Origin of the sequence: Marinobacter daepoensis DSM 16072, assembly GCF_000421165.1 — a bacterium.
GTDB classification, from domain to species: domain Bacteria; phylum Pseudomonadota; class Gammaproteobacteria; order Pseudomonadales; family Oleiphilaceae; genus Marinobacter; species Marinobacter daepoensis.
The window spans coordinates 1-57,671 of the sequence record NZ_ATWI01000013.1; the positions used below are offsets into that span (position 1 = coordinate 1).

The following is a 57,671-nucleotide window of genomic DNA, read 5'->3' on the forward strand; positions in this document are numbered from 1 at the left end:
CGCCCACACGAATTACTTGGTCAACTTTTTAAAGAGCGTTTGAGCTGCTGCTCAATCAAGGTGGCGTATTCTACATCGTTTCGCCGCCTTGTCAACCGTTTATTTTCAGTGATTTGCTTTCTTTCGAAAGCCACCAAATCCAACCGGCTTACTGCTTAATCGAGGCGCGCATTCTACACCGAACCGCCACCTTGTCAACCACTTTATGAAGAATTTGTTAAACCATTTTCTTCAACACTTTCAAGTGGTTACTTCCAGTTCGTTCCGCTTGTCAGCGGCTTGTCCCTCAGAAGTGGTGCGCATTCTACAGCCCTCAGGAAATCTGTCAACGACCTTTCTCGATTTATTTTCAACTCTTCGGTTTCCACCTACTCGCACGATCAAATAGCCATCAGATTGAGTGATTTCTGAGCGCAACTCATACCTTTTTTAGCGGAATGAGACTCGAAACACCAAACCAATACGCCCGAAGCCCCAGCAAGCCGGCCAGCAACACGCCATAAACAACCATTTCTGTAATATCGCTTCTCGCCTGCCAAAGAAAATGAACCCAGGCCAGAACCGCCGAGCAATAGATCAGCCGATGCAGCGGCTTCCAGCCCCGCCCCAGCTTCTTCATCATTCTTTTAGTAGATGTCAGGGCAAGCGGCACCATTAGAACGAACGCCATGGCACCGGCAATAATGTAGGGGCGCTTTGTAAATGTCGCCCACAAGTCGGTCCAGCCAAGAATGAATTGCAGAAATGCCAACACATGCAAAACGCCATAAAAGAATGCATACAACCCAAGCATCCTTCGAAACCGGATCCAACCAGCCCATCCCGTCACTTTTCTCAGCGGGGTAATCAGTAATGTGATCAGGAGAAGCTGAAAAGTGGCAAGCCCCAATGCCTCCGTGATCGCCTGCCCAGGGTCCGGGCCGAGATCACCCACGCCCAGGCCCCAGACAATCACACCCAAAGGCATCAGGCAGAGAATGAAGGTTACGACTTTCGCCCAGGCGTAAGGAAATCGATTATTCGCCGCGCTCGCCATCAGTAGTGCCTGGCCAGATCCATACCCTTGTAGAGCCCCGCCACCTGCTCACCATAACCATTGAACTTTACCGTCTTGATCCAATTCGGGCTGAGCAAACCCGATGGCAGACGTCGCTCCCGTTTCTGGCTCCAGCGAGGGTGGTCTACTTCCGGATTCACATTGGCAAAGAATCCGTACTCTTCTGGAGCAATCATTTCCCAGCTGGTTTTCGGCCTTTCCTCAACAAACCGGATACGGACAATGGACTTAATACTCTTGAAACCATACTTCCAGGGAACAACAAGGCGTATCGGCGCGCCATTCTGATTCGGTAGCGTCTTGCCATACAAGCCAATCGCGAGGAATGCCAATTCGTTCATCGCCTCATCCATCCTGAGCCCCTCCCGGTAGGGCCAGTCAATGACACTGAACAGGGAACGCTGTCCGCGCATCTGCTCCGGATCATGAAGCGTTTCGAAATAGACGTATTTCGCCTTGGAACGGGGCTTCAGACGAGCAATTACATCTGCAAGCGGCACCCCCACCCAGGGAATCACCATAGACCAGGCCTCAACACAGCGCAGCCGATAGATGCGCTCCTGATACTGGCGAGGACTCAGCAAATCCTCCAAAGCATAGGTGCCCGTTTTTTCACACTCGCCTTCCACGATAACGGACCAAGGATCCACCGACATCCCTCCAGCATAGCGGGCAGGGTCCTCTTTACCGGTACCGAACTCATAAAAGTTATTATAGGAAGTCACAGCCTTGTAAGGCGTCAACTCTTCTTCTGTAGAGTATTCGGCAGCTTTGGCGTAGTTCAGGGGCTGGCTGGCAGTACGCCCCTCGGATGCTCTGCCCAGAACCGGCATCGCCATGGCCGCCGTAGCAGCCACGGTACCCGCCATGAACTTCCGGCGATTGAGATAGACAGATTCGGGCGTGACATCTGATTCAGATATTGCCCAGGATGGAGGGGACTTAATAAGCATCGGGATTCTCCATTTCATTACGTAAAGTAACTGACCGGAGGTTCCCTTGAAAATTCCCGACCGACAACATCGGCCGGGAGCAAACACTAAATGACCCGCCCGGGTTTTCGGCGAAACAGTGCACGGACGGGGCCCGAAAGCGCGTATACCAGGAACCCGGTAAACAGTACGGTAGCCGGGTCGAGAGCGATCACCACAAACACCAGCACCACCAGCAATATTGCAGCAAACGGAACCCTTCCCCTCAGGTCGAGGTCTTTAAAGCTTCGGTACAGGATATTGCTGACCATCAGAACCCCGGTGCCACCGACCACCAGGATCGTTAACACTGTAAGCCACGATGACGACTCGTACCCATGGAAACACCATACGAGCCCGGCAACACAGGCAGCGGCAGACGGACTGGGCAGCCCTACAAAATACTTTTTGTCGACAGAGCCAATCTGGGTATTAAACCGAGCCAGCCGAAGCGCCGCCCCAGCCACGTAGATAAAAGTAACCACCCAACCCACTTTATCCAGGCCATTAAGCGACCAGAAGAACGCCACGAGCCCCGGCGCTACGCCAAAGGCCACCATGTCCGCCAGGCTGTCGTACTCCTCGCCAAATTTGCTCTGAGTATGGGTCATTCGGGCCACCCGACCATCCAGACCATCGAGAATCATCGAGACAAAAATGGCAATGGCAGCGTTATCAAACACTCCGCCAGCAGCAGAGACGATCGCGTAAAAACCAGAGAACAAGGACGCCGTGGTCAAGGCATTCGGCAGCAGATAAATGCCCTTACGCCGAACCTTCGCGCCTTCAACCAGCTCTTCCTCCACCACCTCTCCATGCGCCACGTCCGGCTCAGAGGGTTTCTTGGAGTCCGCATTGTCCACTGCACTTTTCTCTTCAGTCATTCCTTAAACTCCGGAAAGCATTTTGGCCGAGTATAAACGAAAAACGCGGCCGCAAGGGGCCGCGTTTCCAAACCTTACCGAAAATCCGGATCAGTTCTTCTCTTTATCCACAATCTTGTTGGCGGAAATCCAAGGCATCATGGAACGCAACTTTTCCCCCACGACCTCAATCTCGTGAGCGGCGTTTTCACGACGACGAGCGGTCATGGACGGATAGTTCAGAGCCCCTTCAGAGATGAACATCTTAGCGTATTCACCACTTTGAATGCGCTTCAGCGCGTTGCGCATGGCTTCACGTGACTGCTCGTTGATCACCTCAGGACCAGTGACATACTCCCCGTACTCGGCGTTGTTCGAGATGGAGTAGTTCATGTTGGCGATACCGCCTTCGTACATCAGGTCAACAATCAGCTTGAGTTCGTGGAGGCACTCGAAATAAGCCATTTCCGGAGCGTAACCCGCTTCGGTCAGGGTTTCGAAACCGGCCTTAACCAGCTCAACCGCGCCACCACAAAGAACCGCCTGTTCACCGAACAGGTCGGTTTCGGTCTCATCTTTGAACGTGGTCTCAATGATACCGGTACGGCCACCACCCACACCACTGGCGTAAGACAGGGCAACGTTCTTGGCATTACCGGAAGCATCCTGGAAGATCGCGATCAGGTCAGGAATACCACCGCCTTTGGTGAACTCAGTCCGTACCGTGTGGCCGGGTGCTTTCGGAGCAACCATGATGACGTCCAGATCCTTACGGGGAACGATCTGGTTGTAGTGAATGGCAAACCCATGAGCGAAGGCCAGGGTAGCACCCTGCTTCAGATTCGGCTCGATCTCTTCTTTGTAGAGCTGTGCCTGGAACTCATCCGGAGTCAGAACCATAACGACATCGGCCGCAGCAACGGCAGAGGCCACATCGCTGGTTTTCAGACCATAGGCTTCCGCCTTGGCGATGGAGGAAGATCCCGGGCGCAGACCAACAACCACGTCAACACCAGAGTCGTTCAGGTTGCAAGCGTGCGCATGCCCCTGAGAGCCAAAGCCCAGAATGGCAACTTTTTTGCCCTGAATGATGGAAAGATCGCAATCCTTATCGTAATAAACCTGCATGAGAAACCTCTGTTAGATGTAATGGCTCCTGGGAGCCATGATTTTCGAGTTGTTTTGGCAGCCCTTACAGGCTAAGTACTTTTTCGCCACGTGCGATGCCGGAAACACCGGAACGAACGACCTCCAGAACCCCAGAGGTACCCACTGCCTGAATAAAGCCGTCCAGCTTCTCGCTGTCACCCGCCAATTGAACGGTGTAGACCGAGCTGGTGACATCAACAATCTGACCACGGAAGATGTCGACAGTACGCTTGATCTCGGCTCGCTGAGAGCCTGTTGCCTTAAGCTTGACCAGCATGAGCTCTCGCTCGATGTGAGCGCCTTCGGTCAGGTCGACCAGTTTGACAACCTCGATCAGCTTGTTCAGCTGCTTGGTAATCTGCTCGATAACCTTGTCCGACCCTGTTGTGGTCACCGTCAACCTGGACAGCGTTTCATCTTCCGTTGGTGCGACGGTCAGGGTTTCGATGTTGTAGTTCCTCTGGGAGAACAACCCAACCACCCTTGAAAGCGCACCCGGCTCGTTTTCCAGCAAAACAGAAATGATTCGACGCATAATCACACCCTCTCCGTTTTGCTGAGCCACATATCCTTCATGGAGCCTCGTGCTACCTGCATGGGGTAGACATGCTCAAAGCGATCCACATAGATGTCCACAAACACGAGCTTGTCCTTCATCGCCAGGACTTCCCTGAGCTTGGACTCGAGGTCTTCCTTGCGCTCTATTTTCACACCCACGTGCCCATAAGACTCTGCCAGCTTGATGAAGTCCGGCAGGGATTCCATATAGGACTGAGAGTGTCTGGACTCATAGTTCATATCCTGCCACTGCTTAACCATGCCCAGAGCCTGGTTATTCAGATTGATGATTTTCACCGGCAGGTCGTACTGCTTGCAGGTCGACAGCTCCTGGATATTCATCTGGATACTGCCCTCACCCGTGATACACAGCACCTCATCTTCGGGATGAGTCAGCTTTACACCCATCGCCGCGGGCAAACCAAAGCCCATGGTGCCAAGGCCACCGGAGTTGATCCAGCGATTCGGTTTGTCAAACTTGTAGTACTGAGCCGCAAACATCTGGTGCTGACCGACATCGGAGGTCACAAACGCCTCGCCATTGGTCAGCTTGCAGAGCATTTCAATGACTTCCTGAGGCTTGATCACATCCGGGCTGGTTTCGTAACGCATACCATGGAAGGCGCGCCATTCCTCTATCTGCTTCCACCAGGCAGCCAACGCCTCAGCATCCGGCTTGTCTTTGGACTCTTTTACCAGTGACAGCATTTCTTTCAGCACCGCATCGACCGGGCCAACAATGGGGACATCTGCATCAATGGTTTTGGAGATGGAAGCCGGGTCGATATCGATGTGGATAATCCGCGCGCCCGGGCAGAACTTCTCCGTGGCATTGGTCACCCGGTCATCAAACCGTGCCCCAATGGCCAGAATCAGGTCCGAGTGATGCATTACCATATTGGCTTCGTAGGTCCCGTGCATCCCCAACCAGCCAAGGTGCTGCTTGTCCGAGGCAGGATAACAACCTATACCCATCAGCGTATTGGTGATCGGGAACCCAAGCATTCGCGTCAGTTCCGTGAGCTGGCCGCTGGCCTTACCAAGAATCACGCCACCACCCGCATAAATGACAGGCCGGCGAGCAGCCATCAGCATGTCAACGGCCTTCTTGATCTGGCCGGCATGCCCCCTGATTGCAGGGTTGTATGAGCGCAGTTTTACCTTCTTGGGATAGGCGTATTCGTAGCGTTCGTTCGGTGTGGTCATATCTTTGGGGATATCGACCACAACAGGGCCTGGGCGACCTGTCGACGCAATGTAATAGGCTTTACGGATCACCTCAGGGATTTCGTCCGGGTGACGCACGCTCAGGTTATGCTTCACCACCGGGCGGGAAACACCGATCATGTCGGTTTCCTGAAACGCATCCTCGCCAATCAGAGTGGATGCAACTTGTCCGCACAGTACCACCATGGGGATGGAATCCATGAACGCGGTGGCAATGCCGGTAATAGTGTTGGTGGCTCCAGGACCCGAGGTCACCAGTACGGTACCTGGTTTTCCGGTCGCACGGGCGTAGCCATCAGCCATATGAACAGCTGCCTGCTCGTGCCTTACCAGAATGTGCTTGACTTTGTCCTGCCTGAACAGCGCATCATAAATATGAAGGGCTGCACCACCCGGATAACCGTATATGTATTCGATCCCTTCGTCCTGCAGGGAGCGGATCAGCATATCGGCGCCAGACAATAACTCCACGATTTTCTACCCTCTTCTACGAGTGAATGAGCCGGGAAACATCCCGGTTGCCTGGATTCTCGGTTTCCCTGCTTCTTGTGAAAGCGGAACCGGCGTACTCCTCCACACTAAATTTAAGAGGTTGTCTCCTGGCCAGCCGCCCTCCTGAGGGTTGCGGAGAACAGCCAATCAACGGGTTGCACGTAAGCAACAACCAAGGCTCGCCATAGGCTGACGAACACAGTGTGGTGATTAACGGGGGATACTCGCTCGGGATTGCCTGCCGTATTGACCCCTGTATTCAGGCAATCGGTAATTCTGACAGCGGGAAACTCGCTGTCAATAGGCGCTGCGGCTTAATTACCCCAGAAGTCTATTCTGTCTGCCATACTGAGCCGGTAGCCGTGCAAGTTTTTGAACCAGAGACAGGAAAATCCAGACATCCGATGGCATGATAGCCACAGGCAGTAACCAAGTGACGAGCAGAGACATGAACCGAAAAATACTATTGCTGACCGTGTTAATGGCGGCACCAGGCCTAGCGACCAGTGCTTCCGTCTATAAATGGACAGATGAACAGGGCATCACCCATTTCGGGGACCGCCAGCCAACCGGACAAGCCGTTGAGCAAGTGAATGTGCGCTCCGGCACCAGCCAGAGCTCTGCCTCCGGGCGCCAGAGCGCTCAGGAGCAGCTTGGTGAGCTCGAGGAACAACAAGCGGCGCAACAACAGCGGCAAGCCGAATCCGCCGCAGAAGAGGCCCGCAGAAAACAGCGTGAGGCCAACTGCGCCACCGCTCGCTCAAACCTCGAAGTGATTAACAGCAACGCCCGTATCCGCGTTGAGGAGAAAGGGGAGACCCGCTACCTGAACCCGGACGAAATAGAGCAGCAGCGCCAGCGGTTCCAGGAAATCGCCAACGAGAACTGCGGCCCCGACCAACCCGGTGCTTCCGAGCGTTAAACCGGCCTCGTTAGTCGCAAGCATCCAGTAAAAAGGGCGGAGGTCATCACCTCCGCCCTTTCCTGTTTAGCTGGGAGGCCTGCTCAGCCGTTATTACTGAACACCAGGTGATCGCCTTCCACGGCCGCTTGAATCGTGTCGCCGGGCACAAACGCGCCTTGCAGCAGTTTCTGGGCCAAAGGGTTTTCAATCATTCGCTGAATGGCGCGTTTCAGCGGTCGAGCACCATAGACCGGATCGTATCCGACTTCTGCCAGCAACTGCATGACATCATCCCCAAGTGCCAGCGTCATATCCTGATCCTTCAGGCGGCGCGCCAGATTCTCGACCTGAATGCGGGCAATGCCCTGAATCTGACTTTCGGCCAGCGGATGGAAAACAACCACTTCATCAACCCGGTTAATAAATTCAGGGCGAAAATGGGTTCCAACCACTTCCATGACGGCCATTTTCATGGCTTCATAGTTCTCTTCTCCCGCCTTTTCCTGAATAATGTGGGAGCCGAGATTTGAGGTCATCACCACCACGGTATTCCGGAAATCGACGGTGCGCCCCTGGCCATCAGTCAGGCGTCCGTCATCCAGCACCTGCAACAAAATGTTGAACACATCCGGATGGGCCTTTTCAACTTCGTCCAGTAACAACACCGAATAGGGTCGACGGCGAACCGCCTCGGTCAGATAACCACCCTCTTCATATCCGACATAGCCCGGAGGCGCCCCGATCAACCGGGCCACAGAATGCTTCTCCATAAACTCCGACATATCGATACGGACCATCGCCTCCTCGGTGTCGAAGAGGAAAGAGGCCAGCGCTTTGCACAACTCTGTTTTACCAACCCCCGTGGGCCCCAGGAACAGAAACGATCCATTGGGCCGGTTCGGATCTGACAGGCCCGCCCGAGAACGACGTACGGCGTTGGACACCGCTTCCACAGCTTCGTTCTGACCGATGACCCGCGCATGGAGCGCCTCCTCCATACGCATCAGCTTGTCGCGCTCGCCCTCCAGCATTTTCGACACTGGAATACCGGTCCATTTGGAAACAATCTCAGCAATTTCCTCATCGGTTACCCGGTTGCGCAACAGCTTCATTTCCATCATTTCAGCCTGGCTCGCCATATCCAGCTGGCGCTCAAGCTCCGGAATCTTGCCATACTGCAGTTCCGACATCTTGCCCAGATCGCCAGCGCGCCGGGCATTTTCAAGATCGATCCGGGCCTGTTCAAGCTGACTTTTTATTTTCTGGGAACCATGCAGGGCTGCCTTCTCAGTATTCCAGACCTCTTCCAGATCGGCGTACTCGCGTTCCACACCGCCAATCACCAAAGACAATTCTTCCAACCGTTTTTTGGACGCAGCATCGGTCTCCTTCTTGAGAGCTTCCCGCTCGATCTTCAGTTGAATCAGGCGCCTCTCCAGGCGGTCCAGCGCCTCAGGTTTGGAATCCATCTCCATTCGGATCTGGCTCGCAGCTTCATCCACCAGATCAATCGCCTTATCCGGCAACTGACGATCAGTAATGTATCGATGCGACAATTTAGCTGCGGCGATAATGGCCCCATCGGTTACCTCAACACCGTGATGCACTTCGTAGCGCTCTTTTAGCCCCCTCAGAATGGCAATGGTGTCTTCTTCACTGGGCTCACTGACCAACACCTTCTGGAAACGGCGTTCCAGTGCCGCATCTTTTTCAATGTTTTCCCGGTATTCGTCTAATGTCGTGGCCCCCACGCAATGCAGCTCTCCACGAGCCAGCGCCGGCTTCAGCATGTTGCCGGCATCCATCGAGCCCTCTGCCTTGCCGGCACCCACCATGGTATGGATCTCGTCGATGAACAGAATGATCTGCCCTTCCTGCTTTGACAGTTCGTTGAGCACCGCCTTCAGGCGCTCTTCAAATTCACCACGGAATTTGGCCCCAGCAATCAGAGCTCCCATATCCAATGACAAAACCCTTTTGTTTTTCAATCCTTCAGGCACTTCGCCATTGACGATACGCTGAGCCAGCCCCTCGACAATGGCGGTCTTGCCTACCCCGGGCTCACCGATCAACACCGGGTTATTCTTACGTCGGCGCTGGAGTACCTGAATAGTCCGGCGAATTTCATCATCCCGGCCAATCACAGGGTCCAGCTTTCCGGCCTCAGCCCGCTCTGTCAGATCAATCGTGTACTTCGACAAAGCCTGGCGGTTTTCTTCTGCGCCCGCGTCGTTCACTGATTCACCACCTCGCACCTCGTCAATGGCTTTTTCCAATGCAGCCTTATCAACACCCTGCTCCCGCAGAATGCGCCCCAGGGAACCCCGGTCTTCAACTGCCGCGAGCAATATAAGTTCGCTGGAAATGAACTGATCGCCCCGCTTCTGGGCCAACTTGTCGGAGATGTTAAAAAGCCGCCCCATATCATTGGACATGGAGACATCCCCGGCATTTCCGTGGACTTCCGGCAGGTTTTCAATATCCTTCGCAATCGCCTGCCTGACCCGCCCGGGCTCTACACCAATCTGTTTGAGCAGCGGCTTGATGGAACCGCCCTGCTGGTCCAACAACGCCTGCATCAGATGTACAGGCTCGATAAAGTTGTGATCTTTGCCAACTGCGATGGACTGCGCATCCGCCAGGGCGGACTGCAGCTTGCTGGTGAGTTTGTCGATTCTCATGTGCTCTTGTCCCCAAAGTTCGCTGTGAATACCGACCAGTCTCAGGGCGGATATTCCGATTGCTTTGAACTTAATGTAGGGGCAAGCAGGGGGACTTCAAGTTGACGGGACAGCAACTCGTCAGAAAATTGACGGTTGTCAGTAATTGCACCCGAGAAGGTCGCACTCTTCAGGACCGGAGCCAGACCAGCGTAGCCATTCGACCGGTCTCGCCATCCCGACGATAGGAAAAAAACCACTCCCGATCCTGAACGGTACACAGACCGCCGCCAGCCACAGACGTTACGCCTGCCTCGCGCAGCCTCTGGGTCGCCAGGCGATAGATGTCAGCCATAAAATGCCCCGGACGGGCACCATGCGGTTTAAAAGCGCCCCTCGCTTCCGGATGGTGGTGAGTAAAAGCCGCTCGCACTTCAGGCCCGACCTCAAAGCTATCAGGCCCAATAGCAGCCCCCAGCCAGGCCCTGAGTTTTCGGGGTTCAACATTCATCGCGCTGATCAGGTTTTCCAGGACTCCACCACTCAGGCTTCGCCAACCGGCATGAGCCGCCCCGACCACAGCCCCATCAACATCGGACAGAATGACCGGCAGGCAATCTGCGGTCAGGATGGCACACGCCAACCCGGGATGCCGTGTAAAACTGGCGTCAGCCTCCGGTACCTCGCTGACGTTATCCGGTGTGAGCTCCACCACCCGGGTACCGTGCACCTGGTTCAACCAGCCAATCCGGTCTGCCCCCAGTCCCGCATACCGGGCCAGGCGCTGGCGATTCTCCGCAACCGATTCGGGGTTGTCACCCACATGACTTCCAAGGTTGAGCGAGGCCCACGGCGCCTTGCTACCGCCCCCTTTACGGGTCGTGCACAGCGCGTGAACAGACCCCGGCACAGCCCAGCCAGGCCTGAGTGTATTGTTATCAGAAATCACGGTCTTCCAGTTCCCGGGCGTGTTTGCGCAAGGCATCGATGAGGTGCGCCAGGTCATCCGGTAATGGCACTTCCCAACTCATGATGTTACCCGTTTCCGGGTGCTCAAGTGTCAACTGTCGGGCGTGCAACGCCTGACGGGTGAAAGCCGCCAGCACTTCTCTGAGTTCCTCCGTGGTGCCCTTGGGCAACCGCAGGCGCCCGCCATAGACTGGGTCACCTACCAAAGGATGCCGCACATGGGCCATGTGAACTCGGATCTGGTGCGTGCGACCACTCTCGAGTTTGCATCGAACCAGAGTATGGGCCGAAAAGCGCTCAAGCAGCCGATAATGCGTCACGGCGGGCTTGCCGCCAGAGACAACCGCCATCCGCTTGCGATCCTGTGGATGGCGGCCAATGGGGGCGTCTACGGTCGCCCCGCCCGTCAGGGCCCCAACCACTACCGCTTCGTATTCACGCCCCATGGTCCGGGTCTGAAGCTGGCCGACCAGAGAGGTATGGGCAATCAGACTCCGCGCTACCACCATGATACCCGAGGTATCCTTATCCAACCGGTGAACGATCCCGGCCCTCGGAAGGTTTTCCACTTCCGGTGCGTAATTCAGCAACGCGTTGACCAACGTCCCATCGGCATGACCGGCGGCCGGGTGCACCACAAGCCCCGCTGGCTTATTAATGACCAGCAGATGCTCATCTTCATAGACAACATCCAGGCTGATAGGCTCAGCCTCCCAGGTTACCTGCACTTCTGGTTCAGCATCCAGGGCCAGCGAGTCACCCATCATCACTTTATCCCGGGGCTTTCGGGTCTGCCCGTTTACGGTCAATGCTCCACTCTTGATCCAGGACTGGAGACGGGAGCGGGAGTGCTCCGGCATCAAGTCCGCTGCTGCTTGATCCAGCCGCTTATCGCTGAGCTCTGGCGGCACGGTGTACTGGCCGGTAATTCGGTTTTCAGAAGTCATTCAACCTCGTTGTCGCCGCTGGTGTTCGACGAAGATGACCACCGGAAGGTGGTGACGTTACGTTTCGGTCAGATTCTCCTGGCAATCTCGGGAAACACTGCACACAAGCCGTCTTCCCCGTTACAATGGCGAATCAAACCATAAGTTTCGACCATTATACGGGATTCCGGCATGAGATCAGTCGTCCGATTACTGCTTCTTTCCACACTCTTTGCTCTGGCTGCGGGGTGCGCGTCACAGAAAGAAGTGGAAGTTCTGCCGGAAGAGACCTATTACGACAATGCCCGAAAAGCCATGGATTCCGGCAACTTCAATGAAGCCGAGCAGAGCCTGGACGCACTGGAAACGTACTACCCGTTTGGCCGCTATGCAGAACAGGCACAACTGGACCTGATCTTCGCCCGGTATCAGAACCTGGATCTGGAAGGCTCCCGTGCCGCCGCAGACCGTTTTATGCGCCTAAACCCGCAGAGCGATCACATGGATTACGCTCTTTATATGAGAGGGCTCGCTTCCTACAATCTGGATCTTGGCCTGGCCGCACGCTACTTTCCCATTGATGTCGCGGCGCGCAACCCAGGTGAGCAGCTTCAGGCATTTCGTGATTTCTCACAGCTCCTGAACCGATTCCCGGACAGCGAGTACGCTCTGGATGCCCGCCAGCGCATGATCGCCATCCGAAACCGGATGGCGGAACTGGAAATCCACGCAGCCCGCTATTACATCAAACGTGAAGCCTATGCTGCCGCCAACAACCGGGCTCGCTATGTGGTAGAGAACTACCCATCCTCACCTTCGGTGGAAGAGGCCCTGATGATTCTGGCCGACACCTTCCGCTTCCTCGAGCTCAAAAAGGGCGCAAGCGACGCGATCGCCCTGCTCCGACAGAACTTCCCGGACAGCGACGCCTTCAATGACGACGGCGAGTATGAGTCAGACCTGCTTCGTCGCCAGAACCGGTCTTTGACCAATGTGGTGACCTTCGGCCTGATGGGGGATGAGTAAAAGCGGGGTTACTTCCCGCTTTTCCACCCGCTGGTAATCGGATAACGCCGGTCTTTACCAAAGCCTCTTTCGGTAATCCGAACGCCGATCGGCGCCTGCCGGCGCTTGTACTCGTTGACGTCCACCAGCCTGACGACCCGGTCTACCTCAGCCCGATCAAACCCTTCTGCCACAATGGCGTCCGCACTGTAATCCCGTTCCACGTAGAAATTCAGGATCTGATCCAGAACATCGTATCCGGGCAGGCTATCCTCGTCTTTCTGATCCGGCGCCAGCTCTGCTGACGGCGGACGTGTAATCACCCGCTCCGGAATCACCGGAGACACCGTATTCCGATAATGGGACAGCCTGAAAACCAGAGTTTTCGGAACATCCTTAAGCACGTCGAAGCCGCCAGCCATATCCCCATAGAGAGTGGAGTATCCAACCGCCAACTCACTCTTGTTGCCGGTGGTCAGCACTAACGAGCCAAATTTGTTGGACAGGGACATCAACAGAACCCCTCTCAGACGGGCTTGCAGATTTTCTTCGGTCGTGTCGGGCTTGGTGCCCAAAAACGGTTCAGCAAGAGTGGCCATAAACGCATCGTACATGGGCTCAATGGAGAACACATCGTACTGCACCCCCAACGCCAAAGCCTCGGCCTCCGCGTCTTCCAGGCTGATATTCGACGTGTACCGGAACGGCATCATCACCGCCCTGACCCGCTCCTTTCCCAGGGCATCAACCGCAACCGCCAGGGTGAGCGCGGAATCAATACCACCAGACAACCCCAAGACCACTGACTTGAACCCATTTTTGTTGACATAATCCCGTACGCCGGTCACCAGTGCGCTGTAGACATTTGCCTCTAACGAAGGCTCACCCGGAAGGGGGCGGGAAATAGGCTGACAATAGTGTTCACACAGAAAATCGACCGGGTACAGCCCCGCCTCGAACTGAGGCGCTTCCGCCGAGAGCCGCCCAGAGTGGTCGAATACCATGGAACCACCATCAAACACCAACTCATCCTGCCCCCCCATCAGGTTGACGTAAACCACACTGACCTGATTTTCACGGGACTTTCTCTCCAACAGGGACTTGCGTCGGGCCTGCTTGTCGATGTCGTAGGGTGAGGCATTCAGATTGAGAATGAGCCGGGCTCCGGCGGCAGCCGCATCCTCAAGAGGGCCGTCTTTCCAGAGATCTTCACACACCGTTATTCCGACCGGCTGCCCTTTGATGCTCAGCACCAAAGTATCTTCACCTGCACAGAAGTAACGCTTTTCATCGAAAACCTGATAATTCGGCGGAAAACGCTTGAAGTAGCGCCCCCGGATTTCACCATCTTCGATAACCAGCGCGGCGTTATAGAGCCGTCCTTCCGAACGTATAGGGGCACCGATTACCATAGCAGGGGGCAGGGCTGCCTGCTGAAGAACTGACAACGCTTCTCGCACGCGCAGATCCAGGCTGGGGCGCAGCAGTAAATCCTCCGGGGGGTAGCCGGTGAGGCAGAGCTCCGGGAAAACGACCACATCGGCCTGATGCTCATCCCAGGCCTGCCGGGTGGCCTGCAGAATCCGTTCCGTATTGCCCGGAATGTCGCCCACCAGAAAATCCAGCTGCGCCATCACGACGCGGAGTGTGGTGGCGGTGCTATCACCCTTGGTTGCCTGACCGGATACCGGCATCGACGGACTCCTGTAACTTGTTGCCGTTAAAAGGCTATTATAACCCGTCAGCAACAGAGATTTCTTCCGCGTACCAACAGACGATTTCAGCCATGGTGCAAGACACGGTCCAGACACACCTTCCCCACTCTGCTTTTGGCCCCCCGGTCAAACAACAGCAGGCCCGTCTATTTCTTATTTACAACTACTATCGGGTGGTGATCAGCCTGATGCTGTTCGGGTTGCTGTTCTTTGCCCCCTTTACCACCGACAGCAAGTTTCGATGGCAGGACTATTACCAGGTAGGGGTGGTCATCTATCTGGGGGTGAACAGCCTCACCACGCTGCTGTTACTGATCGGATTCCAGCCGAGGCAGCGCCATATCACCCTCACCATCCTGTTTGACATTCTGATGATGCACGGGCTTTTGCTGGCAAGCACCGGAATCACCAATGGCCTCGCCAATCTGGTCATTGTCTCTGTAGCGGCAGGGAACATCCTGACACCCAGCCGAATGGGTACGTTCTACGCTGCGTTGGCGGCAATCTGTTCTCTGGGCATTTCTGCCTGGGCGGTACTGGTGCTCAACGAAACCGCCGATGACATTGTGCGAGCAGGCTCACTGGGGATTCTCTACTTTGCTGCAGCTTTTGCTCTTCAGGGGATTTCCCGCCGGATGATACGAAGCGAAGCCTTAGCCAGCAGCCGGGCCCGCAGCATTCAAGAGCTTCAGCAGATCAACAAACAGATCATCCAACGGATGCGCACTGGCATCTTGGTGCTGGACCGTTCCGGCCAGATCCGGCTAGCCAACGCCGCGGCTGAAGAACTTCTGTCTGGAATGCCTGAGAACAGCGTCGCCGGGGAAGCCCACGACCAACGGTTGCCCCAACCGCTCCATCAGGGGTTGAAGGCCTGGCTGAAAAATCCGGCCATGCGCATTGAGCCTTTCCAGGCATCACCGACGTCACCACTGCTACAGGCCAATTTTACTCAACTCGATCAGGAACGGGGCGACCACATTCTCGTTTTTATTGAAGATATGAGCAAAGTGACCCAGCAGGCCCAACAGATGAAACTGGCCTCGCTTGGCCGGCTGACCGCGGGCATCGCGCACGAAATACGAAATCCTCTGGGTGCCATCAGCCATGCCGCTCAGTTGATGGAGGAATCGCCCCATCTCGATGAAAACGATACCCGCATGCTCGACATCATCCGCCGACACTCCAAAAGGGTTAACGGAATCATCGAGAATGTTCTGGATCTTTCCCGCCGACGTACCGCCAACTCCGAGTTGATCGATGTGGTTCAATGGCTCCGTGAATTCCGGCGCGATTTTGTACAGACCGTGGATGGCGATCTGCCACCATCCATTGAGCTGATTCTCGGAGACACGATTCCCGAGGCGCGATTCGACAAAAGCCAGATTGAGCAGGTGATGGTGAATCTGTGCGACAATGGTTTGAGGTACAGCAAACAGCAGAGCGGGCAAAACCGGATACAATTGATCGCGGGTGCCACGGCTGATGGCAAACGTGCTTACGTTGATGTTCGGGATTACGGCCCGGGCATCGGGGCAGAGCATCGGCATTCCGTATTTGAACCCTTCTTTACTACTGATAAAAGCGGAACAGGGCTCGGGCTGTATCTGGCCAGGGAGCTATGCGAAGCGAATCAGGCACACTTGTCGCTGGTTGATGACAACCAGCCTGGTTGTCGATTCCGAATCACCTTCGCCCCACCGGGGCGCATGATCTGAAAAACGGGCCATCGGGCGTTTGAACTCAACAGGGAACCGAAGACAGACAATGACTACACAGACTGCGCTGATCGTCGACGATGAACCGGATATCCGGGACTTGCTGGAAATCACCCTTTCCCGTATGGGGATTACCACCTATACCGCTCCAGACCTTGTCAGCGCCAGAGACCTGCTCCAGCAACACAAACCCCAACTCTGCCTGACTGATATGAACCTGCCGGACGGCAATGGAATTGAACTTGTGCACTGGATTCAGCAGAACGCCCCCTGCACCCCAGTCGCAGTCATTACCGCCTACGGCAGTATGGATACCGCCATCGAATCACTGAAGGCGGGGGCGTTTGACTTCGTGTCCAAACCCGTTGAACTCCCTCGCCTGAGAGAACTGGTTAACAGCGCCCTGAAACTTTCACAACCAAGGGCCGGGGAGTCAGAAGACACGGAAGATTCAGGCCTCCTTCTGGGCAATTCTCCCAAGATCAGAACGCTGCGCAACCAGACCAGAAAACTGGCAAGAAGCCAGGCTCCCGTTTTTATCAATGGGGAGTCCGGAAGCGGCAAAGAGCTCGTGGCCCGGATGATCCACCTGCAAGGCCCGAGAAATGAGGGCCCTTTTATCGCCGTCAACTGCGGTGCGATTCCTTCAGAACTGATGGAAAGCGAGTTTTTCGGCCACAAGAAAGGCAGCTTTACCGGCGCGGTGGAGAACAAACCGGGGCTATTCCGCTCTGCCGATGGCGGCACACTGTTTCTCGATGAAGTGGCTGACCTGCCACTGCCCATGCAGGTCAAACTTCTGAGAGCTATCCAGGAAAAGGCCGTACGCCCGGTGGGCGACACCAAAGAAGTCCCCGTTGATATCCGAATTCTGAGCGCGACTCACAAAAACCTGCCAGAACTGGTGCAGGAAGACCGTTTTCGGCAAGACCTGTTCTACCGGATCAACGTCATTGAGCTGTCGGTGCCTCCTCTTCGGGAGCGCGCAGACGACATTGCCTTGCTCGCTAACCACATTCTTAAACGCATTGCACAAGAATACGAGTGTGACGCAGCGGCCCTGACCACCGCGGCTATTGACCGGCTCAAGGGTTATGAGTTTCCGGGCAACGTTCGGGAGCTTGAGAACATCCTGGAGCGAGCCTTCACTCTTTGCGACGAAGACGTCATTGATGCCGGAGATCTTCATCTTGGCGGGAGCATGGCACCACCAAGCCTGGTGACATCAACAGCATCAAATGCGAACGAAACGGAAAACACCCCGGTTCCGGAGGGTGAAATTGACCTGGAAGGATATTTGGAGAGCATTGAACGCCAGGCCATCGAGAAAGCCCTGGAAGCCACACGCTGGAATAAGACCGCTGCCGCCAAACGGCTTGGCATCAGCTTTCGGGCCTTGCGTTATCGGTTGAAGAAGTTGGGAATGGAATGATCCTCACAACAAGAGTGAGACCTGAGGCCCACACCATCGACGTTCATTCTTCTAAAATTCCACCGACGTAACTTAAATAAATCATTCATGGAGCCACGGAGGGCACCATGCATCTATCCAATACCTCAAAGGGGAAGGGTTTTTCCCTTCTTGAAGTTTTAATATGCATCCTGCTAATTGCCATCGTCGCCAGCTTATCGATACCAAACCTCTCTAGCTGGGTACTCAATTCCAGAAAGCAATCGATATTTAACGAGCTACATGGATTCCTTGCGTTTGGGCGGTGGGCAGCCGTTACAGAGAAAAAGCTTGTTACTATTTGCCCTCTTAACTCGTCAGGAGTTTGTGTTGATGACTGGAACCTCACCATATCTGCGTTTATCGACGCAGACAAAAACCGAAAGCCCGATAACAACGTAATCCTCCGGCAATTAGCACTCGACCTTACTGGCTTTGACCTGAAATCAAGGACTGCTGGGCGAGGCTACTTTCGTTTTAACCCAGAGGGCGCAGCTCATGGCACCATGGGCAGCCTTCTGCTCTGTCCTGACGATCAGAAACAAGAAAGTATGGCCTACATGCCAGTTAATTTGGCCGGGCGATTTCGGGTAGAAGATGATATCGACCACGATGGTGTCATCATAATGGCTTCCGGTGCAAAGCTATCCTGCCCTATGTGACCAAGGTTTTGTGCATACCTTGGCGCTCATCAATCACCACAATATCTAATAATTAATCCCAGGTATTCTCACCAGCATCGAATGAACCGTTTGCATCACGGTCCCAGCGCCTTGCCCCGGTAGAGTCCAACTCTAGAACACCATCTCCTGCCTGGCCTCCTTTTGGTGTCGCCCGAACGGTAAACGAAGAACCATCGGCTGACTGAATTGTGAGGTCATAATATTTTCGCCCTCCATCAATAGGAGCTTCATCCGGATATATCTCGGGAGCTCCCGTATCAGCCCCGCTACTTGCAGCACCAGCATAAGTATTCCGTGTTGCATAATGGCGCTCCAAGGCCGATGCCAATCCCATGAGAGCACCCTGCCCATCGGTACGCCTTGCGCGTTCCGTATACTCGGTGTAGTTAGGATAGGCGATTGCGGCAATAATGCCGACAATCGCTACCACAATCATAAGTTCAATGAGGGTAAAACCCGACTGCCTAGCGTTCAGATCAATCAACGATCAGTCCTCATACCAGAAGGTTTCAACAAGGCCATGTACTGGAGGAATCGGCCGACAATCCGTGCCGACACAGATGATATCGGTATCTTTGAGCCTTATCCTTTGAGGTTTAGCCGGAGGAATAGGGTCTTTCAACTCAACCTCCCTGTCCTCCTGGGTCAGTTCATCCGCTGGACCAACCTCGTCATAATTCCGAACAGCGGATCCATCAAGAACAGACAGATGGTACATACGGGCTGTCCCAGTGGGCGGCACGCATGGATCAGAACTGGCTTTGGGCTCATAAGTTGTTACATAAACCTCATTATTGACGGTGGTTGAACTGGCCATAACCTTTTCTCCATCCCGCTCCAAACGGATGAACCACCCATCCGCCGCAGACAAGGCAGTAGACGCAGCCTGCCGCTCACCTTCCGTGCCTTGCTGAATAAGATTTGCCGTTGCATCATAAAGATCACTCTCCGTGATCGTCTGATATAGTACACGAGACTCCGTAGCATCGGCTGGATCTACCGGAGCCGAACTCACCGCATCAATCTTAAGCATGTAGATACGATCATCGATTGTCTTGTCCAGCGGGTGCGCGTGATAACCGGAGCCAATGATCAATCCCAAGTGACGCTTGCCAGCAATTTTGAGACCGAAAAGATCTGGTGAATGGTAGAAGCGCCGACTTTCTACTGCAGTCGCCCCCCCCAAGTCTGCAATTCGCCCACCTGTAGCAAAATCTGCCAATTTGTTGGTATTAACCAGATCAAAGCGGAAAATTTGCCCGCCAACATCACCTACGTATATCTGGTCAGCAAGACCATCTCCGTTAACATCCAGCACTTTGGGTGAGGCAGGAATACTATACTGCATCTCGGGTAGTTTCAGATTGGCAGTGCTGCTGGAGCCGCCTGCCCACCAAAGTAGGTCACCCGTTTCCGCATCAACGATATATACCGCACGACCGATATCATCGGCCTGACGTACTCCGGCGGTATCCTGATCGGGGTCATAGCCTCCAGCAAAGATCAGAGCTTCATACAGCTTGCCTCCGATGTTAACCTTCGTTTTTACTGGCGTTGACCAAGTTTGCCCAAGCTCACCGAACGCGCCAGAACCACCGCTAATAGACCAGACCAGCTCTGGGTTATTCCGATTCGTTACATCAAGAGCATAGTAACTTCTTCCTCCGCGGCGCATGCCCGAATAGATGTAGAACTTGTCTTTACCACCAGCGCTGATCACACCATCCCGGTTATCATCATGAACCCAGCTAACCACGCTGCCATCCATACCATACACTTTCTCTGTGGCTGCAGTGCCATTCATAATGGTCGCCTGATTGGCCAGCAACTCCTTCGGCATGAACGCAAAGATGCTGGAACCGGTACTCCCATCTATGGCATGAAGGTAGCCCTGATTGTCTCCGTAAAAAATGGTGACATCCTGCGGTGTGCTTGTTGGATCGTAGATTGCCAAATACGGAACTGAATGCAGGGGGTCTGCCATCAGTTTCCGGGCATCCGAAGTATCGTTATCACCATCTTGGTCATTAACATCGAGCCCCCGGGTCCAGTTGATGATCTTCTCCCGCGTTGCTGCATCCATTGAGGCATCGCCCAACAAATCAGCCGTTATCGCCGTATTCGTTGGTACAACCTGATTCGCTGAATCACTTAACGCCCTGCTGCTGTTCAGATTGGAGAACACTTTGCGATTTGAGTTGGTATCCGGCAATTTAGAGGCAGCCCCACCAAGAGATACAACCCGACCGTCAATTACAGGACTCCACCAGCTGCGGGCACTATCACTGAACAAGCCTGTTGTTTTATCTATGGCGGGATTATCGTTGACGTCCACAATGACAACCTCAGGATCACCATTGTTGTCTTTGCGAACATCCAGCTTGTAGCGTTTAAGGTTGCCGTCCCAGATGGCGCCTTTTTTAGGCTGAAACAGAGAGTAATATAAAGTGTCAAGATGGTTCAGGCGATCAAACGTGTTCACAGCTACGCCTGGTGCGGCGAACGTTGACCCCCGAGCCAGGACATCTTCATAGAAACTTGCAAATGCTTTTTTCAGGGATGCCGCATCATCAGCTTGATAATAGGTTCCTTTTCCCAGTCGGGCGGTATTTTCAAGCAAACTCTGCTGCGTCGCAAACCCAACCGTACTGGTGAATACATTCTGAGCGTCATCGAGACTTGCGGAAATATCTTTGGTTGCCAGAAATTCTGCAACCTCATCAAGGCAATTAGAGTCTCCACTCAGCTCATCACCACATTTTTTGCCAATGTAAGCACTGATCTTATCGTCTGTATCGTCAGCAGTCGGTGCCCCGTCGGTAAGAAATACCACGAAATTTTTCTGACACTGGTATTTTACCGGAGATACGTATTGACCGTTGCTGGTCGTCACAGATGAAATAGGGGCACCATCATATAATGGCGATTCACCCCGAAAATAACGAGCAACCTCAGCAAGGGTCTCCGCAAGCGGTGTATTTCCAACTGGCTCTAGTCCATCGACCAGCGCCTTCAAATCAGAACGATTGCTCTCAACTGCCACCGGCGCCGAGAGAATGTGCCCACCACTTTCCGTCCGGCAATAATTATATCTACACACAATATTGAACTTCGCCAAGCCTACATTGACATTCTCCATACTATCAATGAGATCATTGGTAACACTCTGCACAACTTCCATGCGACTATCACTTGTTCCCTGGACGGAGTTGCGCATACTCCCGGAGTTATCAATAACAAACATAATATTAGGCTTAACCACAGAAGAGGCATTGGAAAAAAAGACCTCCGTATCATCTGCAGAAAGAATGCTGGTATGAGTTGCTCCGAAGATACCAAGACAGAGCGACAGAACTAACCGTATATTGATGGAGCCCTTCATTTCTCGCCCTCCATTCCACCTGTATGAATTTCTGGAAGCCAAACGTCCATAACCATGCCGGTCTGATGCTCAACAGTAACAAGCGCAAAACTTCCCTGATAACGAACAGCTTCTTTTACCGAAATCGACTCTTCACCCAGAACAATTTCCATATCACGCTTAGGCAAAAGAAGCTCTGCAGGACACCGCGGGCAACCTTTTGCGCTCACTTGCACAAGCTCGCCATTTTCATTGACCACAAACCCAACAGCACTCACCTCGAAGGCTTCGTAATCAGGATTTGTCAAACTCATTTTCTTGGACTCGGCATGAGAAGCTAACGTAAAAACCATGAAAACACTGGCCAAGACTAGCGCAACCAATCCTTTTGACCATCTACAGGCATTTGCCATTTCACACTCCCCCTGGAGGATTCTCCCTCCATCAATTCAGTAGTACTCAATACCTTTGGCGATACGAGACGACGCACCAGTGTTATCCATATCGGCCTCACCTATGAGTTCATACCGATATCCCTTCAGGTCACTTGAACTCTCGTTGGCATCCATAGAACTGCCACTTGTGAGAATAACCTCACCCAGAAAGCGAGCCTGATAACTTCCCTCTATCCCATTCGCCGCATCCACCTTTACCGCGACAGAGCTGCTGTTCCCATCTACCGCCTGCATCGACTCTCTCAACAGATCCAGGTTATTTGCATAGAGTTGGTTGGTCAGGGCTCCCACCATACTTTCAGCAGCCTGGAAGGTACGATTGGAGTTTTGTGCATTAACCGCCATCCGCTCCTGCATAACAGAAGAGTTCATTCCTGCCACACCGATCAATGTCATTACCAAAAGAACAATGAGGCTGATAATCAATACAGCGCCTCGCTGATATGCCCCAAACTTCATTTCGTTTTGAACAATACGCATATCACCTCCTCAATCCCGGTTTCGCAGCATGACAGTTGAGGTAAACACACGTCGCAAACGTCTGTCTTCAGCGTGCGAAACATCCGTGCTACCCGCACTGGACGCAGGAACAACAGATGCACCGGGAAGATCATAAGTTGAGCTATCGGGATCATCCCGAACGGCACTCGGGTCGCTCACTAGCAGGCCCACCCTCAGGGCAATCACGCTCGTCATGTCTCCAACGTTATCGGCTGTGGTATAGCGAACACCGTTGGTACCAACACGCTCGCCATATTCAATCTGCAAGCTCTCAACACCTTCAACTACTTCCTCCACCTGATAAAGTGGTGAGGGCATTGCAGTGTTGGCAAGGTTCCGATTACCTCGATACAGCGCAAAAATATCATTGCCACTGTCATCGTCACGCCCGGTATCAGCAACAAAATATATAGAGCCAAGGAAACGCATAATGCGCGCAGACTCTTTATAGCTATGACTTAAATTATTACTCGTATTAACGTTACTTGCGTGAGCCCATGTATTGGAACTGGGCTGACTGGAAATTCGAAACAAATCTGCCGCCTCGCAGTCTGAAATCAGTACCAAATCTCCTTTAGAGAAGAGCCCTACATCGGAGCCAGTTACTTGGATATTTGCATTGATTGGCCCCAGATTCTTGGCCAATTCAACTTCAGCAGTTTCACCTCGCTGAATGGACAAAACATCACTACCAGGCCGAACCCTCGTTTCAATACTATCTCCATCCAATTCGCTACCATCCGCCCAAGTCGCCAAGTCATTTACCTCCCAACCGCGCAGAGTAGTCTGAAAAAAATCGGTCGTAGGAGGATTATGGGCAATAATATTAAGGGTAACGTCACTTGGGTCAGCACATCCCTGAAAGCCGACCATTCGAAGATCCTTTGCCATCATATTGATCGCTATGCGTCCGGACTCCTGAATTCGGGCGAGAGAGTTACTCAAACGAGATGTCTGGCTCGAGTCCAGGTATATGGTAAATATACCTAAGATCAACGCACTACTGAGAGCCAGAGCAATCATCAGCTCCACAAGAGATAAGCCTTGTTGGCGCTTAACCAGATGACAGCCAGTGTGCATATTCATATTTCCTCTCAAATGGCGCCTCATAACGTAAACCGAACGACATAACTATTATCACCAGCAACAACTTCTCCAGCGTCACCTTCCCGGCCTGTTTCCTGCCAAATAATAGTTATGGTGTAGATCGAACTGGTTCCATCGAAGAAGATCCTTCCCTGCCCGCCAGGCAACATCGCAACACCAGCCCCGGCCCCCTGAACGTGACGAGTCCACTCCGCGAGATCAGCCGTTACCCGATCAACAGCAGTACAACCGGCAGCATCGGAAACACACGATGGGAGCGCCGTCGAAGCATTAACCGTGGAAAACCCTTGATACCCCGCTGCCTGATTCTTGTTAGCCCTAATACGGTCAACCATGTCATAAGCAAGAATACTTGCCTGGGTTCTCAGATAAGCCCCCTGGTTATTTTTCATGCCTTCTGTGGTCAAGCCAGCTAAACCCAGGAGCCCAATGGCAAGGATAAACATAGTCACAAGGATTTCGATCAGCGTAAAACCTCTTGCACGCTGGGGTGCACGATTCCCTTGAAACGAAGCAATCACAGGTTTCATTCGATGACCTCTCATGGGCAACTCACCGGCGTGGGTGTGGGCGGAGTTTTGCCTGTGTCCAAAGTGTGAGCTTCAACGATGCCATCCGCATCGGTATCTCTTGCCAAACGCACTTGACCGGAAACATTCACTACAACAGCACGGGCCTCACTGGCCCCCCGTTCATCGCACAAGACAAAGGTACCGGAACCATTGTTGGTGGCTGAGGGAAGCGGCTGACCATCTCCGGCAAACTGAATGTAGTTTCCGCCATCGCTCGTAAACCCAAGTATCCTCAGCGTATTCCCCCCCGACAGCGAAGAACTGACTTTAATCAGCTGATCATCACCGGCATCCACAGCCCTGTCAGCATCCTGGTCGGAGAACATAATCCAGCCGGTTTCCCAAGTAGCGTCTCCGCTACAAGAAGTGCTGTCATCTGAGGCACAGAGCGTTACAACACTCCCCCTGAGCTTACTCGCCTCGCTTCTAGCCATCCCCAAAATGCCCGAGACTTCATTTACTTGTGTAGTAAGACGGTTATTCAAAATCGTCTCTCTAAACGTTGGGACAGCATAGGACGCCACAATAGCGATAACTGCGATCGTCACTAGAAGCTCAACCAAACTAAAACCGGAATGATGGCGCATCTTCAACATAAGGCATTCCACTAATTAAACAGCATTAGGGTAGGAGGGCTGAGCAGGCAAGGAAAGGGAGGATCGACAAACGGTTTAAAGGTACCGACAAATGGTCTGGGATTTTAGAAATAGTGAGCAGAAGCACACTCAAGGTGTGCTTACTGTACCTCCACCACATCAATCCTCAATTCTTTCGGCATCGAAAACACAATATTCTCTTCGCGGCCAGACACTTCTTCAGGCTCTTCGCCACCGAGTGCTTTCAGGCGCTTGATCACATCGGCCACCAGCACTTCAGGAGCCGACGCACCGGCGGTTACGCCCACGGCATGCTTACCTTCAAGCCACGCAGGATCAATCTGCCCGGCCTCATCAATCAGATAAGCGGGGGTTCCCATGCGCTCAGCCAACTCTCTCAGGCGGTTTGAATTGGAACTGTTGGGGGAACCGACCACCAACATAATGTCGCAAGTGCCTGCCAGTTGCTTTACTGCGTCCTGACGATTCTGGGTCGCGTAACAGATATCATCTTTTCGCGGCCCCTCAATTTTCGGAAACCTTGCTCGCAGAGCATCGATCACTCGCGCAGTGTCATCCATCGACAGCGTGGTCTGAGTCACAAAGGACAGCCTGTCGGGCTCTTTAACATCGAGCTTTTGCACATCCGACTCATCTTCCACAAGGTAGATGTCACCGCCGTTGCTGTGATCATACTGCCCCATGGTGCCTTCCACTTCCGGATGCCCGTGATGACCAATGAGCACGCACTCACGCCCGTCCCGGCTGTAACGCATCACTTCCATATGCACCTTGGTTACCAGCGGACAAGTCGCATCAAACACCTTCAGCCCGCGTCGGCTGGCTTCATTCTGGACGGCCTGAGAAACGCCATGAGCACTGAAGATCACCAGTTTGTCATCCGGCACCTCATCCAGTTCATCCACAAAAATGGCTCCCCGGTTTCGCAGGTTGTCCACCACAAACTTGTTGTGAACCACCTCATGGCGCACGTAAATAGGAGCCCCGAACACATCCAGCGCTCGGTTTACGATTTCAATGGCGCGGTCTACACCGGCACAGAAGCCACGGGGGTTAGCGAGTCGGATTTGCATAGTCAGTGTGTCGGCCCAGCTGGTTCAACGTCAATAATCTGCACTTCGAATATCAGTGTATGCCCTGCCAGCGGGTGATTAAAGTCGACGTCGACAACGTCACCTTCCACCCGTTTGATAACACCCGGCAGCTCCTGCTGGCGGGCATCGGCAAACGAAACAACCACGCCCGGCTCCAGCACCATGTCGGCACTGAACTCATGACGCTTGAAAGTCTGGATATTGTTAGGGTTGTGCTGTCCGAACGCCTTTTCCGGCGGCACACTGAAGGTCTCGTGATCACCAGCCTTCAGGCCGACCAAAAAAGCCTCAAAGTTCTCCGGCAGGCTCTCATCGCCCATCTCCAGAGTGGCGGGCTCTTTGTCGAACGTGGTGTCCACCGTCTCACCGTCTTCAAACTTGAGGGCAAAGTGCAGTTTTACGCGGGTTCCACTATCAATGGGCAGCTCTTTCATCGGAATCAGTTGCTCCTGTTTGCATCCCCGCTGGTATCAGCGGGTTTGCGAAATGCATCAAGTATCATCATGACAGCACCCATGGTTATAGCCGTGTCGGCCAGATTGAATGCCGGAAAGTGCCAGTCCTGCCAGTAAAAGTGCAGAAAATCCACCACATAACCATGAACCACCCGGTCATACACATTACCAATGGCACCGCCGAGAATGAGCACAATGGCGACCGCTGTCCAGGTTTCGTGAGCTTTGAGTTTTCTCAGCCAGCCCACCAGCACCACACTGACCACAACCGCCAGGGTAACAAAGAACCAGCGCTGCCAACCTGCGGCGTCAGCCAGAAAGCTGAACGCCGCCCCGGTGTTATGCAATAAGGTCAGGTTGAATCCGGGTAGCACGGGCACAGGGTTACCATAAGTCAGCATGGCTGTGGCCATGGCCTTGGTGCCCAGATCGATGGCGATAACCAACGCGGCCAGCCATAACCACGTCAACTTGCTGCCTGTCTTACCCTCAGTCATGACGGAATCCATCAGGCATAGGCTCGGGTTTCACCCGGGCCGTCCACGTTGGTTACACAGCGCCCACAAAGGTCTCCGTGCTGGTCATCCTGCCCCACGTCCTCTCGGTGATGCCAGCATCGCTCACATTTAGCGTGTGTCGCAGGCGTTACTTTTACCAACAGCCCCTCGACGTTGGTCTGCTCAACACCGACGGCTTCTCCGACAGGCTTCACTGCCGCTTCAGAGGTAATCAGCACAAAGCGTAGCTCTTCACCCAGATGGTTCAGGCGCTCTGCCAGTTGACCATCGCAGTACAGGGTCACCTCGGCACTCAGAGACCCTTTGATTTCACCGCGGGCCCGGGCCTCTTCAAGGCATTTGTTGACAGCTTCTTTGACAGCGTAGATTTCGCGCCAATAGTCCCGGCCCAGTTCGAAATCCTCCGGCAAAGCACTCAGGCCTTCGTACCAGGTCTCGTAGAACACCGTGTCACCGCGCTCACCTGGCAGGTGCTGCCAGATTTCATCAGCGGTAAAGCTCAGAATAGGCGCAATCCAGCGCACCAGAGCCTCCGCAACGTGGTAGAGCGCAGTCTGGCAGGAACGTCGCGCCAGACTGTCTGCCTGGGTGGTGTACTGGCGATCCTTGATGATGTCCAGATAGAAACCGCCCAGCGTCGCTTCGCAGAAGTTGTACACCTTCTGATAAATTCTCAGGAAGGCATAATTGCCATAGTCTTCGTTCAGCTCGTTCTGCAGCAGCAGAGCGCGGTCCACCATCCAGCGATCCAGCGCGATCATGTCTTCTGGCGCCACCATGTGCTGCTCGGGATCAAACCCGTTCAGATTGCTGAGCAGGAAGCGCGCGGTGTTACGAATCCGACGGTAACCATCAGCGGTCTGACGAAGGATATCTTTGGAAACACTCATCTCACCGCTGTAATCGGTTGCTGAGACCCACAAGCGCAGGATGTCAGCGCCCAGCTCATTCATCACTTCCTGTGGCGCAATGACGTTCCCCATGGACTTCGACATCTTGTAGCCCTTGGCGTCCACGGTAAAACCGTGGGTCAGCACCTGTTTATAAGGTGCCACACCATTCATGGCGATAGAGGTCTTCAGGGACGACTGAAACCAGCCACGGTGCTGATCGGAGCCCTCCAGATACATATCCGCCGGGAACTGCCCCAGCTCCTTACGCGCCCGCAAGACAGAATCGTGGGTAACACCGGAGTCAAACCACACATCCAGAGTGTCCATGACTTTTTCATACTGTTCCGCGTCGCCACCCAGCAATTCGCTCTGATCAATGTCGTACCAGGCGTCGATACCACCGGTTTCCACGGCCTGGGCCACTTTTTCGATCAGGTCCTGAGTGTTGGGGTGCAGCTCCTGTGTTTCCTTGTGGATAAACAGGGTGATGGGCACGCCCCAGGTGCGCTGACGGGAGATACACCAGTCCGGACTCTGCTCGAACATGGCCTCAATCCGGTTCTGGCCCCAGGCCGGCACCCAGCGCACCCCTTTGATGGCTTCCAGGGCATCGGCGCGCAGATTGAGCTTGTCCATGCTGATGAACCACTGAGGAGTGGCCCGATAAATCAGAGGCGTTTTGGTGCGCCAGCAATGCGGATAACTGTGGCGGAACTTTTCCGAACGCACCAGTTTTCCCTCACGCTCCAGCGCCGTACAGACCGGCTCATCGGCCTTGTATACATGCACACCGGCAAACTCACCGGCCGCTTCTGTGTAGGTACCGTCTGCTTTCACCAGATTGATGGTGCCAATGCCGTAGGCCTTGCCCACGTCAAAGTCTTCCATACCATGGTCTGGCGCTGTGTGTACTGCACCGGTACCGGCGTCCAGGGAGACGTGGTCACCCAGCAGGACAGGCACTTGCTTGTCATACACCGGATGGTGCAGCAACTGGTTCTCGAGAACGGAGCCAGTGACATTTGCCAACACCCTATACGCTTCCACACCCCAGCGGGCCATAATGCCCGGTACCATGTCCGTGGCCAGGATCAGACGCTCAGCACCCTGACCAACATCAACCTGAACCAGCGCGTATTCGATCTCCGCGCCGACGGAGACCGCCTGATTGGCGGGAATGGTCCAAGGGGTCGTCGTCCAGATTACAACCGACACATCGCCCTCACCCTCATCAGTGCCAAAGGCACCGAGTACGGCAGCCTGATCAACCACGGTAAAGCGTACATCAATCTGTGTTGAAGTCTTGTCCTGATACTCTACCTCGGCCTCTGCCAGTGCGGACTGACCAACCACACTCCAGTAGACCGGCTTGAATCCACGCACCAGGTGACCCTTAGCCACGATTTTGCCAAGTGCCCGCACAATGCCCGCTTCCACTTTCGGGTCCATGGTCAGGTAGGGCTTGTCCCACTCGCCCATCACCCCCAGACGGATAAAGTCAGCTTTCTGGCCCTCAATCTGCTTCGCAGCATAATCCCGGCAAGCCTGGCGAAAGGTTTTGTAGTCGACCTTTACACCCGCTTTGCCGATTTCCTGTTCTACCTTGTGCTCAATCGGCAAACCATGGCAATCCCAGCCGGGCACGTAGGGCGCATCAAAGCCCATGAAGCTGCGGGATTTCACAATCATGTCTTTCAGAATCTTGTTGACCGCATGCCCGATGTGAATGCTGCCGTTGGCGTATGGGGGGCCATCATGCAGGATAAACTTGTCCCGGCCTTCACGCTGCTCACGCAGATTGCCGTAGACATCCAGATCCTGCCATCGCTTGAGCATCTCAGGCTCACGCTTGGCCAGGTTACCGCGCATGGGAAACGCAGTTTCCGGCAGATTCAGGGTATGCTTGTAGTCGCTCATGTCTTTGTGCGCACTCTCGGTTGGTCAGTTGAATCAGATTTCCGGCGTAACGGGATTTTCCGCCAGCCAGGCCCGGGCCTGCTCAATATCCCGGGCGATCTGTTGACGGAGTTCATCAACAGAGTCGAACTTCACTTCGTCCCGCAGTCCGTGGCGAAACACTACATTCAGATGCTGGCCGTAAAGTGTGCCAGCAAAGTCAAACAGGTGCACTTCCAGCGCTGGCCGTTTACCGTCTACGGTAGGCCGCAAGCCGATGTTGGCGACGCCATCAAGCCACTGCCCGGAGTCCAGCCGGGCCCGCACCACATAAACCCCTTTCAAGGCGGGCATCTGATGCAACAGAATGTTTGCCGTCGGGGCTCCGATCTGTCGACCGAGTTGACGGCCGTAGACAACCCGCCCATGAAGACGATAGGGGTGCCCGAGCAACCTTTCCGCTTCTTCAAGGCTATTTACATTCAGGGCGCGGCGGACACGCGTGCTGCTCACTCGCTCGGCGTCAACCGTGACGGTCCTGGTGTTTTCCACCGTAAACTGCCGCTCACGCCCCACCGCTTCCAAAAGGCCGAAATCACCCGCCCGGTCACAACCAAACCTGAAATCGTCACCCACGACCAGATGATGAACAGCCAACCCCTGAATGAGCACGTCTTCGATAAATCCCATTCCGGAGTAACTGCGAAAGGTTTCATCAAACCGGATGCACAACACAACATCCACACCCTCAGCCAGCAAGGCCTCGAATTTCTGGCGAAACGGCATCAGCCTCGGGGGGGCCTCGGCACCTTTAAAGAACTCCTGAGGCTGCGGCTCAAAAATCATCACCACAGACGGCAGATTCAGCTCCCGGGCCTTTTCTTTCACCTGATCGATAATGGTTTTATGGCCCAGATGGACACCATCAAAATTGCCAATGGTCGCGACGCACCCCTTGGACAGCGGGGAATCCGACTGTCCAGCGATACGCTTGAGATTGGTCAGGCCTCGAATCAGACGCATGCACTGCGAACCTTACTGCTGCCGGTGGCTTTGGGCGCATCGGCGAGAACGCGCGACACACTGGTGAGAAAACGCGCGATTATACCCCAGTAGGCGGCGTGGTAGAAATCGCAGCGCCCTACTTCTGCCTGAATTGCCGTAGACGAACCCCTGCAATGGCCAACATCACAAAGTAGGCGACGACACCTGCGGCAACCAGAACAGCCATCTCCGCGGCTCTCTGCAAACCACTCAACGCCAGCCAGTGAGCAACCGGCCCATTCAACCCGAGAATTACCGCAGCCAGGGCTGCGTTGGCTACTCCCAACTGCAGCAAAAACCTGGTCCAGCCAGGCTGGCTTTTCCAGGCACCCTCTTTGCGCAAACCACGCCAGAGGAGATAACCATTCAGCCAGGCCGATAACGACGTCGCCAATGCCAGCCCGGCATGGGCAAACGGTACAATCAAAGCCAGGTTGAAGGCCATATTGGCCACCATGGCAATCACCCCAATTTTGACCGGCGTTCTGGTGTCTTCACGGGCAAAGAAGCCCGGAGCCAGAACCTTGATCAGCATAAACGCCAACAGGCCGGCCGAATAGGCTCGCAGACTCTGAGCCGACATCATCACATCGCGGTCGGTAACTTCGCCGTAATGGAACAGCGTTGCGATCAGCGGCTCAGCCAGAAGCGCCAGCGCCAATGCCGCAGGCACACCAATCAACAGGACCGCCCGCACCGCCCAGTCCAGCGTCGCGGCAAACTGATCAACGGATTCTGCCGCGCGCTTCCGGGAAAGACTTGGCAGGATCACTGTAGCAATCGCAATACCAAACACCCCCAGCGGCAGCTCTGAAAGCCGGTCCGAATAGTAAAGCCAAGACACGCTGCCGGTCTGAAGAAAGGAGGCCAACACGGTATCCAGCAACAAGTTAATCTGACTGACCGACACCCCGAACAGTGCTGGCGCCATCAACTTCAGAATTCGGCTCACCCCTTCGTGACGGTAATCCACTCGCGGCCTAGGCAACAACCCAAGACGCATCAGAAATGGCAATTGAAAGAACAGCTGCAACGCGCCGGCAATAAAAACCCCCCACGCCAGTGCCATTACGGGCTCGGCCATAACCGGGGTCAACAGAATGGCGGCGGCAATCATCGCAAGGTTCAGCAAGACCGGGGTGAAGGCCGGCACTGCAAACCGGTCATAGCTATTGAGAATGCCGCCAGCGAACGCCGTCAGCGAAATCAGTAACAAATACGGAAAGGTGATTCTGAGCATCTCGCTGGTCAACGCGAACTTGGCATCATCATCCAGAAACCCCGGTGCGAAAACCGCTGTCAGCACGGGAGCACCCAGCATCGCCACCAACGTAACCGCCAGCAAAACAAGCCCGAGAGAGCCTGCCACGGCATCCACCAGACGCTTCACCTCAGAAATATCCTGGCCCTGCCGATAGGATGACAACACCGGCACAAACGCCTGAGAAAAAGCCCCCTCAGCAAACAGGCGCCTCAGGAAATTGGGGATTTTAAACGCCACAAAAAAAGCATCAGCCCCTGCCCCAGCCCCAAAATAGCGAGCAATCACCATGTCCCGAACAAGGCCCAACACCCGCGAAAGCATGGTCATCACTCCTACCACGCCAGAAGATCTCAACAATCCCGGCGGCTTGGGGGGATCTGTTCTGACGGGTTTTGATGGAGAGGTCTGTTCCGAAGGCATCGCTTGAGTGTCCAGAGTTCTGAGTCCGAGCTACGGGGTATCTCGGTAATCCACGAGGTAAAAACCACCCCCCCAACCAGCCCCGAGCAGTGAGATGCCGGAGTGTATCACAGGGCATTCCTGACACGGCATGAACAGCGCGACAGCCTTGACATTTCAGGCATTCAGCGGCATAGTTTCGCGTCATTTATTTCGACGCGCTGGTTTTGGCGCGCCCGCGATGTAAAAATTTAAATTTTTATAGCAACGAATTTTCAGGAGTTTTACGGTGGCAAATACCCCGCAAGCCAAAAAGCGCGCTCGTCAGAACGAGAAAAACCGCAAGCACAACGCCAGCCTGCGTTCCATGGCACGCACCTACATGAAAAAGGTCGACGCCAAAATCAAGGCCGGCAACTACGATGAAGCCCAGGCTGCCCTGAAGGAAGCCCAGCCGATCATGGACAGCATGGTCAACAAAGGCATCTTCACGAAGAACAAGATTGCTCGCCACAAGAGCCGTCTGAATGCCAAAATCAAGGCCCTGAAAAGCGCCTGATTTGGACAAGCATAAAAAAACCGGCTCTTGAGCCGGTTTTTTTTATGCTTGTTTGCCGCAGCCTCTCAGACCACGACCAGATTATCCCGATGAATCATCTCTTCATCAGAGACATACCCCAACACATCATTGATACGATCACTTGAGCGACCGGCAATCGCCCTCGCTTCATCCGCATCATAGTTGATCAGCCCCCGGGCAATCTCACGACCCGCAACATCTACGCATGACACCATCTCACCGCGACGAAACTGGCCGGAGACCGCCTTTACGCCAACAGGCAACAGGCTGCGCCCACCCTGCCGCAGCACCTTGACAGCCCCATCATCCAGCGTCAGAGCACCACGTGTCTGCAAGTGACTGGCAATCCATTGTTTGCGCGCCGCCAAACGCCCCTGCTCCGGAAGCAACAACGTACCAAGCACATCTCCCTGCCGAAGCCTGGCAATCACGTGCTCAATCCGCCCGCCAACAATCACCGTAAAGGCACCTGAACGCGCCGCCAGCCGCGCTGCACGCAACTTTGTCTGCATTCCACCACGCCCCAGCGCTCCCGCACCACCCCCAGCCATGGCATCCAGCTCGCGATCACCAGCCAGGCGCTCCGTCACAAGCACCGCATCACTGTGTTTTCGGGGATCCCGGTCAAACAACCCCAACTGATCCGTCAGGATAACCAACCCGTCCGCCTCAATGAGATTCGCCACCAAGGCACCCAAGGTATCGTTGTCACCAAAACGAATCTCGTCGGTCACCACCGTGTCATTCTCGTTCACGATAGGCACCACACCGTAATCCAGCAGCGTCCGCAGGGTGCTTCGACCATTCAGATAACGCTTCCGGTCAGAAAGATCATCGTGGGTCAGGAGAATCTGAGCGGTGTGGATATCGTGACGTTTGAACTGCGCCTCCCACGTCTGCACAAGCCCCATCTGCCCTACCGCCGCAGCGGCCTGCAACTCATGCAGGTGCTGCGGACGAACACCCCACCCAAGACGACTCATCCCCTCTGCAACCGAGCCGGATGACACCACAACCACTTCCACGCCCTCAGCAATCAAACCGGCAATCTGATCAACCCAGAGACCCAGCGAGGCAACATCCAACCCCTCCCCGTCATTGGTCAACAAAGCGCTGCCAATCTTGACCACAAGACGACGAGCTCGCCGAAGCTGGAGACGTTCACTCATGATAGCCGTACAATCTCTTCTGTTCGTAGGTTATTCCGGTGCGTAAACCACTTCAACGTCATGATCGTCATCGTCGTCGAAGTCATCATCATCACGGGCAGCCCGCCGCGCCTGGCGGTCAGACTCAATCTTCTGGCGCGCCTCTTCGTCCATACGACGTCTGCGCTCAGCCTCCTGCTCGGCAAAATCAGGATTGTCCGCTTCCTGCTCAGCCTGCTCTTCAATCCAGCGCATAACCGCCTGAACCAAAGGCTTCGTGCCTTCACCACTCAAGGCGGAAATCCTGAAAACAGGCCCATCCCAGCCCAGCTCATCAACAATCGCCTGACAGTGTGCGTCCCGATCGCCCTCTGCAACCATGTCCACCTTATTCAGCACCAGCCAGCGCGGACGATTGGCCAGCGTCTCACTAAACTTTTCCAGCTCATGGGCAATCGCTTTTACAGCCTCTGAAGGCGATGAGCCATCATAAGGCGCCACGTCCACCAGGTGCAGCAACAAACGAGTACGCACCAGATGCTTCAGAAAACGAATCCCGAGCCCCGCACCCTCAGCAGCACCTTCAATCAGACCCGGAATGTCCGCAATTACAAAACTCTGGTGCGCCTGAACACTGACAACCCCCAGATTTGGTACCAAGGTCGTAAAGGGGTAATCCGCCACCTTGGGCTGAGCCGCAGAAACGGAACGAATAAACGTAGACTTGCCCGCGTTTGGCAGCCCAAGCAACCCCACATCCGCCAGAACCTTCAACTCCAGGCGAAGATTCCGGGCCTCCCCCTCAGACCCCTTGCTTGTCTGACGGGGAGCACGATTGACCGAGGACTTGAACCGGGTATTACCCAAGCCATGAAACCCACCCTGAGCCACCTTGAGCCTCTGCCCCTCTTTGGTCAGATCGCCCAGGACCTCGTGAGTATCCATATCAACCACCGTCGTCCCGACCGGGACAGGGAGAACCAGATCCTCACCCTTGGTGCCGGTGCAATTGCGCCCGGCACCCGGCTCACCGTTTCGGGCCTTGTACTTACGCTGGAAGCGATAATCGATCAACGTATTAAGTGCGCTGTCCGCCTCCAGATAGACGGAACCCCCATCCCCGCCGTCACCGCCGTCGGGACCGCCCTTGGGGACATACTTTTCCCGCCGGAAACTCAGACAGCCATGACCGCCTTTACCGGCTTCAACAATGATGGTGGCTTCGTCTACAAATTTCATACACCAAATGCCTTTGCATAAACTAAAAAGCCCCGCAGCCTCAAGGAAGCTATGCGGGGCTCCGGATTCACCTGAGAACTGATCAAGCCAGCATATCAGGCAAACCCAAGGTTCAACAGAACCGGATCGCCGCTGCTCACGCAGCCGGAACGATGCTCACGAACTTGCGGTTCTGCGGGCCTTTGGTTTCGAACTTCACCTGGCCGTCTGCTTTCGCAAACAGGGTGTGATCCTTACCAAGACCAACGTTGCTGCCAGCGTGGAAACGGGTGCCGCGCTGACGAACGATGATGCTGCCTGCAGATACAGACTCACCACCGTAGCGCTTGACACCAAGTCGTTTCGACTCGGAATCGCGACCGTTACGGGTACTACCTGCTGCCTTTTTATGAGCCATTACCAGCCTCCTTCATTAAGGGGTTACGAGGGCTTAGCCCTGGATACCCGTGATCTTGACTTCAGTAAACCACTGACGGTGGCCCTGACGCTTCATGTGATGCTTACGACGACGGAACTTGATGATGTTCACTTTGTCGTGACGACCGTGGCTAACCACTTCTGCGGTCACCTTGGCACCGTCAACAACCGGAGCGCCAACTTTTACGTCGTCGCCATTGGCAACCAGCAGAACGCGATCAAACTCAATGGAACCACCGGTTTCAACTTCCAGTTTTTCCAGCTTCAGAGTTTCGCCTTCTTTTACACGGTGTTGCTTACCACCGCTAACAATAACTGCGTACATTCATAGTCTCCGCGATTGACCCATCCCTGCTCTTATCCACCTGGTTCTAAGGGAAGCGCTCTGGCGACCCTATTGCAGGGAGCGCAGGTTGGGATGAGTTGGGCGCGTGATTGTACGAAAACACGCCGACCAATACAAGCCAGTATCCCACCCAAGTTGACACTGTAGGCAGCAATACCTAGCATTGCCGCGACCTGCCCGAAAACTCAACGAAAACACCAGCAAGGGACTTACCGGCCCGATGACAGCCCAGCGCATCTACGACACCGTAGCGGACGATTTCAGCCGCATGAACGACCTCATCATTGAACGGCTCGCTTCTGATGTCCCTATGGTGCAGAAAATTGCCCAGTACATCATTGAAAGCGGCGGCAAGCGATTGCGCCCCCTGCTGGTATTGTTATCCAGCCAGGCCGCAGGCTACCAGCAGAACGAACACCTGAAACTGGCGACGGTTATCGAGTTCCTGCACACCGCCACCTTGCTGCACGATGACGTGGTGGACACCTCCGACATGCGCCGCGGCCGCAGCACCGCCAACGCAAAATGGGGCAACGCCCCCAGCGTACTGGTCGGCGACTTCCTTTACGCCCGGGCGTTCGAGATGATGGTCGAGCTTCAGAATCTGCCCATCATGAACGTGCTGTCCCATGCCACGGCAGTTATTGCCGAGGGCGAGGTCATGCAGCTAATGAACGTAAAGAACCCGGACCTCACAGAACAGCAGTATATGGCGGTGATCCACAATAAAACCGCTATGCTGTTCGAGGCGTCCTCGCACACGGGCGCGCTGCTGGCCGGTGCCAATAGCGACCAGGAAAAAGCGCTCAGAAACTACGGTAACCACCTGGGGCTGGCGTTCCAATTGGTCGATGACGTGCTCGACTATCAGGGTGATGCTGCCGCCATGGGCAAAAACGTCGGGGACGATCTGGCCGAGGGCAAAACCACGCTGCCGCTTATTTATGCGATGGCCAACAGTTCCGACGAGGACCGCCAACTGATTCGGCAAGCCATCCGGAAAGGCGGCCTGGACGACCTTCCGAAGGTTCTGGCGATCGTAAAAGCATCTGGCGCCATTGAGTACACAATGACCAAAGCACGGGAACAGGCACAGTTCGCACGGGAGCTTCTGAACTGCCTGCCGGAGTCAGACCACCGGCAGGCCCTGGAGCTGCTGACCGACGTTGCGGTCGCCCGGGTCAGTTGATTGACTCGCGCCCATGCGGCGCCTCAAAGTCCAGTCGCGGCCCAACCGGCACAATCTGGGTCGGGTTGATGGTGCGCTGACTGACATAGTAATGGCGTTTGATCTGACCCATATCCACCGTCTCAGCCACACCCGGCACCTGATAAAGCTCCCTCAGATAACCAGACAGATTCGGGAAATCCCGAATCTGCTGGCGATTGCACTTGAAGTGGCTGTAGTAAACCGCATCAAACCGGACCAGTGTCGTAAACAGACGCCAGTCTGCCTCCGTTAGCTGTTTTCCAGTGAGGTAACGCTTCCGGGCAAGCTCTCGTTCCAGCCAGTCCAGCGACGCAAACAGTGCGTTATAGGCATCTTCATATCGGCCTTGTGCGGTGGCAAACCCGGCCTTATACACACCATTATTCACGGTGTCGTATACCCGCTCGTTCACGGAGTCGATCTCAGAACGCAAGTATTCCGGGTAGAAATCCAGGTCAGCCCGCACACCGGCAAGCCCGTCAAAGGCAGAATTAAACATCCGGATAATCTCTGCCGATTCGTTACTGACGATGGTTTCCTTATGCTTATCCCACAACACGGGCACCGTCACCCGACCGGAATAATCCGGGGCGGCCCGAGTGTATATCTGGTGCATATAATCGGAGTTATAGAGGTGATCCCGGTGGAGGTCATCACCGGGCCTAAATTCCCAGCCATGCTCCACCATATCCGGGTGCACCACAGACAACGAGACATGCGACTCCAACCCCTTGAGTTTCCGGAAAATCAACGTCCGATGCGCCCAGGGACACGCCATCGATACGTAAAGATGATAGCGCCCGGATTCCGCAGAGAAACCACCCTTCCCCGCAGGCCCCGGCGCCCCATCTGCGGTGACCCAATGCCGAAAGCGGGCGGCTTCACGTTCAAACTTGCCACCGGTTGTCTCGGTGTCATACCACTGATCGTGCCAACGACCATCAACCAACAATCCCACAACACACCTCCGGGACAGCGTCTGCCTCAGTTAAAAGTAGAGACAGGCTAACGGCTTCACTGCTAGGCTGATAGCAAGCATTTCTGGCAAACACTTTCAGATAATTCGAACATGCATACCACCATTACAATTGACGCACTCAAAGTGCTTGATGCGATTGACCGCAAGGGCAGTTTTGCCGGCGCGGCGGGGGAGCTTTTCCGAGTTCCGTCAGCGATCAGCTACACCGTCCAGAAACTCGAGGAAGACCTGAACGTCAACGTCTTTGACCGATCCGGACACAAGGCCATTCTGACCCCGGCCGGCCGCTATCTCCTGGAGGAAGGCCGCTCACTTCTCGAAGCGGCGGAGAACCTGGCCCACACGACACGCCAGGTCGCACAGGGCTGGGAAACCCGGCTACGAATTGGCTTCAACTCGCTCCTGCCGGCCGAGTGTCTGTTTCCGGCCATCAAAGCCTTTTATCAGCTTGGGGTTCCGGTAGATGTACAAATCGTTGAGGAAGTCTTTGCAGGGGCCTGGGATGCTCTGCAAAGCCGACGCGTCGATCTGGTCATCGGTGCTGACCAACTCAGCAAGCCCGCGGGCAACTTCACCACCGCCGCCCTGGGAAAGATACCATTTGTCTTTGCTGTGGCGGCCAACCATCCACTGGCAAAGGCCGAGGAGCCGCTGACCGAGGCGGACATATCCCGGTTTCCAGCCGCCGTTGCCGCCGATACATCCCGAGCCCTTCCCCCCGGCCATGCTGGCATCTTCCGGCGCCAAAGAACTCTGACCGTCACAAACATTGACCAGAAAATTGCCATACAGGAAGCCGGGCTCGGCGTCGGCTGGCTGCCGTTACCAAGGATACAGGATGCCCTTGCCTCCGGCCGCCTTGTCGCCAGGAACGTTCACGAGCCTCGTGCGCCCATTGCCGTTCATCTGGCAAGACACAGCGACGCAAAGGGCAAAGCCCTGATGTGGTTCTGGAACCGACTGAGCCAGGAGCAGGCACTCAGCCAGTGGCTACAACCAGCGCCCTCCTGAGGCAGGAAGGCCAACCGCCCCGAAACAGTGACAAGGTATACTCTTAAACCGCCCACAAATGAGAGCCACAAGGAGTGCTTTCCATGCGTCAGCTGTCGGAACTGGATGCCTCATTCCTGTACCTGGAATCAGACACAACCCCGATGCACATTGGCGGCATTTACCTGTTTGATGCCAGCGGACTGTCCACGCCACTGGCCTTCAGCACCTTTGTTGCCTATCTTCGCAGCCGGCTCCATGTAGCCCCCCTTTTCCGCCAGAAGCTGAAAGAAATACCCTTTCGCCTTGGCCGCCCCTACTGGGTAGACGATGCGGACTTCAGCATTGAAAGACACTTAGCTTATGTAAACCTTGGTACGCACGGCAAACAAAGCAGCCTGATGTCGCTGGCCTCCAGAATTCTTGAGGAGCCCCTGAAGCGCGACCGCCCACTCTGGCACATTACCTTTGTCGACGGCTTCAGGATTGAAAGCCCGGACGGCGAAAAAGAGGGCTTCGCGCTGATCGTAAAACTGCACCACGCCGCCATTGACGCCTTCAGCGGCGAGGAAATCATGGGCAAACTTCTGGAATATACGCCAACCCCTCAGCCTATCAGCGCCCCCCGCCCTTGGCTGCCCAGACAAGAACCGTCCGAAGAGCGCGTTTTCCTTCAGGCTGGGGCGAACATGCTCAGAACACCGATGCAACTGGCATCTCTGGCTTTTAACGCGGCAGAAGCCACAACCCGCGGACTGATCCAGAAACAATTGCACCGTCTACCCCTGCCATTGCCGTTGTTCACAGCGCCGCAGAGCCCCTTCAACCGTCAAATCACTGCCAACCGACAGATCGTTTCAAGCAGGCTGGAGTTGTCGAGGCTAAAGGCGATCAAAGGGGCTCTTGGGGACGTTACCCTGAACGACGTCGTACTGGGCTTATGCGCGGAAACCCTGTCCCGCTATCTCGCCACCCAGAACATCCGGACCGAAACCTCCCTGGTGGCCATGACGCCGATTTCCGTTCGCTCAAGCAGCCTGCGCCGCGCCACCGGGAACCAGATGTCAGCCATGCTGCTGGATCTGGCAACAGCCGAACCAGACCCGGCAGCAAGAATTCGTCGGATTCATCGCAATGCGGTGGATTCTGAGCCGTATCGGGAAGCCATTGCTGCAGACCGACTCACAGAGTTACTACCGTCAACGCTTCTGGCCCTGTCCGCTCGCCTGTACTCGGAGCTTCAGGTCGCACAGCGCTACCAGCCACTGTTCAATGTCCCGATCACCAACGTCCCCGGCCCACAGGTTCCACTCTATCTCCAGGGAGCGAGACTGGTTCAGCAATACAACAGCGCCCCACTGTTTGACAGTCTGGGGCTGGTGGTGGTTGCCGTCAGCTATCAGGGCCAGTTAACCCTGAACTTTACGCTCTGCCCCGATGTGGTTGCAGACTGCGACTTACTTCCTGAACTGGTCTCCCGAAGCCTGGAAGCCATTGAGGCAGCTGCTGCAGAGCTCGGACCGGAGCAGGGAAACGAACAGCCCTCAACGGCCCAGCAAACCCTGACCGACGAACTGCTAGGCTATCTGGAAAAGATGGTGAAAGGCGGCCTGGAGAGGTTCCGGCGCTAGCTGTAGATCTGAAAAACAGCTCACGCCGGCACAAGGAGTCGGGCCTGAAGGCCCGGAAGTCGATTATTCGAACGCCCACCGCAGAAAGGCCTTCTTGTCCTCGTCGGATGCGTCTGCCCACACCGCCTTCAGGCGCTCCAGTGACGAACCTGACACCGCATCACCGGCCATTTCGCCATTACCAGAGGGCACGGGGGTACGACCGGCGGTGAGCTGAGACCGACCATTCCAGGCTTCAGAGTGAGCGACCACTGCACCACTGCCAGCAATGATGTCGGCAGAGAAGGTCTCCATCATGGTCTCTGCCTCTTCACGACTACCTGGCTTTTGAATGTCAAAACGGTACACCTCTCCCGCCCCGGCCTCAAAGCGGGCAACCTGAGGCCCGCTCTCGACGACGTGAACCTTGGACTCTCCACTACGCACAACACCGGCCTTGGCCCAAATCGTCTTGTACTCGAACACAACCTCGTTCTCGCCCGGAAGCAAACCGTAATCCAAAGCCAGATCGTCCATCAGGAAGTTCGTCATACTACGGCCATTGACGCTCAATACCTGGATAGCACCGGGCGCCTTAAGAACGGCAGGCTCTGTCGCAACAGGAAGCTCACCCTCCCAGGTATCAACCCGTGCCAGCGTAGAGGCGCAACCGGCCAGAGCAACGCTCACCAAGAGAGCCATTAATTTGAAAACCCTTGAAACGTGACACATACTCAATTCATCTCCTTTTCCAATATAGGGCCTGCCTGCGGCCAATGATCTTGAGAGCAATTCTGCCAGCATTCTGACCATACAGCCTGGTCAGGGCAAGGCAGAGAGGCGAATTTGCCGCCAGAGCGTTGGATGGCAGGAATGTGATGGCTGGCTCAAGAATGTAAAAAATTGTTGAATTCGCCAACAATTGGATTAATTTTAAACAAGTCGGCTCATAAAACGCGTTGCCCGAGAAGAAAAAAACAAGTGGGCACAGGAGAAACCATGGACACTCAGCAAAGGACCGGAGAGCAAGGGCCCGTCCCGTTTCGCAGCAGTCGCTTTTTCTGCGTAGGGAGCAAATGGTACTTCACCACTCGGGAGGGCTTTGACAGTGGTCCTTTCGCTTCCCGGGAACGCGCAGAAATCGGCCTGAAGCGGTTCCTGCACGTGGTTCGCCTGTTGCCAGAAGAACAGCAGGTTCATTGACCAGAAACGAGCCATCCCCGTGATGCCCGACTAGATAATATAGGGCATCACCCAGAAGTCTATTGCCCAAAGGCAAGCCAGCGCCATCACGCCAGCCACCACATCATCAACCATGATGCCAAGGCCACCGGGCAACCGTTCGTCAAGCCAGCTTATTGGCCAGGGCTTCCAGACATCAAACAGCCGAAATAACATGAAGGCCATCAGAACACCGTACACTTGGTCTGGAAACAGGCCCAGCGCAATCCACATGCCTACGAACTCATCCCAGACAATGCCCCCGTGGTCGTGCACTTTCAGGTCTTCAGCGGTCTTTCCGCACAACCAGATACCAACCAGAAAGGCCACCAGGACAACACTCCAGTAGGCCGCTGCCGGCAACCATGAAAAGGCAAACCAGACAGGGATAGCCGCAAGACTCCCCCAGGTACCCGGCGCTCTGGGAGCCGCACCGCTGCCAAAACCGAAGGCGAGCAGATGAACCGGGTTTCTGAGAAACCCGGGAGGAAGAATGACCTGTGCGGCATCAGGCTCATGCATCAGATCGTCGTTGCTCACGCAAGCCTCCCAAAATGATCATACCCCGGGGCCGCGTCGGGCACACACCCCGCCAGCCTCAGCCCCGGCTCAGGCGTAATCACGCCGATCACTGTCAGTTCCCGGCGCACATCCTCACAAAGCGCCTCATAAATCTTCGGCGCCATCGTTACGCATAACTCGTAATCGTCACCAGATGTCAGCGCAAGCCTCCGTGCGTCATCACCCTTGAGCACAACCAACTCCGGCATCAGTGGCACTTTTTCCACGTCGATGTCCGCCCCAACACCGGACGCCTCCAGCAGATGCGTAAGATCCGCCAACAAACCATCCGATATATCAATCGCTGCAGATGCCAGACCCACCAAGCTCTGGCCCAGCGCAAGCCTGGGCTCGGGAAAGTGATAACGGGACAAAACAGCAAGCTGGTCTGGGCCCGGGGCCGGCTCAGACAGATAATCCAGGGCTGCCCCGGCCGCTCCCAACGTGCCACTGACACACACAAAGTCACCGGACCGGGCTCCCGAACGGCGGATCTCCGCGCTCCGGGCAACCAAGCCGTGAACCTGAACGGAAATTGTTAAAGGGCCTCGGGTGGTATCCCCCCCTGCCAGAGCAATCCCAAAAGCCTGGCCGGCCCGGGAAAGCCCTGAGGCAAACCCAGCCAACCACCCCGCATCCGCATCGGGCAACGTCAAGGCCAGGGTAAAGCAGGCCGGCTCAGCTCCCATGGCAGCAAGATCACTGACGGCAACAGCCAGAGCCCGCCACCCGAGTTTTTCCGGCTCATAGCCGACGGGGAAGTGAACACCTTCAACCAGCGTATCCACTGAAAAAACCAGATCATGCCCCGGCTCGAGACGCTGAATGGCGCAATCATCACCAGGGCCAAGAGGGAGCTGATCACGATTGGCGCGATCAGCCAACGGCTTGAAGTACGTCCGGATCAGCTCGAATTCACCCATGAATCAGCGCGGACGAGTCTCGGCCAGGCGAACCCGACGACTGAGTTTATCCAGAATGCTGTTCACGAACTTATGACCTTCCGTACCGCCGAATCGTTTCGCCATCTCAATCCCTTCGTTGATGACCACTCTGTATGGCACATCAATCCGGAACTTCAGCTCATAGGCCCCCAGGCGGACAATCGCTAATTCCACCGGGTCGACTTCTTTCATTGGGCGATCGAGGAAAGGTTCGATCAATTTGTCCAGTTCTGCCTGCTCGCGGTGCACTCCCCGAAGCAGGTCCCGAAAATACATGATATCGACCTTGCTCATGTCGTTATCGACCATGAACTCAGCTTCGATATCAGAGATCGGCGTTTTGCTGAAATGCCTCTGATACAAGCCCTGCATGGCCAGAGCCCTGGCCCGGCGGCGGTCACCGGCCTTAGGCTGGCCCGATTTCCCCGGTTGGGGAGAAGTTTCGCCCGTATCGCTCATTACTCACCCAGCTTCTTGAACAAACTGACCATTTCCAGGGCCGTAATTGCGGCTTCCGCACCTTTGTTGCCAGCCTTGGTACCAGAACGCTCAATCGCCTGTTCAATGGAATCCACCGTCAACACACCGAACGTTACCGGCACGTCGGTTTCAAGACTGACAGCCCCCAGACCACTGGACGCTTCTCCGGCAACATATTCAAAGTGCGGGGTGCCGCCACGAATGACCGCCCCAAGCGCAATAATGGCATCGTAGTCCGAAGTCTCGGCAACCCGCTTCACCGCCAGCGGCATCTCATAGGCACCGGGTACGCGAATAATGGCAATATCATCGTCGGAAATACCATGGCGACGCAGGGTATCGATTGCCCCATCCACCAGACTTTCCACAACAAAACCGTTGAACCGGCCTACCACCAGCGCGTAACGACCGCCACACTGGGTAAAATCACCTTCAATTACTTTGATATCTGCCATCTCGGGCTCCTTCGCGGGCCACCGCCATCATGCGGGGCCGGGGTTATCATTCGGGGGCGTAAGGTACGTACTCCACCACTTCCAGATCAAAGCCTGAAATAGCGGAGAATTTTACAGGGGGGCTCAGCAGGCGCATTTTGCCTACACCAAGATCCCGAAGGATCTGGGAACCGGTGCCAACGGTAAAGTACACACCGGAACTGCCCTTGCCGGACGAACTCGGCTCCTTGTCGAAAAACTCCTGAATCCGGTCTTCCAGGTTGTAGTGGTCCTCAGCACTGTTGAGCAACACCACAACGCCCTGACCTTCTTCTGCCACTTTTTCCAGTGCATGGTGCAGCGGCCAGCTCCGGGAATCCTTCCGGCGCGCTCCCAGCAAATCACGTAGCGTGTCCGTAATGTGAACCCGCACGAACACTGGCTCTTCCGGCCGGATCTCCCCCATCACCATTGCCAGATGGGTAGCGCCCTGAATATTGTCCCGGTAGGTATGCAACTTGAACACGCCGTACTCGGTGTCCAGCTCGTTCTGCTCCACGCACTCTACCGTGCGCTCATTCATGGTCCGGTAGTGAATCAGGTCTGCGATAGTACCGATTTTCAGGTCATGCTCCTGAGCAAACTTTTCAAGATCCGGACGCCGGGCCATTGAGCCGTCATCATTCATGACTTCACAGATCACCCCGGCAGGCTCACAACCGGCCAGGGCAGCAAGGTCACAAGACGCTTCGGTATGGCCTGCACGACTGAGCACCCCACCGGGGTCCGACATCAGCGGGAAAATATGCCCCGGCTGAACCAGATCGGAGGCCTTGGCATCCCTGGCTACCGCAGCCTGCACGGTGCGGGCACGGTCGGCAGCAGAAATTCCCGTGGTTACACCCTCTCGCGCTTCAATAGACAGGGTAAACTTGGTGCCGAAGCCAGAGGCATTCTGCTGCACCATCAACGGCAGCCCCAGCTGCTCACAACGATCTCGAGTCATCGGCATACAAATAAGACCGCGCCCAAACCGGGCCATGAAGTTAATAGCTTCGGCGGTGCAATACTCTGCCGCCATCACCAAGTCACCCTCATTCTCACGGTCTTCATCATCAATCAGGATGACCATTTTTCCCTGACGGATGTCTTCAATGATGTCTTCAATGCTGTTCAGTGCCATACGGTTCTGCACCCTTTCACCCCTCTCGACAGTCTAGCCGGTTAACGGGGAATGAATTGAATGATTAGCGGCGGGCAAGGATCAGTCGCTGATCCTCCCCGACCTGACGACGATCCAGCACCTTCCATTGTACTTTGTCTGCCATGCTCTCCAACGGCAGATGCGCCGTGGGCCTGCCAGTACTGCCCAGAAAAACCGGGGCCTGATAGAGCCAGAGTTCGTCCACCAGATTTTCCCGAATAAACGTTCCTGCCAGTGTCGGCCCCGCCTCTACCAGCAACTCATTGATACCAAGTTCACCCAGGGCGTCCAGCAGCTCCGCCAGGTCGACGCCGTTGTCTTTCCAGGCGACGCCGGTGAGACTCACGCCCAGCGCCGCCAAATCCTGTGCGGGAGACGAAACCAGCGTCGAACTGGCGCAGAACAGCTGCACGTTCCCGCCTCTCAGAATCCGTGCAGAGACCGGGGTACGGGCATCACGATCGGCAATAACCCGCAACGGTTGCCTGGACGGGTCCGTCGCATCGCCAATCTCGCCCATTTCGTCCCGCCTGACAGTCAGCGACGGGTCATCCGCCAACACCGTTCCAACGCCGGTCAGAATGGCATCGCTGGTAGCTCTCAGACGCTGGACATCCCGTCGCGCTTCCGGGCCGGTTATCCACTGGCTCTCTCCGCTGGCCATGGCCGTTCGCCCGTCGAGACTGGCCGCCATTTTCAGGCGCACCCAGGGGCGCCCCGTTGTCATACGCTTCATGAAACCCGGATTCAACCGTGCGGCTTCATTCGCCATAAGGCCCTCGGTAACCCGAATGCCAGCCTCCCGCAGCATATCCAGCCCTCGACCGGAAACCGACGGATTAGGATCTTTGGTGGCGGCAAACACATGGGCTACTCCCGCCTCGACTAACGCCCTTGCACACGGCGGCGTACGCCCGTAGTGGCTGCATGGCTCCAGCGTTACGTAGGCCGTCGCCCCCCGAGCATCATGCCCCGCCTGACTCAAGGCCCGAACCTCGGCATGGGCTTCCCCGGCACGCTCATGCCAGCCCTCGCCAACAATGCGGCCGTCCCGGGCAATCACGCACCCGACACGCGGATTAGGATGGGTTGAATAGCGACCGCGCCAGGCCAGTTGAATGGCCCGGGCCATCATTGCCCGATCACGGTCTGAAATCATGCCTGACCTTTGCCTGTCCCGTTATCCACCAGCGCCCTGGCCACATCTACCGCAGCGTCGCCGTTCCCCTGGGAAAGACGCTCAATTTCTTCCTTGAATTCGTTGAGGTCCTGAAAACTGCGATACACCGATGCAAAACGAACATACGCCACTTTGTCCAACTGGCGCAGCTCGGTCATTACCTCTTCCCCCAACTGCATCGATTTGACTTCACGCTCGCCCGTTGCACGCAAACGGTATTTGATCCGATTCAGAGCGGCGTCAATTTCCTCGATGCTGACCGGGCGTTTTTCCAGAGCCTTCATAAGACCGGCCCGCAGCTTTTCCTCATCAAAGGGCTGGCGGGTGCCGTCCTGTTTTACCACTCGAGGCATCACCAGTTCGGCAGTCTCAAAGGTGGTAAAACGCTCACGACAGGACAGGCACTCCCTGCGGCGGCGAACCTGATCACCCTCGGCCACGAGGCGTGAATCGATCACCTTGGTGTCGGCTTCACCACAGAACGGACAATGCATATTTCACCTGCTCCGGAAAGAAAGAACCCGGACACTCTTCAGACTGCCCGGGTTGACTTGTCTAGGCCTGCTCAGCCATAGACCGGGAATCGGGCGCAAACAGCTTCCACCTGCTCCCGCACCCTGCTGATAACGGCCTCATCTTCGAGGTTGTCGAGAATGTCACACATCCAGCCCGCCAGATCCCGACACTCGGTTTCCCCGAAACCGCGTGTGGTCACGGCTGGCGTTCCAACGCGAAGGCCAGAGGTCACAAAGGGCGAACGAGGATCGTTCGGGACAGCATTTTTGTTGACAGTGATGTGTGCTTTACCCAGCGCAGCATCTGCGTCTTTACCGGTGATATCCTGCTTGATCAGGCTCACCAGGAACAGATGGTTCTTGGTCCCGCCGGAGACCACGTCGAAGCCACGCTCAACGAAAACATCTGCCATTGCCATCGCGTTCTTCACAACCTGCTGCTGGTACGCCTTGAACTCATCGCTCATGGCTTCCTTGAAGCAGATGGCTTTGGCCGCAATGACGTGCATCAGCGGTCCACCCTGACCACCAGGGAAAACAGCAGAATTCAGCTTTTTCTGCAGATCTTCATCGTCGCAGGCCAGAATCAGGCCACCGCGAGGCCCGCGCAGAGTCTTGTGCGTGGTCGTTGTGACGACGTGCGCATGAGGAACCGGGTCCGGGTACACACCAGCAGCTACCAGGCCCGCTACGTGAGCCATGTCCACAAACAGGTAGGCACCCACTTTGTCCGCGATCGCACGAAAACGAGCGAAGTCCAGTTCCTGCGAGTACGCCGAGAAACCAGCGATGATCATTTTCGGCTTATGCTCAACGGCGAGGGCTTCCACTTCCTCGTAATCAATAAGACCGGTTTCCGGGTTCAGACCATACTGCACCGCGTGGTAGATCTTGCCGGAAAAGTTGACACTGGCACCGTGCGTCAGGTGACCGCCGTGAGCCAGACTCATCCCCAGCACGGTGTCGCCGGGCTTGAGCAGGGCCATAAAGACAGCGGAGTTGGCCTGGGAGCCTGAATGGGGCTGCACGTTGGCATAGGCCGCACCGAAAAGCTCTTTGGCACGATTAATGGCCAGATCTTCGGCGATGTCCACAAACTCGCAACCACCGTAGTAACGCTTACCGGGGTACCCCTCTGCGTACTTGTTGGTCAGCACACTGCCTTGCGCTTCCATTACACGCGGACTGGTGTAGTTTTCTGACGCGATCAGTTCGATGTGAGCTTCCTGACGCTTTTCTTCCGCCTGCATGGCGTTCCAGAGTTCATCATCAAAACCGGCGATTTTCATATCACGAGTAAACATGGATCTGCTGCCCCTGTCTGTATGGCTGGCCCGGCACTGCTTCTGAGCAGGCCGAAACCCCTGAAAATTTGGGCCGCTATTCTATCGCGAAAGCGGGTTGAAAATCATCCTTTATGCCGTCCGGGGATACCGGCACACCGGCAATCGGGATTTCAGCTCAATTGCTATCACAGAACGCTTTAGATACCTTACCCCGACACTATTCTCAGGTACCGACGTCCGAGGTGTCGGCCTCCGGGGTGAGCAATCCGGGATACACTGTAGATACGCCCCTTTACGCTCAGCTGAATCATCCCTGATTCAAACGCCCCGGCCCGCTCACTCTGACGCCCTCGGTCAGACGCCTGACGTGCTTTTTGTTTTTCAAGCTACTGTTTGATAAAAGGAATCTGCCAACATGGCCCAATACGTATACACCATGAACCGCGTGGGCAAAGTTGTTCCACCCAAGCGGGAAATCCTGAAAGACATCTCACTGAGCTTCTTCCCAGGCGCCAAAATCGGTGTCCTGGGCCTGAATGGCGCCGGTAAATCCACCCTTCTCCGCATTATGGCGGGGGTCGACCAGGATTACATCGGCGAGGCCAGACCCCAGCCAGGCATCAATGTCGGTTACCTGCCACAGGAGCCGGAGCTGGACGAAGAGAAAACCGTCAAGGAAATTGTTGACGAGTCGGTCGCCCACGTACATAACGCTCTGGCAGAGCTGGACAAAGTGTATGCCGCTTATGCCGAACCCGATGCGGACTTCGATGAGCTCGCCAAGAAACAAGGCGAACTTGAAGCCATTATCCAGGCCACCGATGGCCACGACATTGAGCGGAAAATGGAAGTCGCCGCCGACGCCCTTCGCCTTCCCGCCTGGGACCAGAAAATCAAAGTCCTGTCCGGGGGGGAGCGCCGCCGGGTAGCCCTGTGCCGCCTGCTCCTGTCCGGGCCGGATATGCTGCTTCTGGATGAGCCAACCAACCACCTGGATGCAGAATCTGTTGCCTGGCTGGAGCGTTTCCTGCACGACTACGAAGGCACCGTCGTAGCCATCACCCACGACCGCTATTTCCTGGACAACGTCGCTGGCTGGATTCTGGAACTCGACCGGGGACACGGCATTCCTTTTGAGGGCAACTACAGCCAGTGGCTGGAAAACAAAGAAAAACGCCTGGAGATGGAAGCCAAACAGGAAGCGGCCCATCAGAAAGCCATCAAACACGAGCTTGAGTGGGTGCGTTCCAATGCCAAGGGCCGACAGTCCAAGAGCAAGGCCCGCCTGGCCCGCTTTGAGGAAATGAGCTCCCAGGAATTCCAGAAGCGCAACGAAACCAACGAACTGTACATCCCGCCCGGACCTCGCCTGGGTGACAACGTGATCAACGTTGAGGGCATCAGCAAAGCCTTTGGCGACCGCCTGCTGTACGAAAACGTTTCCTTCAATGTGCCAGCCGGCGCCATTGTCGGCATCATCGGGGGCAACGGTGCGGGTAAATCCACCCTGTTCAAGATGATCGCTGACATGGACAAGCCGGATTCCGGGTCGATCACGGTGGGAGAAACGGTGGAACTGGCCTACGTCGATCAGATGCGTGATCTGGACGGCAGCAAAACCGTCTGGGAGGAACTCAGTGACGGCCAGGACATCATTAAAGTCGGGAACTACGAGACGCCATCCCGTGCCTATGTTGGCCGCTTCAACTTCAAGGGCAGCGACCAGCAGAAACGCGTCGGCGACCTGTCCGGCGGCGAGCGCAACCGCCTGCACCTGGCCAAATTGCTGAAACAGGGTGGCAACGTCCTCCTGCTGGACGAACCCACCAACGATCTGGACGTGGAAACCCTGCGAGCACTGGAAGAAGCCCTTCTCAACTTCCCGGGTTCGGCATTGGTCATCTCGCACGACCGCTGGTTCCTGGACCGGGTGGCCACGCACATCCTCGCCTTCGAAGACGATGGTGACGTGGTTTATTTTGAAGGCAACTTCACGGATTACGACGCCGACTTCAAGAAGCGCAAAGGGGATTCTGCCATGCAGCCCAAGCGCATGAAGTACAAAAAGCTCGCGTAACACACCACAGAGCCGGCTCTTGTGCCGGCTCGCCCTTCATACCCTGCCTGATAACGGAGCCCTGATCATGGCCAAAGCCAAAACCGCGTTTGTCTGCACCGAATGCGGCTCAGACTACTCCAAATGGCAAGGTCAGTGCACCGCCTGCCAGGCCTGGAACACCATCAGCGAAGTACGAGGCGTTTCCGGCCCCGGCAAAGGAGCCCGCAGCGCCCGCTTCGAGGGTTACGCCGGCAGCCTCTCAGAGGTCAAAAGCCTGGACGACGTCAGCCTTGCAGAACAGGCTCGCATCAGCACCGGCATGCAGGAGTTTGACCGGGTACTGGGTGGCGGCCTGGTAGAGGGCTCTGCCGTCCTGATGGGCGGCCACCCGGGTGCCGGCAAAAGCACTCTGCTTCTGCAGGCGGTTTGTCAACTGGCGGCCCGGCACTCTGCCCTGTACGTGACGGGCGAGGAATCCCTGCAACAAGTTGCTATGCGCGCCAAACGCCTGGGGCTCCCCACTCAAGACCTGAAAATGCTGTCGGAAACCTCCGTTGAACGGCTGATTCAGGTAGCCGAAGCCGAAAAACCCCGTATTCTGGTGATCGACAGTATTCAGGTGATGCATGTGGCGGACATAGAATCTGCCCCCGGCTCGGTATCACAGGTCCGGGAAAGTGCAGCCTTCCTGACCCGCTTTGCCAAGCAGACCGGCACCATCCTGCTACTGGTCGGTCACGTCACCAAAGACGGCAGCCTCGCTGGCCCGAAAGTTCTGGAGCATATGATTGACTGCTCCATTCTTCTGGAAGGCTCCAGTGACAGTCGCTACCGCACACTTCGGGGGATCAAGAACCGTTTTGGCGCTGTCAATGAACTGGGCGTCTTCGCCATGCTGGAGCAGGGCCTGAAAGAAGTGAAGAATCCCAGCGCCATCTTCCTGAACCGGGGCGAAGAAGCTGCTCCTGGCAGCGTAGTCATGGTCGTGTGGGAAGGCACCCGCCCCATGCTCGTGGAGATTCAGGCACTGGTCGATATGGCTCAGGGAAGCTACCCAAGGCGGGTTGCCGTGGGTGCCGATCAAAACCGATTGGCGATGCTGCTGGCCGTACTGCACCGCCATGGTGGTATGCATGTGGCCGACCAGGATGTCTTTGTGAACGTGGTGGCAGGGGTCAAGGTGAGCGAAACCAGTGCCGATCTGGCGCTGCTGTCTGCGGTGGTTTCATCATTCAGGAACAGAGCCCTGCCGCAAGACCTGGTGATCTTCGGGGAAGTGGGATTATCCGGAGAGATCCGCCCTGTACCCAATGGCCAGGAGAGAATTTACGAGGCGGCAAAACATGGTTTCACGCGAGCGCTGGTACCCAAGGCCAACGCTCCTCGCAAGCCTGTTGAAGGGATGAAAGTGATTCCGGTGACCAAGCTTTCTGATGCGCTTTCGGCTTTGGAGGAGTTATAAGCGCACCCAGGCCTTGCCAAGATCCGTGCAGGGCAAGTTAGTCAATCAGATGGGAAAACTCCCGCTCCAACAACGCCTGATCCCCCAGATTCAGCTCAACCAGCCGCTTCAGGTGCGAAGCACTATCCAGATCGATGTACTGGCAGCGAAACCCCAATCGTTGTGCGTCAACGTGCTTCAGCTCCACCGCCATCACAATGGCCGCCTCACGCTCATTCAGGTGGATAACCACTTCGCAAGGCTGCTTCAGCGGAACGCTCCACCCTTCCGGCTTCTGTACCAAGACCCCCTTCAACGAAATGTCCAGCACTTCCGTTAACCACACCTGGTCCTGACAATGCAGCTCACAAGGTGCATCAAAGCTGATTCGATGAAAACGGCGTTTGTCAGTTTTATTTGTCGACACGGGAGAACTCCAAAACAACGTCTTGTTGTCCATGACTATAGACCGGGCGTGAAAGCCAGTACAGCCAGGCAAGATCTCCTTTCATTTCGACGGTACTCGTCAAAATGATTTCGGTTAGGCCGAGGATACTTACATCAATGATGGGTCGGGCTGGTATCAGCCTGCCGACACCCGACAGGCTGATACCCCGACAAATTCCTGGCCAGGGCTACTGGTGGTACTGCGGGCTAAGCTCAACAACCGCCTCAATAAACGCCCCCGCATGCTCCGGGTCCACCTCTGGCGTAATCCCATGGCCCAGGTTGAAGATGTGCCCAGTGCCGGAACCAAAGCGCGCCAGAATATCGGCCACTTCCTCGCGGATACGGGCTTTCGGCGCATACAACATGGCCGGATCCATATTGCCCTGCAGTGCCACCTTGTCGCCGACTCGGGCACGGGCATTACCAATATCCGTCGTCCAATCGAGGCCAACCGCATCACAGCCTGAATCTGCAATCGACTCCAGCCACTGTCCGCCGTTCTTGGTGAACAGAATCACGGGCACCCGGCGCCCTTCACTTTCACGAATCAGGCCGGCAACAATCTTCTTCATGTAGCTCAGCGAGAACTCTTCATAGGCCCAGCCGCTGAGCACCCCACCCCAGGTATCAAAAATCTGCACAGCCTGGGCTCCGGCCTTGATCTGACCATTCAGATAATCAATTACCGACTCTGCGAGGTGATCCAGTAGCCGGTGCATCACCTCAGGCTGCCCATACGCCAGTTTCTTGGTCTCCCGGAAATCCTTGGAGGAACCACCCTCAACCATATACGTGGCCAGTGTCCACGGACTGCCAGAGAAACCGATCAGTGGCACCCGACCATTCAGCTCCCGGCGAATGGTGGACACGGCATTCATCACATAATCGAGGTCAGACTCTGCCTTCATTGTTGGCAGAGCATCGACATCGGCTTCTGAACGGATGACCTTGCGGAATTTCGGACCTTCGCCGGTCTCAAAATACAATCCCAGTCCCAACGCATCCGGAATGGTGAGGATGTCCGAAAACAGAATGGCGGCATCCAGCGGGTAACGTTCCAGCGGCTGAAGCGTCACCTCGCAGGCTAACGGGGTATTCTTGCACAAGCTCAGAAAATCGCCAGCCTTGGCCCGGGTTGCGCGGTACTCCGGCAAATAGCGGCCAGCCTGACGCATCATCCACACGGGGGTGCGGTCTACAGGCTGACGCATCAGGGCACGTAAAAAACGGTCGTTTTTCAACTCGGTCATGGCTTAATCCCGATAGTTAATGACAAGTGGTGGCTCGGCTAGCCCAATTAGAGGCCTGCAATGATAGCGTTTCTGGCTAAAGAAAAAAGGGCGAAGCGGCGTTTATCCCCTCAAGCCTGAAACCGGCCTGGTCCGGGACCCCTTCGAATGCCGACGTTTGCGGCCAGCCCCCCTATGAAAATGCGTTACGGCTCAGGATTGCCTTGATTTTCCTTAAGCCAGATGGCCAGAGACCCTTTATCGGAGACACCAAGCTTCTGATAAACCCGGGCCAGGTGCGTTCTCACCGTCGTAGGCGAAACGCCTACCCTCTGAGCAACCCGCTTGTAACTGTTACCTTGAGCGTACATCCAGGCAATTTCTGTTTCTCTCGGGCTCAGCGTCACCGACGGTGTTTCCGCTGCTCTCACCAAAAGACGATGATTATAACGCTCTGCATTCAACGACAGATGACGACTCTGGCAGTGCCCGGTATTCCATAAAGCCTGAGTCACCGGCTCAGGCAGGCGGTAACCGGCTTGCCGGCCCCACTCGCTGACCATCAGGGCACAAAACTCAGGCAGGGAGGCATGAAGAAGTCCGCGCTGGTCAACAAACGCCGCAGGCGCCTGACGGGCACGCAGGTAATGCATGTCATTATGACGAGAGGCCAGAAAAAGATGCTGGGTGATCAGATTCTTGGCAGACACTTCGTCACGCGTAAAAAGTGCGTCCGGGTTTTCCCGAGCCAGAGTCACAAAAATGTGCAGCCCGGTGTAAGGGTCGACTTCCATCGTCGACACCATTTGGCGGGCTGAGTAGCGCCCCCAGTGCTCACTGTAGGCCTCGCTGTGGCGAAAGCCCGGGACTTCCTCAATCGACCAGGTTCTTCCCGTATTCCCGATCACCAGATCCGCGTACGGATCGTGATGCTTTACGGTTTCCCAGGTTTCGAAAAACGTATCAACCTGGTCCAGAACCGTCGCCATGTGCAACTGGCGGCTATCACCGTTCCCCCCACCCCAGATCGCGAAATCAAAGTCAATATAGGACCGGATTTCGCTGAGCGACCATCGGTGAAAATCAGCAGGAGACAAGTACATACTGGCATCATGGATGGCGAGAATAAATTCACTCGTCGTCGTTCGCATGTCCGGGCTTCCTTTCCCTCACTTCTACAGCTGCCCTCTCAGGGGCACATGAAACCATCAACACTCTTGCCTTGTGACGGAACCGTCGTAACCGCCCAAGCTTGTACTGTAGTACATCTGCAGGATAACGACACGTCGTCGAGTTAACTACCATTTTTGGTGCCAGGAACTGGCGTCAGGGGCGGATCATCGAATTTCCGGTCCAGCTTCAGGAAACCTATGGAATTGGAGTTACAAAATGCATTTCTCAGGAGTAATACCCAGAACCATTCTGCTGGCCGCCCTGGGGGCTGCCATGTCGGCTTGCGGCGGTGGCGGTTCCAGCGGAAGCGATACCCCGGAAGACAAAAGCAACGTTGGTGGCAACAACGGCGGCGGTGGTTCCGGCCTGTCCGGGCTTTCAGGGTTGGACGGCGACGCTGACAACCAGGATCTGCTGTACTTCAGCTACACCTACCAAAGCGGCGAAAACCCGAATACCGGACAACAGCAATTTCATTCGGCGCTGTACGCCCTTGACCCGGCTAACCCCGGAGCGCTCTCGGTCCTGAAGCTGGATTCCCGGGAGTCCGCGCTGGGGCTGGATATGGGACGCTCCCACTATGCCCCGCTGTATGAAGCCGATGTCGATGACGATGGCCGCGTGACCAACTATCGCGTTTCTGATGTATTGTTCCTGCACAACCGGGATGCAGGCAACGAAACCTCCGAAGGCTTCGCCCGGGTAAGCACCGATGCAACAACACCCGTTCCGACGCCGGTTCGCGTGTCGTCGGAAACCTACCTTGGTGCGAGCGTCCTCGGGGCCGGGACGCTCATCTGGCAAGATTACGCGGATGCAGAGAATGCCGGGGTGGTCTACGGTTTGCCAACAAGCGAAAAACGGGTACACATGTCGTTTGGTGCCACAGACGAACCCCAGAACGCCATGTCGATGGTCGTCCGGCACGTTGTCGCTCTTCGGAAACAGGGTGATCCCGCCAAGCACGCCTATCTCGTGTTAAGAACACATGATGACCTGACCTGTTCAAACGGCTACCGCCTGGTCGGAGCCAGACCTTCCTCTTCACCCGGCCCAGGGGCAGGCTTATACAGCTCGATCATGAATGACAGCTTACTTCCGTCCCCGAAAGAGGCTGCCAGTGCCGAGCCCCTCGGAAGGCCACTCAGCGACAACAGCCAGTATCTGGTCATCGACACCCTCATCAATCCCAACATCATTGGCCGCCCCTGCATCTCTGAGGGCCCCACTTTGTGGCATTACAAATCCAGTGCCAGCCCCCAACTGACGCAGGTTCTCGATGAAAATAATCAACCACTAAAGCTGCCTGTAGGCGGTTCAGGCATCCCAAGACTACCTGCAGACCGGAATATTGCTGTTGACGGCGACGTACTCTACTTCGGTGTGGGTGGGATCGCGCAGACCGGGCCTCAGGACCTGTACCGGGTAGAAGGCAACCGTTGGTCCGTCCTCTCGGAGCAGGAAGAAAACCTGGGATATTTCACCGGCTTTCTCCTTGCCGACGAAGGCCGGGTAGCAGCATCGGCCGGCAATACGGTGGTGAGCTGGGATAGCAACGGGAATGACCGTAAAGAGCTGGACACCAGCAACGCTGCCTCAATGGGGCTCCAGACCGACGTTCTGGGCTCTCGGGACGGCTGGCTGTTCTACAACCGCACGGACATCATGGGCCGGGACGATGCCGTAGCCATGAAAATTGATGGCAGCGACTCCGCCATCATTCCCGACGCCAGATGGATTGGCGCCTCTCTGTCCGGGAATGGCGACAATAGCCCCGCCAACGTAACCGAGCTCAGTGAAGTCTTTCTGTGGAGCGGTAAAGACATCTCCGCCGTCAGCGCGGCCGACCCCGGAGCCGGCCGCGTTCTGCTGGGTACACTGGACGCAATGCCAGAAGAGGTCACCATGCATGGTCTGGCCCCGGGACCGCACCGGTTGATACAGGTGCATACCGATAGCGACAACAGCACGGTGTATTACGTGAACACCCGCGAGCGGGGATCCCTGCGAAAAGCTCTCGACGCCTCAGGCATGCAACGGCCTGTTACGGGCTTCTAACCCACCCCAGACACTTCAGACAGCCGGGCTCCGAACTATCTTCGGGCGCCCGGTACCTTCGTCTCAGAAAAGGCGTCTTACAACGGATTCAGATCATGATCTCACCAAGCACATTGACCAGATTCGCCATCATTACCATAGCGGGAATCATGCTCTCCGCCTGCGGAGACAGCAGTTCCGATAATAAACCACTGACGGGCGGAGAAACCGACACACCCCCGACCGCCGACATTTCCGATGGCGGCTCCGACAGTAGCGGTAGTGACGACACTGACAACACGCCACCCTCAGGAAGCTTTCTGCTCTTTTCGGCTGACGATGGCGTCCATGGCACGGAACTCTGGAAATACGACGACACAAAATCAGAAACCGTGATGGTCAAAGATATCAATCC

At 55.5% G+C, this 57,671-nt stretch carries 54 protein-coding genes (1 of these 54 running past the window's edge); 14 read left to right on the forward strand and 40 right to left on the reverse strand.

Translation table 11 applies throughout. The features are described 5' to 3' along the window. Nucleotides 1–418: 418 nt before the first annotated feature. The 6 genes from K325_RS0115555 to K325_RS0115580 all read right to left on the reverse strand — a co-directional run bounded on the left by K325_RS0115555 (nucleotide 419) and on the right by K325_RS0115580 (nucleotide 6,296). Nucleotides 419–1,036 carry a protein-methionine-sulfoxide reductase heme-binding subunit MsrQ gene (locus K325_RS0115555; RefSeq protein WP_029655189.1) on the reverse strand — a complete coding sequence of 206 codons (618 nt, stop codon included), beginning with the start codon at nucleotides 1,034–1,036 and terminating at the stop codon, nucleotides 419–421. Beyond that, nucleotides 1,036–2,010 (reverse strand): protein-methionine-sulfoxide reductase catalytic subunit MsrP, encoded by a 975-nt coding sequence (gene msrP / locus K325_RS0115560; protein WP_029655190.1) that lies wholly within the window; start codon nucleotides 2,008–2,010, stop codon nucleotides 1,036–1,038. Before msrP ends, K325_RS0115555 begins: the two co-directional genes overlap by 1 nt. Nucleotides 2,011–2,096: 86 nt before the next feature. Then, nucleotides 2,097–2,912 carry a CDP-diacylglycerol--serine O-phosphatidyltransferase gene (gene pssA / locus K325_RS0115565; RefSeq protein WP_029655191.1) on the reverse strand — a complete coding sequence of 272 codons (816 nt, stop codon included), beginning with the start codon at nucleotides 2,910–2,912 and terminating at the stop codon, nucleotides 2,097–2,099. Between the two features lie 90 nt (nucleotides 2,913–3,002). Then, nucleotides 3,003–4,019, reverse strand: coding sequence for a ketol-acid reductoisomerase (gene ilvC, locus K325_RS0115570; RefSeq protein WP_029655192.1), 1,017 nt, complete (start codon nucleotides 4,017–4,019; stop codon nucleotides 3,003–3,005). A gap of 64 nt (nucleotides 4,020–4,083) precedes the next feature. Further along, nucleotides 4,084–4,575, reverse strand: a complete 492-nt coding sequence (ilvN, locus tag K325_RS0115575) for an acetolactate synthase small subunit (protein WP_008170692.1) — start codon at nucleotides 4,573–4,575, stop codon at nucleotides 4,084–4,086. Nucleotides 4,576–4,577: 2 nt separating this feature from the next. Then, the gene (locus tag K325_RS0115580; protein WP_029655193.1) at nucleotides 4,578–6,296 is read right to left on the reverse strand and encodes an acetolactate synthase 3 large subunit; all 1,719 of its coding nucleotides are present in this window, start codon (nucleotides 6,294–6,296) and stop codon (nucleotides 4,578–4,580) included. 469 nt (nucleotides 6,297–6,765) lie between these two features. Here K325_RS0115580 and K325_RS0115585 point away from each other — a divergent pair, with 469 nt between their 5' ends. Further along, complete coding sequence (locus K325_RS0115585) at nucleotides 6,766–7,239, forward strand: DUF4124 domain-containing protein (protein WP_029655194.1); 474 nt, start codon at nucleotides 6,766–6,768, stop codon at nucleotides 7,237–7,239. An 83-nt stretch (nucleotides 7,240–7,322) separates the two neighbouring features. On the opposite strand, the gene clpB is transcribed toward K325_RS0115585, so the two are convergent. The 3 genes from clpB to rluD all read right to left on the reverse strand — a co-directional run bounded on the left by clpB (nucleotide 7,323) and on the right by rluD (nucleotide 11,797). Continuing rightward, a complete protein-coding gene (clpB, locus tag K325_RS0115590) occupies nucleotides 7,323–9,902 on the reverse strand; it encodes an ATP-dependent chaperone ClpB (protein ID WP_029655195.1) in 2,580 nt (859 codons plus the stop codon). Between the two features lie 169 nt (nucleotides 9,903–10,071). Further along, nucleotides 10,072–10,830: a peptidoglycan editing factor PgeF gene (gene pgeF, locus K325_RS0115595; RefSeq protein WP_029655196.1), complete on the reverse strand. Its 759-nt coding sequence runs from the start codon at nucleotides 10,828–10,830 to the stop codon at nucleotides 10,072–10,074. Next, nucleotides 10,820–11,797 carry a 23S rRNA pseudouridine(1911/1915/1917) synthase RluD gene (gene rluD, locus K325_RS0115600; protein WP_029655197.1) on the reverse strand — a complete coding sequence of 326 codons (978 nt, stop codon included), beginning with the start codon at nucleotides 11,795–11,797 and terminating at the stop codon, nucleotides 10,820–10,822. The genes pgeF and rluD overlap by 11 nt, the downstream gene beginning before the upstream one ends. 171 nt (nucleotides 11,798–11,968) lie before the next feature. Between rluD and K325_RS0115605 the strand changes: the two genes are divergently transcribed. Further along, entirely contained in the window at nucleotides 11,969–12,802 is an 834-nt protein-coding gene (locus tag K325_RS0115605; protein ID WP_029655198.1) for an outer membrane protein assembly factor BamD, read from the forward strand. An 8-nt stretch (nucleotides 12,803–12,810) separates the two neighbouring features. On the opposite strand, the gene K325_RS0115610 is transcribed toward K325_RS0115605, so the two are convergent. Beyond that, nucleotides 12,811–14,475 carry an NAD+ synthase gene (locus tag K325_RS0115610; protein ID WP_029655199.1) on the reverse strand — a complete coding sequence of 555 codons (1,665 nt, stop codon included), beginning with the start codon at nucleotides 14,473–14,475 and terminating at the stop codon, nucleotides 12,811–12,813. Between the two features lie 92 nt (nucleotides 14,476–14,567). Here K325_RS0115610 and K325_RS0115615 point away from each other — a divergent pair, with 92 nt between their 5' ends. The 3 genes from K325_RS0115615 to K325_RS0115625 all read left to right on the forward strand — a co-directional run bounded on the left by K325_RS0115615 (nucleotide 14,568) and on the right by K325_RS0115625 (nucleotide 18,326). After that, nucleotides 14,568–16,214 (forward strand): sensor histidine kinase, encoded by a 1,647-nt coding sequence (locus K325_RS0115615; protein WP_029655200.1) that lies wholly within the window; start codon nucleotides 14,568–14,570, stop codon nucleotides 16,212–16,214. A gap of 49 nt (nucleotides 16,215–16,263) precedes the next feature. After that, entirely contained in the window at nucleotides 16,264–17,646 is a 1,383-nt protein-coding gene (locus tag K325_RS0115620) for a sigma-54-dependent transcriptional regulator (RefSeq protein ID WP_029655201.1), read from the forward strand. Nucleotides 17,647–17,753: 107 nt separating this feature from the next. After that, complete coding sequence (locus K325_RS0115625) at nucleotides 17,754–18,326, forward strand: GspH/FimT family pseudopilin (RefSeq protein ID WP_029655203.1); 573 nt, start codon at nucleotides 17,754–17,756, stop codon at nucleotides 18,324–18,326. A gap of 52 nt (nucleotides 18,327–18,378) precedes the next feature. Here the strand turns inward: K325_RS0115625 and K325_RS18465 are convergent, their stop codons facing one another. The 13 genes from K325_RS18465 to murJ form a co-directional block, all read right to left on the reverse strand. After that, entirely contained in the window at nucleotides 18,379–18,831 is a 453-nt protein-coding gene (locus K325_RS18465) for a type IV pilin protein (RefSeq protein WP_338047447.1), read from the reverse strand. A gap of 3 nt (nucleotides 18,832–18,834) precedes the next feature. Further along, entirely contained in the window at nucleotides 18,835–21,729 is a 2,895-nt protein-coding gene (locus K325_RS0115635; RefSeq protein WP_029655205.1) for a PilC/PilY family type IV pilus protein, read from the reverse strand. After that, the gene (locus tag K325_RS0115640; protein ID WP_156836613.1) at nucleotides 21,726–22,121 is read right to left on the reverse strand and encodes a hypothetical protein; all 396 of its coding nucleotides are present in this window, start codon (nucleotides 22,119–22,121) and stop codon (nucleotides 21,726–21,728) included. The genes K325_RS0115635 and K325_RS0115640 overlap by 4 nt, the downstream gene beginning before the upstream one ends. A gap of 36 nt (nucleotides 22,122–22,157) precedes the next feature. Further along, a complete protein-coding gene (locus K325_RS0115645) occupies nucleotides 22,158–22,643 on the reverse strand; it encodes a pilus assembly PilX family protein (protein ID WP_228128469.1) in 486 nt (161 codons plus the stop codon). Nucleotides 22,644–22,652: 9 nt separating this feature from the next. Next, on the reverse strand, nucleotides 22,653–23,750 hold the full coding sequence (locus K325_RS0115650) for a PilW family protein (RefSeq protein ID WP_051146681.1): 1,098 nt from the start codon (nucleotides 23,748–23,750) through the stop codon (nucleotides 22,653–22,655). 20 nt (nucleotides 23,751–23,770) lie between these two features. Next, the gene (gene pilV / locus K325_RS0115655) at nucleotides 23,771–24,301 is read right to left on the reverse strand and encodes a type IV pilus modification protein PilV (RefSeq protein ID WP_228128470.1); all 531 of its coding nucleotides are present in this window, start codon (nucleotides 24,299–24,301) and stop codon (nucleotides 23,771–23,773) included. An 11-nt stretch (nucleotides 24,302–24,312) separates the two neighbouring features. Further along, nucleotides 24,313–24,939 (reverse strand): GspH/FimT family pseudopilin, encoded by a 627-nt coding sequence (locus K325_RS0115660; protein WP_084694266.1) that lies wholly within the window; start codon nucleotides 24,937–24,939, stop codon nucleotides 24,313–24,315. 140 nt (nucleotides 24,940–25,079) lie between these two features. Then, nucleotides 25,080–26,033, reverse strand: a complete 954-nt coding sequence (gene ispH, locus K325_RS0115665; RefSeq protein ID WP_029655211.1) for a 4-hydroxy-3-methylbut-2-enyl diphosphate reductase — start codon at nucleotides 26,031–26,033, stop codon at nucleotides 25,080–25,082. Between the two features lie 2 nt (nucleotides 26,034–26,035). Beyond that, nucleotides 26,036–26,488 carry an FKBP-type peptidyl-prolyl cis-trans isomerase gene (gene fkpB / locus K325_RS0115670; protein WP_029655212.1) on the reverse strand — a complete coding sequence of 151 codons (453 nt, stop codon included), beginning with the start codon at nucleotides 26,486–26,488 and terminating at the stop codon, nucleotides 26,036–26,038. A gap of 5 nt (nucleotides 26,489–26,493) precedes the next feature. Then, nucleotides 26,494–27,018, reverse strand: coding sequence for a signal peptidase II (lspA, locus tag K325_RS0115675; RefSeq protein ID WP_029655213.1), 525 nt, complete (start codon nucleotides 27,016–27,018; stop codon nucleotides 26,494–26,496). Next, complete coding sequence (gene ileS / locus K325_RS0115680; RefSeq protein ID WP_029655214.1) at nucleotides 27,018–29,837, reverse strand: isoleucine--tRNA ligase; 2,820 nt, start codon at nucleotides 29,835–29,837, stop codon at nucleotides 27,018–27,020. The genes lspA and ileS overlap by 1 nt, the downstream gene beginning before the upstream one ends. 33 nt (nucleotides 29,838–29,870) lie before the next feature. Further along, complete coding sequence (gene ribF, locus K325_RS0115685) at nucleotides 29,871–30,839, reverse strand: bifunctional riboflavin kinase/FAD synthetase (RefSeq protein ID WP_029655215.1); 969 nt, start codon at nucleotides 30,837–30,839, stop codon at nucleotides 29,871–29,873. Nucleotides 30,840–30,957: 118 nt separating this feature from the next. Beyond that, on the reverse strand, nucleotides 30,958–32,544 hold the full coding sequence (murJ, locus tag K325_RS0115690) for a murein biosynthesis integral membrane protein MurJ (protein ID WP_084694267.1): 1,587 nt from the start codon (nucleotides 32,542–32,544) through the stop codon (nucleotides 30,958–30,960). 268 nt (nucleotides 32,545–32,812) lie between these two features. Here murJ and rpsT point away from each other — a divergent pair, with 268 nt between their 5' ends. Continuing rightward, entirely contained in the window at nucleotides 32,813–33,082 is a 270-nt protein-coding gene (gene rpsT, locus K325_RS0115695; protein WP_029655217.1) for a 30S ribosomal protein S20, read from the forward strand. 65 nt (nucleotides 33,083–33,147) lie between these two features. Here the strand turns inward: rpsT and proB are convergent, their stop codons facing one another. The 4 genes from proB to rplU all read right to left on the reverse strand — a co-directional run bounded on the left by proB (nucleotide 33,148) and on the right by rplU (nucleotide 36,232). Beyond that, entirely contained in the window at nucleotides 33,148–34,272 is a 1,125-nt protein-coding gene (gene proB / locus K325_RS0115700) for a glutamate 5-kinase (protein ID WP_029655218.1), read from the reverse strand. A gap of 30 nt (nucleotides 34,273–34,302) precedes the next feature. Continuing rightward, on the reverse strand, nucleotides 34,303–35,490 hold the full coding sequence (gene cgtA / locus K325_RS0115705) for an Obg family GTPase CgtA (protein ID WP_029655219.1): 1,188 nt from the start codon (nucleotides 35,488–35,490) through the stop codon (nucleotides 34,303–34,305). A 136-nt stretch (nucleotides 35,491–35,626) separates the two neighbouring features. After that, nucleotides 35,627–35,887, reverse strand: coding sequence for a 50S ribosomal protein L27 (gene rpmA / locus K325_RS0115710; protein ID WP_029655220.1), 261 nt, complete (start codon nucleotides 35,885–35,887; stop codon nucleotides 35,627–35,629). Nucleotides 35,888–35,920: 33 nt separating this feature from the next. Continuing rightward, nucleotides 35,921–36,232, reverse strand: a complete 312-nt coding sequence (gene rplU, locus K325_RS0115715; protein WP_029655221.1) for a 50S ribosomal protein L21 — start codon at nucleotides 36,230–36,232, stop codon at nucleotides 35,921–35,923. A gap of 241 nt (nucleotides 36,233–36,473) precedes the next feature. On the opposite strand from rplU, the gene K325_RS0115720 reads away from it, so the two are divergent. After that, nucleotides 36,474–37,442 carry a polyprenyl synthetase family protein gene (locus K325_RS0115720; protein WP_029655222.1) on the forward strand — a complete coding sequence of 323 codons (969 nt, stop codon included), beginning with the start codon at nucleotides 36,474–36,476 and terminating at the stop codon, nucleotides 37,440–37,442. On the opposite strand, the gene K325_RS0115725 is transcribed toward K325_RS0115720, so the two are convergent. After that, nucleotides 37,435–38,421 (reverse strand): glutathione S-transferase family protein, encoded by a 987-nt coding sequence (locus K325_RS0115725; RefSeq protein WP_029655223.1) that lies wholly within the window; start codon nucleotides 38,419–38,421, stop codon nucleotides 37,435–37,437. The genes K325_RS0115720 and K325_RS0115725 overlap by 8 nt on opposite strands. Nucleotides 38,422–38,532: 111 nt before the next feature. Here K325_RS0115725 and K325_RS0115730 point away from each other — a divergent pair, with 111 nt between their 5' ends. Next, nucleotides 38,533–39,453 carry a LysR substrate-binding domain-containing protein gene (locus K325_RS0115730; RefSeq protein WP_029655224.1) on the forward strand — a complete coding sequence of 307 codons (921 nt, stop codon included), beginning with the start codon at nucleotides 38,533–38,535 and terminating at the stop codon, nucleotides 39,451–39,453. An 83-nt stretch (nucleotides 39,454–39,536) separates the two neighbouring features. Further along, nucleotides 39,537–41,063, forward strand: coding sequence for a wax ester/triacylglycerol synthase family O-acyltransferase (locus tag K325_RS0115735; RefSeq protein WP_029655225.1), 1,527 nt, complete (start codon nucleotides 39,537–39,539; stop codon nucleotides 41,061–41,063). Nucleotides 41,064–41,126: 63 nt separating this feature from the next. On the opposite strand, the gene K325_RS0115740 is transcribed toward K325_RS0115735, so the two are convergent. After that, nucleotides 41,127–41,744, reverse strand: coding sequence for a DUF2057 family protein (locus tag K325_RS0115740; RefSeq protein WP_228128471.1), 618 nt, complete (start codon nucleotides 41,742–41,744; stop codon nucleotides 41,127–41,129). A gap of 297 nt (nucleotides 41,745–42,041) precedes the next feature. On the opposite strand from K325_RS0115740, the gene K325_RS0115745 reads away from it, so the two are divergent. Beyond that, nucleotides 42,042–42,245 (forward strand): DUF6316 family protein, encoded by a 204-nt coding sequence (locus tag K325_RS0115745; RefSeq protein ID WP_029655227.1) that lies wholly within the window; start codon nucleotides 42,042–42,044, stop codon nucleotides 42,243–42,245. Nucleotides 42,246–42,275: 30 nt separating this feature from the next. On the opposite strand, the gene K325_RS0115750 is transcribed toward K325_RS0115745, so the two are convergent. The 8 genes from K325_RS0115750 to glyA form a co-directional block, all read right to left on the reverse strand. Continuing rightward, on the reverse strand, nucleotides 42,276–42,785 hold the full coding sequence (locus tag K325_RS0115750; protein ID WP_029655228.1) for a phosphatidylglycerophosphatase A family protein: 510 nt from the start codon (nucleotides 42,783–42,785) through the stop codon (nucleotides 42,276–42,278). A gap of 14 nt (nucleotides 42,786–42,799) precedes the next feature. Continuing rightward, nucleotides 42,800–43,747 (reverse strand): thiamine-phosphate kinase, encoded by a 948-nt coding sequence (gene thiL, locus K325_RS0115755; protein WP_029655229.1) that lies wholly within the window; start codon nucleotides 43,745–43,747, stop codon nucleotides 42,800–42,802. Between the two features lie 3 nt (nucleotides 43,748–43,750). Then, nucleotides 43,751–44,227 (reverse strand): transcription antitermination factor NusB, encoded by a 477-nt coding sequence (nusB, locus tag K325_RS0115760; protein ID WP_029655230.1) that lies wholly within the window; start codon nucleotides 44,225–44,227, stop codon nucleotides 43,751–43,753. After that, nucleotides 44,227–44,703, reverse strand: coding sequence for a 6,7-dimethyl-8-ribityllumazine synthase (gene ribH / locus K325_RS0115765; protein WP_029655231.1), 477 nt, complete (start codon nucleotides 44,701–44,703; stop codon nucleotides 44,227–44,229). The genes nusB and ribH overlap by 1 nt, the downstream gene beginning before the upstream one ends. Before the next feature lie 46 nt (nucleotides 44,704–44,749). Next, a complete protein-coding gene (gene ribBA / locus K325_RS0115770) occupies nucleotides 44,750–45,865 on the reverse strand; it encodes a bifunctional 3,4-dihydroxy-2-butanone-4-phosphate synthase/GTP cyclohydrolase II (RefSeq protein ID WP_029655232.1) in 1,116 nt (371 codons plus the stop codon). A gap of 64 nt (nucleotides 45,866–45,929) precedes the next feature. Beyond that, nucleotides 45,930–47,045, reverse strand: coding sequence for a bifunctional diaminohydroxyphosphoribosylaminopyrimidine deaminase/5-amino-6-(5-phosphoribosylamino)uracil reductase RibD (gene ribD, locus K325_RS0115775; protein WP_029655233.1), 1,116 nt, complete (start codon nucleotides 47,043–47,045; stop codon nucleotides 45,930–45,932). Beyond that, nucleotides 47,042–47,560, reverse strand: a complete 519-nt coding sequence (gene nrdR / locus K325_RS0115780; RefSeq protein ID WP_029655234.1) for a transcriptional regulator NrdR — start codon at nucleotides 47,558–47,560, stop codon at nucleotides 47,042–47,044. Before nrdR ends, ribD begins: the two co-directional genes overlap by 4 nt. Nucleotides 47,561–47,631: 71 nt before the next feature. Further along, nucleotides 47,632–48,885 (reverse strand): serine hydroxymethyltransferase, encoded by a 1,254-nt coding sequence (gene glyA, locus K325_RS0115785; RefSeq protein WP_029655235.1) that lies wholly within the window; start codon nucleotides 48,883–48,885, stop codon nucleotides 47,632–47,634. A gap of 397 nt (nucleotides 48,886–49,282) precedes the next feature. On the opposite strand from glyA, the gene ettA reads away from it, so the two are divergent. After that, nucleotides 49,283–50,944 carry an energy-dependent translational throttle protein EttA gene (ettA, locus tag K325_RS0115790; protein ID WP_029655236.1) on the forward strand — a complete coding sequence of 554 codons (1,662 nt, stop codon included), beginning with the start codon at nucleotides 49,283–49,285 and terminating at the stop codon, nucleotides 50,942–50,944. A gap of 67 nt (nucleotides 50,945–51,011) precedes the next feature. Then, entirely contained in the window at nucleotides 51,012–52,388 is a 1,377-nt protein-coding gene (gene radA, locus K325_RS0115795) for a DNA repair protein RadA (RefSeq protein ID WP_029655237.1), read from the forward strand. A 37-nt stretch (nucleotides 52,389–52,425) separates the two neighbouring features. Here radA and K325_RS0115800 read toward each other — a convergent pair whose 3' ends face one another. The 3 genes from K325_RS0115800 to K325_RS0115810 all read right to left on the reverse strand — a co-directional run bounded on the left by K325_RS0115800 (nucleotide 52,426) and on the right by K325_RS0115810 (nucleotide 55,197). Continuing rightward, a complete protein-coding gene (locus tag K325_RS0115800; RefSeq protein ID WP_084694268.1) occupies nucleotides 52,426–52,827 on the reverse strand; it encodes a PilZ domain-containing protein in 402 nt (133 codons plus the stop codon). A gap of 175 nt (nucleotides 52,828–53,002) precedes the next feature. Further along, on the reverse strand, nucleotides 53,003–54,067 hold the full coding sequence (hemE, locus tag K325_RS0115805; protein WP_029655239.1) for a uroporphyrinogen decarboxylase: 1,065 nt from the start codon (nucleotides 54,065–54,067) through the stop codon (nucleotides 53,003–53,005). Between the two features lie 185 nt (nucleotides 54,068–54,252). Further along, on the reverse strand, nucleotides 54,253–55,197 hold the full coding sequence (locus K325_RS0115810) for a helix-turn-helix transcriptional regulator (RefSeq protein WP_029655240.1): 945 nt from the start codon (nucleotides 55,195–55,197) through the stop codon (nucleotides 54,253–54,255). Nucleotides 55,198–55,435: 238 nt separating this feature from the next. Here K325_RS0115810 and K325_RS0115815 point away from each other — a divergent pair, with 238 nt between their 5' ends. Continuing rightward, complete coding sequence (locus tag K325_RS0115815) at nucleotides 55,436–57,277, forward strand: hypothetical protein (protein ID WP_029655241.1); 1,842 nt, start codon at nucleotides 55,436–55,438, stop codon at nucleotides 57,275–57,277. A gap of 95 nt (nucleotides 57,278–57,372) precedes the next feature. After that, on the forward strand, nucleotides 57,373–57,671 hold the start of the coding sequence (locus K325_RS0115820; protein ID WP_051146682.1) for an ELWxxDGT repeat protein. It continues 1,222 nt past the right edge of the window; only the first 299 of its 1,521 coding nucleotides appear in the window; it begins with the start codon at nucleotides 57,373–57,375; its stop codon lies off the right edge, out of view.

Coding starts and splice junctions, on each gene's coding strand:
- K325_RS0115555 (WP_029655189.1), bottom strand. CDS start 1,036: ATGGCGAGCGCGGCGAATAATCGATTTCCTTACGCCTGGGCGAAAGTC.
- msrP (WP_029655190.1), bottom strand. CDS start 2,010: ATGCTTATTAAGTCCCCTCCATCCTGGGCAATATCTGAATCAGATGTC.
- pssA (WP_029655191.1), bottom strand. CDS start 2,912: ATGACTGAAGAGAAAAGTGCAGTGGACAATGCGGACTCCAAGAAACCC.
- ilvC (WP_029655192.1), bottom strand. CDS start 4,019: ATGCAGGTTTATTACGATAAGGATTGCGATCTTTCCATCATTCAGGGC.
- ilvN (WP_008170692.1), bottom strand. CDS start 4,575: ATGCGTCGAATCATTTCTGTTTTGCTGGAAAACGAGCCGGGTGCGCTT.
- K325_RS0115585 (WP_029655194.1), top strand. CDS start 6,766: ATGAACCGAAAAATACTATTGCTGACCGTGTTAATGGCGGCACCAGGC.
- clpB (WP_029655195.1), bottom strand. CDS start 9,902: ATGAGAATCGACAAACTCACCAGCAAGCTGCAGTCCGCCCTGGCGGAT.
- rluD (WP_029655197.1), bottom strand. CDS start 11,797: ATGACTTCTGAAAACCGAATTACCGGCCAGTACACCGTGCCGCCAGAG.
- K325_RS0115605 (WP_029655198.1), top strand. CDS start 11,969: ATGAGATCAGTCGTCCGATTACTGCTTCTTTCCACACTCTTTGCTCTG.
- K325_RS0115610 (WP_029655199.1), bottom strand. CDS start 14,475: ATGCCGGTATCCGGTCAGGCAACCAAGGGTGATAGCACCGCCACCACA.
- K325_RS0115615 (WP_029655200.1), top strand. CDS start 14,568: ATGGTGCAAGACACGGTCCAGACACACCTTCCCCACTCTGCTTTTGGC.
- K325_RS0115620 (WP_029655201.1), top strand. CDS start 16,264: ATGACTACACAGACTGCGCTGATCGTCGACGATGAACCGGATATCCGG.
- K325_RS0115625 (WP_029655203.1), top strand. CDS start 17,754: ATGCATCTATCCAATACCTCAAAGGGGAAGGGTTTTTCCCTTCTTGAA.
- K325_RS0115635 (WP_029655205.1), bottom strand. CDS start 21,729: ATGAAGGGCTCCATCAATATACGGTTAGTTCTGTCGCTCTGTCTTGGT.
- K325_RS0115640 (WP_156836613.1), bottom strand. CDS start 22,121: ATGGCAAATGCCTGTAGATGGTCAAAAGGATTGGTTGCGCTAGTCTTG.
- K325_RS0115645 (WP_228128469.1), bottom strand. CDS start 22,643: ATGCGTATTGTTCAAAACGAAATGAAGTTTGGGGCATATCAGCGAGGC.
- K325_RS0115650 (WP_051146681.1), bottom strand. CDS start 23,750: ATGAATATGCACACTGGCTGTCATCTGGTTAAGCGCCAACAAGGCTTA.
- pilV (WP_228128470.1), bottom strand. CDS start 24,301: ATGAAACCTGTGATTGCTTCGTTTCAAGGGAATCGTGCACCCCAGCGT.
- K325_RS0115660 (WP_084694266.1), bottom strand. CDS start 24,939: ATGTTGAAGATGCGCCATCATTCCGGTTTTAGTTTGGTTGAGCTTCTA.
- ispH (WP_029655211.1), bottom strand. CDS start 26,033: ATGCAAATCCGACTCGCTAACCCCCGTGGCTTCTGTGCCGGTGTAGAC.
- fkpB (WP_029655212.1), bottom strand. CDS start 26,488: ATGAAAGAGCTGCCCATTGATAGTGGAACCCGCGTAAAACTGCACTTT.
- lspA (WP_029655213.1), bottom strand. CDS start 27,018: ATGGATTCCGTCATGACTGAGGGTAAGACAGGCAGCAAGTTGACGTGG.
- ileS (WP_029655214.1), bottom strand. CDS start 29,837: ATGAGCGACTACAAGCATACCCTGAATCTGCCGGAAACTGCGTTTCCC.
- ribF (WP_029655215.1), bottom strand. CDS start 30,839: ATGCGTCTGATTCGAGGCCTGACCAATCTCAAGCGTATCGCTGGACAG.
- murJ (WP_084694267.1), bottom strand. CDS start 32,544: ATGCCTTCGGAACAGACCTCTCCATCAAAACCCGTCAGAACAGATCCC.
- proB (WP_029655218.1), bottom strand. CDS start 34,272: ATGAGTGAACGTCTCCAGCTTCGGCGAGCTCGTCGTCTTGTGGTCAAG.
- cgtA (WP_029655219.1), bottom strand. CDS start 35,490: ATGAAATTTGTAGACGAAGCCACCATCATTGTTGAAGCCGGTAAAGGC.
- rpmA (WP_029655220.1), bottom strand. CDS start 35,887: ATGGCTCATAAAAAGGCAGCAGGTAGTACCCGTAACGGTCGCGATTCC.
- rplU (WP_029655221.1), bottom strand. CDS start 36,232: ATGTACGCAGTTATTGTTAGCGGTGGTAAGCAACACCGTGTAAAAGAA.
- K325_RS0115720 (WP_029655222.1), top strand. CDS start 36,474: ATGACAGCCCAGCGCATCTACGACACCGTAGCGGACGATTTCAGCCGC.
- K325_RS0115730 (WP_029655224.1), top strand. CDS start 38,533: ATGCATACCACCATTACAATTGACGCACTCAAAGTGCTTGATGCGATT.
- K325_RS0115735 (WP_029655225.1), top strand. CDS start 39,537: ATGCGTCAGCTGTCGGAACTGGATGCCTCATTCCTGTACCTGGAATCA.
- K325_RS0115740 (WP_228128471.1), bottom strand. CDS start 41,744: ATGGCTCTCTTGGTGAGCGTTGCTCTGGCCGGTTGCGCCTCTACGCTG.
- K325_RS0115745 (WP_029655227.1), top strand. CDS start 42,042: ATGGACACTCAGCAAAGGACCGGAGAGCAAGGGCCCGTCCCGTTTCGC.
- K325_RS0115750 (WP_029655228.1), bottom strand. CDS start 42,785: ATGCATGAGCCTGATGCCGCACAGGTCATTCTTCCTCCCGGGTTTCTC.
- thiL (WP_029655229.1), bottom strand. CDS start 43,747: ATGGGTGAATTCGAGCTGATCCGGACGTACTTCAAGCCGTTGGCTGAT.
- nusB (WP_029655230.1), bottom strand. CDS start 44,227: ATGAGCGATACGGGCGAAACTTCTCCCCAACCGGGGAAATCGGGCCAG.
- ribH (WP_029655231.1), bottom strand. CDS start 44,703: ATGGCAGATATCAAAGTAATTGAAGGTGATTTTACCCAGTGTGGCGGT.
- ribBA (WP_029655232.1), bottom strand. CDS start 45,865: ATGGCACTGAACAGCATTGAAGACATCATTGAAGACATCCGTCAGGGA.
- ribD (WP_029655233.1), bottom strand. CDS start 47,045: ATGATTTCAGACCGTGATCGGGCAATGATGGCCCGGGCCATTCAACTG.
- nrdR (WP_029655234.1), bottom strand. CDS start 47,560: ATGCATTGTCCGTTCTGTGGTGAAGCCGACACCAAGGTGATCGATTCA.
- glyA (WP_029655235.1), bottom strand. CDS start 48,885: ATGTTTACTCGTGATATGAAAATCGCCGGTTTTGATGATGAACTCTGG.
- ettA (WP_029655236.1), top strand. CDS start 49,283: ATGGCCCAATACGTATACACCATGAACCGCGTGGGCAAAGTTGTTCCA.
- radA (WP_029655237.1), top strand. CDS start 51,012: ATGGCCAAAGCCAAAACCGCGTTTGTCTGCACCGAATGCGGCTCAGAC.
- K325_RS0115800 (WP_084694268.1), bottom strand. CDS start 52,827: ATGGACAACAAGACGTTGTTTTGGAGTTCTCCCGTGTCGACAAATAAA.
- hemE (WP_029655239.1), bottom strand. CDS start 54,067: ATGACCGAGTTGAAAAACGACCGTTTTTTACGTGCCCTGATGCGTCAG.
- K325_RS0115810 (WP_029655240.1), bottom strand. CDS start 55,197: ATGCGAACGACGACGAGTGAATTTATTCTCGCCATCCATGATGCCAGT.
- K325_RS0115815 (WP_029655241.1), top strand. CDS start 55,436: ATGCATTTCTCAGGAGTAATACCCAGAACCATTCTGCTGGCCGCCCTG.